The organism is Drancourtella sp. An57, assembly GCF_002161525.1.
Classification (GTDB): Bacteria; Bacillota; Clostridia; order Lachnospirales; family Lachnospiraceae; genus Sellimonas; species Sellimonas catena.
The window spans coordinates 113,760-171,430 of the sequence record NZ_NFHY01000002.1; the positions used below are offsets into that span (position 1 = coordinate 113,760).

The window sequence follows — 57,671 nt, forward strand, 5'->3', positions numbered from 1 at the left end:
CTTTCTTTCATCTCTTCTTTTTAATTTGATCATGCCCCCGACGAATCCTCGTGCCGATTCCCATTCCAATCAGAGAAATCATTGTACCTGCTGGTATCATAATAAATTCCGGCAGATTGATTTTGTGAAACGTAATCATATTAGCCGCGCTGAATGTTCCATATTCCGCAAGCATATACATCAGTCCAAATCCAATGGTAATAAGCCATTTTCTCTGTCCCCAATAATCGTTCTTTCCGATGATCAGCGAAAGAATGAAGGTAGTTGCAGGGAGCAGTATCCACAGACACATAATGCTGTACCCCATCGCATCTGACCCTCTGCCGAAAAACCAGAATGAAATCAGGGAAACCACCCAGACTCCGAGATATACAGCAGCTAAAATTATCATTGACAGTTTCTTTCTGCTTTTTACGATGTTCGTGCTCTCTTCCGGATAATTCAGATAGTTTGACATCGGTTTTTCCTCCCTTCTAAAGAAAGGCCCCACGTTTACAATACTTTTACTCTATAGAAATTGTATCATAAACGTGGGCGTGTTATCAATGATGGACTAACCTAAGTCTACACCGAAATGACCGTCCGTCCCGTATATCCGCAAGGTCAGAAATCTTCCTGATAATCCCCCTATTTCCACGCTCCCGGAATTGTGATAAAATGGAACCATAATAAAAAAGGGGCTGGATAGTGGAATAAACCATTTAAACCGGCGGACTTTAACGACACCATTGCGTAAGAACTAAAATAGGATTTAACTGAGGTTGCCAAATTCAAGGGCAGCCGTTTAGAACGTGGAGGAGGGACATCAATATGGCAAACATAAAACGCAAATGCGTTCTGATAGTCGTGATGCTTTTAGCGCTTGTTTTAGGTGCTTGTAATAGCAATACTGCGAAATCAGATCCTTATTCAGAGGTAGTGGAAATTGATGGACAATCTCTGACTATCACATTGGATGAAAATAACTTATCTGCCGGAACAATTACTTCGGAAAACGGAACGTATACATTTGAGTATGGAGTTCCCGGAAATAGCATTGTTTTTACAGTTAACTACCCCGATGGATATGTATTTTCCCAAACAGAAATTAACGGAGGATTTGCCACGCCGGCAGAGTATAATTCGATTGAAAGAAAAAACAAAGGCTATATTGACCTGTTCTCCCTCAATTATAGTATCGAGGGGGTAATAGACAATGCACGAGGAACCAGTAATAACGGTTCACCATCCATACTTCTTGCATTAGCACTAATTGGCGTTGGAGCGTGGAACTTTTTTGGAGCAAGAAGCGTATGGTATCTCTTTCGTGGTTGGTGGTATAAAAACGCAGAACCTTCGGATCTGGCACTCATGTTGTACCGCCTAGCAGGAGTATTTTTAATCTTCGCAGGTATAATATGTGCAATTGCGTCATTTTAATAAGCGATCGTATGGCAAAGCACGTTGACATGCCGGATTTTCCCTGTCAGAATGTTTTGACATCCATGCCTGTCAATGACTCTTCCTTTATAAGCCTGCATATATTACAGTTTCTTACTGTAAAGGAAGCATCTTAACGGAACTTTCCCTTTTGGCATTTCTAATACGATTTTCTTTTCTTCTGCCCGCTCAAATCCTCTATGTTCATAAAACTGATAGGTACAGACATCATCTGTGTATAGATAAAACGTTTTCCCTTTTTCTTTTGCTTCCAAAGCATGGAGAAGTGCTGTACCTATTCCCTTGATTTTACAGTCCGGATCGGCAGCAAGGAAAAGAATTTCCCCATCCGGCGTATAGGACTTCAAATAGTGTGCTAATTGTTCTTTTGTAGTCTTTTCATAAAGACCTGCCCCACCCTTAAAAAGTTTTCTCTGGATCATGCCAACCAGTCCAACATAAATTTTTCCCAGTACACTTTGCTGTTTCCTTTTCTCACCTTTAATTTCTGCCAGCAAAACACCTGCAAATTTGCCATTTACATAGGCCGCAAAACTCTGTGTCGCGCGGTTCAGTTCAAGATACCAAAAATACCGTCCATACGCATTGAGCAAAAATTTATTATTTAAATACCAGTCAAAATGCATCCCTGTAATTGCAAATTGTATCGCTTTTTTATAGTCCTTTTTTCGCAAGTCTCTGATTTCTATTCTCAAAACTTTCCCCCGCTTATGTCTCAATTTTTAAGCCGTTTTCCTTATTATATCATTCACTAGGTATCCTGTCATTTTCTTCTATAACATAACTTTTACCAGCCTAACTGAAATCGGTATGAAATCATTTTTCAATTTCTACGTTTTCATTTTCAGTTCCTGGATTTTTTTGAATAACCGTATAAAATAATGTTTTATGTTCGACTATATCTTCTCCATAGGATTTCTCATAGCTGAACCGTGGAACCTGATGAAATTGTGAAACTGCAATATAATCTGAAACTGTAAATATTCCAAATAACACAACAGCGCATCCGGCAATACATACTATTCGCAAACTTCTTTTCAGCAGCACGGGTTTCAGTCTAAAATAAATTCCTGCTGTTAGTATCATTCCGCCAATTATTGCATAAATGCTTCCCCAACTACTTTCACTTGGAAAGATTGCAAAAGAAGATATCATAATAAATGCCCCAAATGTCATGAGAAAAACACTTATTATTTTCATTTTTTCTGTATTAAGCTCATTTTTACTGTATTCTGCCATTTTTATTGCTGTATCTTTTGTTTCCTGCTCCACTTTCTCACTTTTCCTTTCTCCGTCAATAATTTCAGGTATACTAACTTGATAGAACTCTGCTAGTTCGACAAGCAAACTGATATCCGGCATATTGCTTCCTGTTTCCCATCTGGATACTGTTCTGCTGGATACATTTAAAGCTTCTGCCAGCACTTCTTGCGTGATATTTTTTTCTTTACGCAGCGTTTTCAAAAACTGACCTGTCTTTTTCTGATCCATTCACCATACCTCCTTGAGTAACAGAGTATGTCAAAAGTCCGATTATTTACACGACACAAAGTGAGAAAATGCCGTATTTTCAACCCGACACGCTTGTCTGGATGTCTCAAATCCGTTTTCTATAGAATATCTTTCCTATTGTATTTCATATAGCCTGCAGCAATCCCGCATGCTCCATAGAGCATTCCCAGCACTACCATTACTCCGTCCAGGCTTATATTTGTTACAATTTCTGTACCTTCTGCGTAACCGTACGGAGAAATATACTTCAGAAATTCAGCGGATTCAGATATATTTGCAATAATATTAAGAAAATAGAGTATAATCGCAAGTCCAAGACCGACTCCCAGACTTCCTTTCCGCAGAAAGGCTGAAATACCGAAACATATGGAAGCAATCTCTATCTGCAATAGAGCATAGGCCAGATGAAGCAGGAGAATCTCTTTCCAGGGAATATCTTCCCCCACCGCATAAATGGAGATTATTGAGATGAGCAGTACAAAGGCATTGAGGACCATAATCTGAAAAAATAACGCCGCAAGTTTTCCACTCATGATTCGTCTCCGGCTGACCGGGTGGGTCAGAAGGAATTCCGCCGTATGCCCCTTTTCCTCTTTGGACAGCATTGAGATCCCGCACATGGCGGCATACAAAGCTCCTCCAAGTCCAAGGATATTTCCACATTCAATAGCGTAGAAACCGGTCAAGGTACCAAAGCTTACCTGATCCATGCCAAAGGCAGCACTGAAATTCCCCATGGTCGAAAAAACGTCACTGACCTGATCCATTTCTCCCTTCATCTCTGGAAATAAAAAAACACATACCGCAAAAAGAAATGCGATGGATACAGTCCATATAATCAGAGCTGTCCGGCCCTGACGCAGTTCATGTCTGAAGATTGTCATACCTGTTCCTCTCCTTCCGTATAATAATGAAGAAAAATCTCTTCCAGATCCGGTTCAGATATGCTAAGATCCATAATTCGCTGCCGGCTAAGTCTGTCCAGAAGCAGATTGATATCACCATTGTACAGAAAACTGGTGGAGTCATCAGCCTTCTGCAGATCCCGTACATCCGGCAGACCGGAAGGGTCAAAATTTCCCCGGACAGAAATCCGTTTTGCGTTTGTACGTGCCAGTTCCTCCACACTTCCGGAAGCTATAATTCTGCCCTCCCGTATAATCGCAGCCCGGCCGCAAAAGCGCTGGACTTCGGAGAGGATATGTGAGGAAAGGAATACTGTCATGCCCTTCTTGTTTCTTTCCTTCAGTATTTCAAAGAATTCCCGCTGCATCAGAGGATCCAGCCCTCCGGTTGGTTCATCCAGAATGCAGAGTCTTGGATCATGCTGCAGGGCACAGATAACAGCCAGTTTCTTTCTGTTTCCAAACGAAAGCTCGCCGATCCGTCGAGAAGTATCCAGCTGTAGACGCTCGCACAGATCAGCGGATACTTTACGGCAGTCTTTCCGGTGCAGCTCCGCCGAAAGGCGGATCAGATCCCGACCTCGCATATCCGGATAGAAAACTGCTTCTGAGGGAAGATAACCGATCTCAGACAGAATCTGTTCTTTTTCTTTGGAAATATCCTTTTCCAGTACCCATGCGCTGCCATGAGTTTTCTGTATCAGTCCCATCAGAATACGGATCGTCGTACTTTTTCCGGCTCCATTTGGACCAATAAATCCAAAGAATTCACCCTCACATACCTCCAGATCAAGATCAACAATTCCCCGGGACCTTCCATAATATTTCGTAAGCCCCTCTGTTCGTATTGCGTTCATCATTTAACCCTTCTTTCTCAGATATATCTTTTTCCAGAATGCAATCATTTCCCGGAAGTCCGCTTCTATTTTTTCGATGTCCTCTTCTGTCTGCAGAGAACCCTTCTTCTGTAGTTCCCACAGATATCCCTCTGAGACAAGATACATTTCCCTGAGAATTCTCTCAGGCTCCACGCCCTCAACAAACTGATCCGGCTCTAGATTAGCCCACGACGGGGCAGCTTTCATAGAAATCAATCTGGCATAGCTCTTCTCGATTTCCGTTTGAATAGAAGGATCGGTTTCATAAAAGGCACGGATCACAAAGTTCCCCATAAAGGGATATTTTTTCATAATATGCATTTTTGCCCTCAATCCCCGTTCCATCATTTCAAACAGATCTCTGCGGTCATAACATCCATAAGCCGTCATTGTAGAAATAGAAATTCTGCCGCAGGTCGTCCAGAGAAACATATAAAATTTTTTCTTATTTTGAAAATAGTGAAAAAGAAGCGACTTACTGATTCCTGCTGCATCAGCGACCTCCTGCATCGGGCTCTTTTTATAACTGTTCTGTGAGAATACCCGATAGCCGGCATTGATAATTGCCTGTTGTTTTTCCTTTGGCAGACTATAAAACTTTTCGTTCATGAATCCTCCTTTTGACCAACTTGGTTAATTTTTATTATATATAGTTGACCATTTTTGAGAAGACCTTATTCTGTATTTTTTCAAAGAAATATAAAAGATACCATCCTCTGCGCATACAAAAAAGAGCAGAACATTACCTGTCCACTCTCTTCTAAACTGCGTCTTAAGATCCACTCCTTCAAATTACAGCCACCTCTATATTCAAGATTTCTTTTTGCCATCTGTTATCCGTGTTTCCTTTTTGCTCTTTCTTTCTCTAATATTGTAATCGCAAATATCGCTATGGAAAATCCAAGAATGCAGATTGCTGTTCCGCTAAATGAAATAGCAGAATTTATAAATCCCGTAATCCCATTTACCACAGATAAAATAATTAAACCTATACATATTGCTAATGCCGCCTTCGATATTGTTGTATAATTCTTCATTTCCATCACCTTTCAATTAGCAAACTAACTCTCGCACAAAAATCTTAGTTCTTAACAGACACTATTCTTTACTCTGTATCACCTATATTTATCCTTGGTAAAAGTAATAGTAAAACATTAATACAACCAGTGCCATTATAAAAGGAACAATAATTATCAGCCAATACGAAAAATGCTTCTTTTCAGCTTCATTGATTGTATATTTGTACTCATCTTCCGTGACTTCCGATTTTAATTTTTGTAACTCAATATTCGTCAACCAAAAGTTGCGTATAATAAATTTCAACCTTCGTTTAGACAACTTAGTATTTATCAAATCAGCTTAAACACCATTTTGTAATATTTTCAATCAATTTTGCAGGCAGCTCTCTGTCATAAAGAAAATATATTGCATTTTTCCTAGTAACAACTTCTTTTAATTCCAACCCAAATTTTTCAATAGCTTCAACCCCCACATAAAAACTGATGTGATTTTTACAAGCGGAAAAGGAAATGGATTTTCCTTCTTTCTCATAATACGGCATACTCCATAATATACGTTCATTTACGCCCGGAACACTATTTTGTAATATAGTCATCATTTCTGTTAAATGGGTGCGTGTCTCTATGGGTTGCGAATCTATATAATCTATTACTGTTTCAGGTGCTTTCCCACAATAATGACCTTGATTTGTTCTTTTAAATTCTCTTCCACATTTTGGGCATATCCACATACTTCGTTTCCTCCATAAACCAGAATTTATCTCAACATTGTATCAACCTTTTCTCTCAACTTCCTCTTTGGTTTAAAGAAGAAGCGTGTAGAATACTGTGCGTTATTCACCAATAGCTCATATGCCTCCATAACTCCTGCGGAATAAACAAACCCTAAAAATCCAACACCAAAACCAAGAAATATAAATGAATGATATTCCGACCATGAAAAATATCCTCTTGTAGTTAAGGCAAGAATTAGAAGCCCCAGTACAAATAAAATCGTACAAGGAATAGCAACCATAGTATAATTTTTCTTTTTCTATATTTCCTGAAGTGCACTTTGTCAACTTTAGGTTGCACCGGTGTTGAATCGCTGATAATCAGGAGTTCAAATCTTAAATACGAAGTTATTTCCATTCTACAAGGACAGAACCATGCATCGCCTTGCTATCCTCAAGCAAACTGCCAAGCAAGCTATTTGATATATCTTCAAAAGTTAAATTCTCATTGTCCGTAAGTACAACATAACAACTATCTGTTACAGCATTAGGCAATCTACCGGTTAGCTCCAATCTGTATTGATATGTTTTATCATCGCATTTACATGTTCCATCTTTCATTTTATAATATGTATAATAAATTCCATCATTTTCTGATTTCTTGTAGGTTTGGGCAATATCAGTTTTTTCACACCCCACGAGCAGTACTGCCAAAATTCCAATGATAATTAACATCTTTTTCATCTTGCAGATCCCCCTTTATCATTGATAAACTACCCTTTATGCAAAAAACGTAATCCTTAGCAACTCTAAGCTTCATTCCGGGTCGCCTATATAAAGGATTGCATAGACTTTATTGATCCGGGCCGGGTAAGTTTCTGCTATATTTCCATCATAATATACGGCTACTTCATCTCCAACACGAAAACTTGTCATGCTGTCTTTTCTTTCAACATCAAGAGATACCTCAAGACTGGCATAACTGTCATATACTTCATCCTCTTCACTTACATCGATAACGATATACTCTTCATCAGTTTCCCTTACTGTTCCTCTTACACTTGGCTCGTGATCTACGATATAGTTTATATCCTTTGCACATCCGGATAACTGTATTAAACAAGCACAGGTAATAGCAGCTATTACTGCCATATTAAATCGTTTCACCCCGATCACCTTTCTCATTCTCAAAACATCGCATTTTTACTGTTTTTATGATATTTAAGGCTTGTTCGCATTCGGTTTTATTTGTGCCGTATACATTGATAGATAATAGTTCCCCTGCAGAATAATATCCTATATAAATAACATAAACCCTTTTTCCTTCTTCCAGCAGTGTACCCTCGTACATTCTTACCGTAAATCCATCCGGATTAAGTAAATGTGCATCTCGCAATTTTGCTGACATTGGAATTGTTCTGATATACGCGTTTTCCATCACCTCTATTGGAGCAGGCACACCATCTCTTTCTGCATGAAACGGCGTTATACGAATTGTCAAATCGCTGTTATCAGGATAAAACACGCATTGACCATCATCTTTATCATATTCTCCCTGCCAGTTATCGGGTATAGAGATCTGCCAATCACAAGGCAGCTTATAAGTCTTCATATTCATATCTCCAAATCATGATTTGTCAGCTTAACAAACTGAATTTTTTACTTTTTCCATCTAATTCCATTCTTAATTATATCAACGATAAGATATATGAAAACCGGAACTAAAATTATAAGTGGAATGATTGTTCCTGCGGGTTCAGATAACATCAATTCCAGTATTACGACAATCACAATCAACCATAAAACAACTTCTTTTTTCATGTATATTATCTCCTCAAATTTATTTTTTCCATGCAGACGCATTTCTCCTCATAACCATGTCGGGTGGATCAACTTCCGAATTTCATCCGGAATCCTGTTCATATCCAGTGGAACATTATTTATGCCGATCTCTTTCAAGTCCTTCAACCCTAAACGATCTGGCAGGCTCTTTATCCACTTCAGATCCATCAGCTTCAGTATCTGCGGACCGGTCAATGTACTGATGAAAAAATATCCTCCAGTTTCATTATCCACCAAAGTTCCAGCTTCCGCAGCTGTTCAAACCCGCTCAGCAAACTCAGGTCGTTCATCCCGTTCCAGCGGATAGAAAGTTCAGATCTACAGGCTCTTTTTCTCCCATGCTGTAAATACGAAAGTACATATCTGCCCGCTCTTCCAAAATCCTGTCAATCATTTTATATGCATTTCTCGGAAGATTCTCCGTAATCTGGATATGCCTGATTCCAGGCGACGCAATAATATTTCTGACGAACTCCTCTGTCAGTTCTTCGTATCCGTATATCTGCATTGCCCCATTGTTCCATGACCGATTCCCTATTTCTATGCGGTTCGAAAAATCAACCCACGCTCCCATATACACCTCCTCTGTTAAATTCCAATTTTCCGTTCAACAATTTAGGATTTATCGTTTTTTACAATCCAGTATCATTTTGTGTTTCTCTTTCTGCATAGTAAACACATAGCATATCTTTAAGAGCACCGGCAGATTTGAAGGTTAAAACTCATATCTTATTCCATGCGAAAGTAACAGACCGTCCGTTAATTCTACACCCAAATGCGAAAATTCCTCACTTACTTGTGATATGTCTCTCCATAACATATCTGAATGAGATTTAATGAAAATTAACAATAATAGCTTATCTCTCCAAAATATGCAAACCATTTCTGAAGAATATCAGCACTACGTGCCTCAATCATTCTCATAATATTGCGCAACGTATGTGATGGTATTCTTGAATTATTATTGCAGAGGAGACATTTCCCTGCACTGGTAATCCATACCTTTGTTGCATTTTCGGAAGGCTTTCCTTTTGCGATATGTACATGAATCGGTTCAACAGGTTTATTTTCATTTGTCCAGAAATAAATCCAGTATTCTCCCATTCTAAAGATTTGAGGCATTCTCAAAGCCTCCTTCCTGAGAAAACTCCATAATAAGATGTGCCGTTGATCTTATTATTTCTTCAAACTGCTTAATCTCTTCTTCTGAAAAATGATAGATATCCTCCCACTTATAATGCGGAAGCCAGCATGTAGCATGTTTAAAACCATATTGTTCATCCGGTCTCTCAATATACACTTTTACTGTCCCATTTCCCTGCATGTCAGAATGTACAATTTCAGTTTCATCATTCAATGTCATAAAAGGATACATCATATTATCAATCCTCCCTACTTCTTACACGATACTTATTGTTTATATTATATCCCATTAACTATACTTTCAAATTAGGATTTATTTATTTCGTTTTTATTGTATAAAAAAGTAATACTGCACCATATAGTCCACAAAATAAGCTAGCGTTCTGATTTTAACAACGCATAATAACAGGCATCACAAATGCCTTGATTATTCCAATCAGCACTACGTAAAGTCCCCTCATATTTCATCCCACATTTTTTCATCACTTTCCCCGAATTTGGATTTCTCGGGTCATGCCTTGATTCAATCCGATTTACATCTACTACATCAAACAAAAAATGCATAACCGCCTTTAATGCTTCTGACGTAATTCCTTTATGCCACCATGCTCTTCCAATACAATAACCAATATGTACCATTGAAATTTCTTCTTTCATATTTACAACAGCAATATCGCCAATCGGCTCATCTCCATTTTCTTTCAAAACAATAGCCCAATGATAATAATTTTCATGAGAATATTGATTTACCCAATCTTCTATTACACTTTGGCTTACTTCTTGATTCGAATGAGCCGGCCACATCAGAAATTTTGTAACCTCTTTATCTGACGCCCAGTTTTTATACATCGCTGCAGCATCTTCATTCGCATACCTTCTTAAAATCAATCTATTTGTCTCTAACCTTTGCGTTCCACAATGTTTCATAAATTTGTCCTTCCTTTTCAAATTTCTTTCCAGCCCACTCAAATTATTCGTATCTATCCCCCAATTTCATTACCGCAAAAAGACAGATACCCATATTTCTCATTAAAATCTCGATATTGTTTAGAAAATTTTATACCGAGTAATTTTTCTTCTTCTTCTATTTCTTGTATTGATTTTCCACTGCGGTAGTGTAGAACCCACATTATTTTAATGTATGCTGTTAAATTCTACAAACTTGTCCCACAATTCATCATAATTCTTGAATTCGTAATAAGTGTCTCCAATCTTAAAATAATGTCCCGGACTAATCGTCAGTGTTTCTCCGTCCGTATAATAGAGGGTATAATAAGAAACTGCTCCGTTTGACAATGCGTCTCTTTCATTCACAACATTCCCAAGTTCCACTTTATTCAGCAGCTTAATAAATCCGTTGCTTTCGCTTTCTGAAAAAGAGTATGAATATCCACCATTCTGTCCGCCTGTAGTTCCTGTATGTTCAACGCTATCGATATCGGATATGTCAATACTCGCCAGGTCAATGTTCGGCCCTTGCTTTCCACAGCTTGATAATATGATTGCAATTAAGGATGATATACACAAAATTATTTTGATTTTTCTCATTTTGAAACACCTCAATATTTCTTCAACCTGGTCAATCAGGACTTCTTGCTCATAAATTCCAATCTGCCGCCTAATCTTTTCTTCATTATACCATTCGTTTATTTCCCTGTCATTTTCTTTCTTACATATGCAAAAAAGGAGCAGAACAACCTCTGTCCACTCCTTTTCCGAATACTTTACATGCCTTATTACTTCCCATCATATCACACCCAAGTGCGAAAACCGCACTTATTTGTGATATGGTTCTCCATTGATAATCCGATATCCTCTGTAAATCTGTTCCAGCAGTACTACCCGCATGAGCTGATGCGGAAATGTCATCTTCGAGAAACTTAATGCAAAGTCTGAACGCTTCAGAACGTCTTTTCCCAGTCCGATAGAGCCTCCGATCACAAAGGCGATGCTGCTGGTTCCCTGTATCCCGAGCTGTTCGATCTTTTTTGCAAATTCTTCCGATGTCAGCATTTTCCCTGCAATTTCCAACGTAATCACATACATATCGTCTCGAATGTACTTTAAAATCCGCTCCCCTTCTTTATCACGGATACTTTCTTCCACCGCTTCACTAGCCTGATCCGGTGTCTTCTCGTCAGCCACTTCAATGATCTCCAGCTTGCAGTATCGCGAAAGCCGCTTACTGTATTCTGCGATGGCATCTTTCAGATATTTCTCTTTGATTTTTCCTACAGTAATCAGTGTTATTTTCACGTTGTTCTCCTTTTTCTCTTTTACTCCAATGCTCCATTTACGGAACGATGTATTTCAATACCGGAATCTTTTTCAAAATCAATACCAGTACCACACAGATTCCATAGATCACAAACGGCATAACAAGCCGCCACCACCCGGACTCCATACTGAGGCCCGTCGCATCCTGGAGGATACGGAAAACGATCATATGCATCAGATAGACACCAAATCCGGTTCCGGCAAGAGTAGTGACAATCCGGAGGATCTTCGGAGTATTTTCCAGCTTGTCCCATGGTCCGTATTTCGCCGCTACAAAGACTCCGACAGCCAGAAAGACCGCCGGAAATTTCATGTATCCCCAGAAAGTCTGATCCAGTCCGGCGCTTTCTGATGATCCAAGAATCGTACTTCCAAACCGGATTCCTGCCCCTGCAAGGCCAAGGATATAGAAAAGAATTCTTGTCTTTCGTGTCATGTCAGTCGTTGCAAGCAGATACCCTAGAATGACATACAGAATATATCCGCCTGCCACAGGGATCTGTATTGATCCGTTCATCGGGATCTGAAACACAATACAGCAGACCGGGTAAACAGAATAAACCAAAAACGCCAGCCCCGCCATATAAAGCAGAATATGCTTGTAATCTTTCAAAAGCGACAGTACCGGCATGGAAAGGTAAACCATAAACAGCGGAATGAAAAACCAGTACACATTCTCGGCTGTTGTATTGGTAAACAGGCTGACGATACTGGACAAACCCGGCTCGAATTCCATCTGTTGAAACTGGATTTTGTATGCCAGACTGATCAGCGTCCATGCGGCAAATGGAATCCCTGTCTTCAAAAACCTCTTTTTGAAGAAGACTCTGGTCAGATATTTATCCCGGTAGTCCAAAAGCGTCGCTCCGGATATCATAAAATAGACCGGAACCGCCCAGTATGCAATCGTTTCGATCACCATGCTCTGTCTCCATGCGGCTGTATCGGAATACTGGTGCGCAATCCCGTTGCAATGCATAAAAATCACGCACAGACATGCAAGTATATTTAAAATATCAATATACAATAATCGTTTTTTCTGTTGTGTTTTCCCCATTCCTTTTTCCTCCGTCCGGAATCAGACTCTGTACACGTAAAGCTCATGCAGTGCTCTCGTAGCGCAGATGTACTCTGCCTGTCTGGTCAGGCCCGTCTGCTCCTTACAAGCCGCAGTAAATACCTGATCAAATTCCAGACCTTTGGCCATGTAAAACGTTGTAACCGTCAGACCGCGTCCGAATCTGGAGCTGTCCCGGTCAATATAATGAACCTGATCTGTCTTTTCCCGGATGTTCTCATAAATCTCTTTTGCTTCCTGTTCTGTCATGGTAAGCACCGCCGCTGTCTCATAGCCGTCCGGTCCGGTTTTTACCTGTTTCAGAATCTGAGAGGTACGTTCTTCCCCGGATGAGAACTCTGCTTCTTCCACCGCCTTTCCATGCCGTTCCAGAAGCTCTGTCTCTTTGATGCCGCCGAGTGTTTCTGCATATCTGGCAATCTCCACGGTATTGCGGTAGCTTTTGTTCATCTCGATCTTTCTGAGGTGTTTTCCCAGGATCTGCGGAAGAAATTGTGTCACATCATTTTGCTCTTCCTCCATCGTCTGCGCCCGGTCTCCAAGAATCGTCATCGGACAGGAAAATAGAAGGGAGAGAATCGTATACTGCAGGTAGGAATAGTCCTGCATTTCATCCACTACCAGATGCCGGATCTGGTCCTGTCTTCCGGCCCCTTCAAGTCGGTATTTTAAATACAGCATCGGATAGACATCCTCATAAGAAAGATATCTTCTGTCATACGGGACATCCGGAAGCAGAGGAAGTCCCTGTTCTTCCAGAAACCAGTTATAGATCTTATAGACATCCACTGTCGTATACATGGCATTAAACTTCGTCCGCAGCTTCTCCACCTCTTCTTCCGACAGTTCCGTACTGTATCTGGTTTCGTATTCATCTACAAAATATTCCATGATTGCTCCCATCCTCGCAAGGACAGGAACTTCCTGGAATTTGAAATAGAAGAGGCGGATCATCTCTTCCTCTGTCTTTTCCAGGCCACGGAAATGAACACCCTTCAGATTGACAAGCCATTCTTCGAGCTGTGCCAGAAATCCTTCCATCGCTCCAATACAGTCTCTGGACTGCTTCCACTGGCAGCGTTTCCAGTCTGCTTCGTCCATTCCTGCAAGCCGGTGCTCGATCTGATGATACCGGTCTTCACAGTCCGGAACAATCTTTTTCAGCTCCCGGTACGCAAACAGATCCAGACTCATTTCCCGGATATTCTCTTCTCCGAGTTCCGGAAGGATATGGGAAATGTAATCGGAAAATACACTGTTCGGTGAAAGCACCAGTATACTTGACGATTTCAGGTGCTTCCGGTCATGGTATAAAAGATAGGCGATCCGGTGGAGAGCCACCGACGTTTTCCCGCTGCCGGCTGCTCCCTGAATCACAAGGATCTTGTCGTTGGTATTCCGGATAATCGCATTCTGCTCTTTCTGAATCGTCCGGACAATATTTTTCAGCTGTACATCGCTGTTTGTTCCAAGCTCCTGCTTTAGAATCTCATCATCGATTTTGACATCGCTTTCAAATCCATAGACCAGTTTTCCTCTTCGGATCTTATACTGCCACTTGGATGTGATTTCTCCCTCCAGCTTTCCTGCCGGTGCTTCGTAAAAGGCCGGTCCTTTATCATAATCATAAAACAGGCCGCTTACCGGAGCTCTCCAGTCATAAATCAACGGAACTTTTCCTGCTTCTTCTGCAAAATTCCCGATTCCGATGTAAAATACTTCCGGCTCGTCGTCTCCGTCATAGCAGAAATCCACTCTGCCGAAAAAAGGAGAATCCAACATTTTTTCGTATCTCGCCTTCAGACGCAGAGAATCCTGATTCGCATTGACACGCTGAAGAAGAGCCTGCTGATTATCATAATCTTCGTAGCCATACTGGTCCATCTCTGTATAATTTTCCCAGTAATATTCATGCATACTCTCGATGTCTTTCTGCCCGGCTGTAATCTCCTCGTTCATCTGTGCAATTTTCTTTGTCAGTTTTTCTTTGATTTCATCTAAAAAGTTCATGCCTTCCAATGTTGTTTCCTTCTTTGCTGTCACGTTTCCTACCTCATTTTCTAATTTCAGTCTCTAGTCTGCCTTCCCTTTTATTTTTTCTTTTAAACCATCATAAAACTGTTCTGAAAGCGGAACCGGCACTCCAAGCTCTTTTGCCGTCTTAATCAGGTATCCTCCGAATGTCTCAAATTCGGATGGGCGTCCCGCTTCCACATCCCGCTTCAGGGAACTGGTAGATCCTTCATTCAACCCCAGAAATCTCGTATATTCTTCATCAATATAATGTTCCCTGATGTGAACTCCGGCTGCTTCTGCCACAGCCAGTGCCTCCTCAAGTAATGTATGAAATTCTCTTCTTCTGTCTTCGTGGTCACGGATATTCTCCACAGTTTCCAGATAATACGCCGTAATGACGTTGTAAGCACAATTAAAAATAAACTTCTCCCACACCGCCTGTCTGACATCCTCGTATACTTCGCAGTCGATTCCCGCCGTCCGGAGAACTCTGAAAGCCTCCTGCGCTGCTTCCTTCTCCTTCGGATCAGATGCTCCGAGGATAATTTTTGTATATTGTCCAAGCTGTGTGATGGAATAATCTTTATTTGCGGCGGCAGTCGTGTAGATTACGGAATCTACGACCAGTCCTTTTCCCAGATACTCCCGCACCCTCTGTGCGGTGTCCGCGCCGTTCATCACAGGCACAATGATCGTATGTTCATCCACACAGGAAGCAAGAGTGCTACATACTTCCTCCAGCGCATAGGTCTTGACACAGAGAAAAATCAGATCCTGTACCGCTCCTGCTTCTGACGCGCTCTCCAGGACGGCTGCGGCTCTGGTTACCATTTCCCCGTTATAATCACTGTGAAGCACTACTCCATGCTCTCTGAGAGCCTCTCCACGTTTTCCTCTTGCAATCAGTGTCAGGTTACTATATTTCTGTCCGGTCATCCCGGCGAGGTATCCGCCTACGCCTCCAATGCCGACGATCATCATCTTTTTTTCTTCCATCATTCAAGCCACCTCTTGTATTATATGTATCTTATTATTATACCCTATTTTCTTTCTCTTTCCAAGAAAAAAGGCCGAAACTTCCGGTCCTTTGCAGAGTAACAAGAAAGACACGGAAGTTTGCAGCTGTCCTCAAAGCTTCCGTGTCTCCTTTTACATCTCATTCTGTTTTTCCTGCTACAGTGCCTCCAGATAAATCCGGCGTACCTCTTCCTCGGTAAATACTTTCGGATGATTCTGAATGCCGGCTGCGGAAACTTTAAATGCATTTTTAGTCATCCATTCCACGTCTTCCGCAAGCACTCCTTCTCTGGAAAGGGTCGTGCGAAGATCGAGGCAATCCAGAAGATGTTCAATCACACTCACACAGTCATTCTCGTTTGTTCCTCCCAGGCATTTGGAAATCACTGCAAATTTCTCCGGCGCCGCATCGATTGTCCTGCGGTAAATGACAGGAGTCAGAGCAGCCAGGCCTCTTCCATGAGTGATATTGCGCATACCGCTTGCCGGATGTTCCAGACCATGCGGTGCTGTTACTCCTGCCTGATGAATCACCATGCCTCCATAGGTACTTGCAAGAGAAACCGCGCTCCATGCATCCATATTCATTTTGGACGGTTCTGTCATCCCCTGCTTTTTCTCCTCGTAAATTGTCAGCAGGTTATTCCCGATCAGTCGGATACCTTCCAGTGCCGTAATTTCCGTGATCGGGTCACAGATCTTGCTCAGATAAGCTTCCATACAATGGCAGAGTGCATCAAAGCCAACGGATGCCAGAACAGAAGCCGGCATTGTCGTCATCAGTTCCGGATCAATGATGGATGCCTTTGCAATAACCGCGTTATCCCGAAGAGACTTCTTGTCTTTTGTCTCATCCTCTGTCAGAACCGCAAAGCAGTTTCCTTCGCTTCCGGTTCCGCATGTCGTCGGAACAAGAATCAGCGGAAGGGCTTTCTCTCCTTTTTTTATCCCGTAAATATAGTCAAAAATATTTCCTTCATTGCAGGCGGCAAATGCCACTGCCTTACTGCAGTCCATAATGCTTCCGCCTCCCAGGCCGACAATCACATCACAACCTTCTTCTTTCGCAACAGCTGCACCCTTCATGGCTGTAGAGGCAAGGGGATTTGGCTCCGCCTTGTCAAAGATCACGACTTCCAGGCCCTCTTTTTCCAGAAGCGCCTTTGCCCGGTCCAGAAGCCCGGTTCGCTTTGTACTGTTCTGTCCTGTAACAATCATTGCCTTGCGCCCGTATTTTGCAGTCTCCTTTCCCAGCTCTTCTGTCTTTCCGGCACCAAAAATCAGATTGACCGGAAGATAATGGTTAAATTGTGTCAGCATCTCGTTTCCTCCTGTTTTCCACGCAGAAGATAAAATGGGACCGCAGATTCATATCTACAGCCCCATTGCTATCTTCGCTTCTCTATTTCTGTCGGTTTTATTTGTCTTTTAAGTATTCGTGGATACCTTTTGCTCCGGCTTTTCCTGCACCCATGGCAAGGATAACCGTTGCCGCACCTGTTACAGCATCTCCACCGGCATAAACACCTTCTTTAGATGTCTTACCGAACTCTTCGTCTGCAACGATGCACTGCCACTTGTTGACTTCCAGGCCTTCTGTTGTAGAAGAAATCAGCGGGTTCGGGGAAGTTCCAAGAGACATGATGACAGTATCAACATCCATCTCAAACTCAGATCCTTCAATGACAACCGGGCGTCTTCTTCCGGATGCGTCCGGCTCACCGAGTTCCATTCTTACACACTTCATACCTTTTACCCATCCGTCTTCTGTCACGATTTCAGTCGGGTTTGTCAGAAGGTCAAAGATGACTCCTTCTTCTTTTGCATGATGAACTTCTTCCACACGGGCTGGAAGCTCTTCTTCACTTCTTCTGTACACAATGTGTACTTCTGCTCCAAGACGAAGTGCTGTTCTCGCTGCATCCATTGCAACGTTTCCACCACCGATTACGGCTACTTTCTTTCCTGCAACAATCGGAGTATCGTAGCTGTCATCGAAAGCTTTCATCAGGTTGCTTCTTGTCAGGTACTCATTTGCGGAGAAGACACCGTTTGCTGTCTCACCCGGAATACCCATAAATTTCGGAAGTCCTGCACCGGACCCGATAAATACGGCCTCAAATCCTTCTTCTTCGATCAGCATATCAATCGTTGTGGATTTACCGATTACAACGTTTGTTTCAAATTTAACACCGAGTTCTTTTACTTTCTCGATCTCTTTTGCAACAACTTTCTGTTTTGGAAGACGGAATTCCGGAATACCGTATACAAGTACACCGCCCAGTTCATGGAGTGCTTCGAATACAGTCACATCGTATCCCATCTTAGCAAGGTCGCCTGCGCATGTCAGGCCGGCCGGGCCGGAACCGATTACGGCAACTTTGTGTCCGTTTTTCACTTCTGCTCCAACCGGTTTGATGTCATGTTCCAGAGCGTAGTCCGCAACAAATCTCTCCAGTTTACCGATGGAAACCGGCTCGCCTTTAATACCGCGGATACATTTTCCTTCGCACTGTGTCTCCTGAGGACATACACGTCCGCAGATAGCCGGAAGTGCCGATGAAAGACCGATTGTCTTATATGCGCCCTCAAAATCGCCTTCTTTTACTTCTTTGATGAATGCCGGGATATTGATTGCTACCGGGCATCCCTGAATACATTTCGCATTTTTGCAGTTGATGCAGCGGGAAGCTTCTTCCATGGCTTCTTCTGCATTATATCCTAAACATACTTCTTCAAAGTTTGTAGCTCTCACCTTTGGATCCTGTTCACGGACCGGTACTTTCTTTAATACGTCTCCCATTTTAATTGTCACCTCCACAATTTCCACATCCGCCGTGATGTGTATTGCCTTCCTGCAGTCTCAGCATTGCTCTTCCTTCTTCTGTTCTGTACATCTGCTGTCTCTTCATCGCTTCGTCAAAGTCTACAAGATGACCATCAAATTCCGGACCGTCTACGCATGCGAACTTCACTTCGTCGCCTACGTGCAGACGGCATGCACCGCACATTCCAGTACCGTCAACCATGATCGGGTTCATGCTGACGATCGTCGGAATTCCCAGATCCTTTGTCATGAGGCATGTGAATTTCATCATGATCATCGGTCCGATTGCAACACAGACATCATAATGCTTTCCTTCCTCTTTTACAAGCTTCTCCACCATGGAAGTAACCATGCCGGCATGTCCGTAGCTTCCATCGTCTGTGCAGACATAAACGTTACCTGCTACTGCCTTCATCTCTTCTTCCATGATTACAAGATCTTTTGTCTTTGCACCGATGATGACATCTGCGTCAACGCCGTGCTCATGCAGCCATTTTACCTGCGGGTATACAGGCGCAGTTCCAAGACCGCCTGCCACGAACAGGATTTTTTTATTCTTTAATGTTTCCGGATCTTCGGAAATGAACTCGGACGGACGTCCAAGCGGTCCTGTGAAATCACGGAAATATTCTCCTTCTTTATACTCTGCCATTTTCTTAGTGGATGCTCCAACCACCTGTACTACAATTGTGATCGTTCCCTTTTCTCTATCGTAGTCACAAATTGTAAGCGGGATTCTCTCACCTTTTTCATCCATTTTTACAATGACAAACTGCCCCGGCTCGCAATGGCGCGCAACACGAGGAGCTTCCACATCCATGAGAAAAATATTTTCTGCAAGGTCTTTTGCTTTTAAAATTTTGTACATCTCCCATGCCTCCTAATTGTTATACTTTAATTATCATAAGATATTGTTCATAAAATATCAAGTAAATTCTTACAGGGAAACTGTTTTTTTCGATAAGGAATTCACAATTTCGCCAAAAGGAAACCGCCGCTTCCGAAAAGCGGCGGTCATACGGTATTTAGAAGTCTACCTCTGTTCCGTAATATGTACATGTGAGAAGTTTTTCCATCTCTGCAGGTGTGATGCTTCTCGGGTTGGATCCTGTACATGCATCGCCGACTGCAAGTTCTGCGATACTGGAAAGTTTTTCTTTAAATTCTTCTTCGTTGATTCCGAATTCTTTTAATGTTTTCGGGATTCCGAGTTCTACATTGAATGCATCAATCTTTGCAACGAGGCTGTTGATTAATGCTTTTTCAGATGTTCCCGGAAGTCCCATCCTGCGTGCGATCTCTGCGTAACGTTTTGCTGCTACAGGATCTTTTGCATTGTATTTGATAACATATGGAAGATAAATTGCATTCGCGCATCCGTGCGGAATATGTCCTGTGGAGAATGCAGCTCCTGTCTTATGAGCCATAGAGTGTACAATACCAAGCAGTGCATTGGAGAATGCCATTCCGGCCAGGCACTGTGCGTAGTGCATCTGCTCTCTTGCGTCCATATCACAATGGTAGGATGCCGGCAGATAATCCAGTACCATCTCGATTGCCTGCAGTGCAAGCGGATCTGTAAATGGTCCATTCAGTGTGGAAACATAAGCCTCAATCGCATGAGTAAGAGCGTCCATTCCTGTGTAGGCAACCTGTTTTACCGGAAGTCCTGCAACAAGATCCGGGTCTACAATGGCGATATCCGGTGTGATGTTGAAGTCAGCAAGCGGATATTTTACTCCTGTCTGATAGTTTGTGATAACGGAGAATGCAGTCACCTCTGTAGCTGTACCGGATGTAGACGGAATTGCTGCAAATTTCGCTTTCTGTCTTAATTCCGGGAAGTTAAACGGTGTGCACAGATCTTCGAATGTTGTATCCGGATATTCATAGAATGCCCACATTGCTTTTGCAGCATCGATCGGTGATCCGCCGCCCATAGCAACGATCCAGTCAGGCTCGAATGCTCTCATAGCTTCTGCACCTTTCATAACTGTTTCAACAGACGGGTCCGGCTCAACTCCTTCAAAGAGCTGTACTTCCATGCCTGCCTCTTTCAGATAATTCACTGCTCTGTCGAGGAATCCCTGACGTTTCATGGAGCCTCCTCCGACTACCAGAATGGCTTTCTTTCCTTTCAGGTTTTTCAGCTCTTCCAAACAGCCCTTACCATGGTAAATATCTCTTGGTAAACAAAATCTGCTCATTGCTTGTCTCTCCTTTTCTTCCATTGATAATTTTTTAACTATCGTTAGTATACTCCTACTTTTAAAATTTTTCAAGTTCTTTCACTTATTTTTAACAATTTTTATGTCCGGATTTTTAATTGATTGAATATTTCTCTGATTTGGAACAATTATCTTATCCAAGGAGTGCCCTGAAAAAAGAAAAGAGAGGAAGAACCCCTCTGAATTCTTCCTCTCTTTCTCCTGTTTTCCCGGCAGATCATTTTCTGTTTTCAGGTCATATTCATAAAATCTACGGCCATCAGGAACTGAATCTGTATTTTCTCGTTGTAACTTCACTTTTCTTTCCGTTTCCATCAATCAGTACAACATTCAGTTCCGTATCTTCGTAAACCGCGAATGCACCGGTATACTGAATAGACTGATCCGACGGTTCGGTTCCGTCCAGTGTATAGTATGCAGTGTAACCGTCCGGCACCTGTATTTCAACGCTGACCGCCTCGGAATACTGTCCCGTTGTCGGTGATACTGCAGGCGCGTCCGCTACCGGAAACTGGATCGTATATGTTTTTTGTACCTCAACACTTGCAATTCCTTTTTTATTGACAAAAATGGCCCGGACTGTCGTCTCTCCTTCCTGATTCAGCTGGATCGGTTCTTTGTATTCTGTACTGTCTGTTGTCGCCTCGCTGCCGTCAAGAGTATAATAGATAGTCCCTTCATCTTCACTGCTCAGTGTCAACTCCTGCACATTATCGTAGACCTTGTCGTCGTCCAGGCTGAATTCCGGAATTTTGGCCACATAATCCTTGAGTTCTGTGAGGATCTGCTCATTGGTACAGGTGCTCATGATATAGGCGATTTTTTCCGTCTGCTCTGTGTCTTCATAAAACTCTACCGCAGCACGGTATACGCCTGTGCTGTCCGGATAGGTATTCACCGCTTCCTGCAGAAGAGTATCTGCCTTATCATCCTGATCCCGGCCGTGATAAAGCTTTGCAAGACTCACGTAGGCATCCTCTTTTTCGCCGTTTTTTTCAATTGCCCTCAGATAGAGGTCTTCCGCTTTTGTAGTATTGCCGCCTGCTTCGGCTCTTTTCCCCTGATTTACCACACCGGTATATGTATTCCGATAGATCAAAACTCCGATTCCGATGATCGCTGCAAGAAACAGGATCATTCCCAGAATCAGAATCCGTCTCAGCCTTCTCTTGCGGCGCATCCGCTCCGCTTTTGCTCTTCTCCTCCGCCTTCTGATCTCTTCCTCTGACAGTCTGTCTCCTGGATTTGTCATTCTTTGCATGGTACCCTTATTCTCTCCTCTTTTTCCGTGCCGCCTCCACACAGTTATTCATCAACATTGCAATTGTCATCGGTCCTACTCCCCCGGGTACCGGTGTGATTGCTTCTGCCTTTTCTTTCACATGTTCAAAATCCACATCTCCGCACAGCTTTCCGTTTTCATCCCGGTTCATCCCGACATCAATGACAACGGCTCCCTCTTTGACATCGTCCGCCTGAATCAGCTTCGGATTTCCGACTGCAACTACAAGAATATCAGCCCGCCTGGTAATCTCACTGAGGTTTTTTGTTCTTGAGTGTGCGATTGTTACCGTTCCATTCTGCTCAAGCAGGAGAAGCGCCATCGGTTTCCCGACGTGGTTGCTCCGTCCAACTACTACACACTCTTTTCCCTCGATTGTATAGCCGGACCGTTTAATTAACTCGAGCACTCCGGCAGGAGTACAGGACCGGAATCCTTCCGATCCAATACAAAGCGCGCCAATGCTTTCCGGAAGGAATCCGTCCACATCTTTTTTCGGAGAAATCATTCCGGTAATTTTTTCTTCGTCAATCTGCTCCGGAAGAGGCAGCTGAACAAGGATGCCGTCCACGGTTTCATCTTCATTAAGCTCTCTTACCAATTTTTCCAGCTCCTGTTCGGTAGTCTCCTTTGGGAGTTCATAAGAACGAGATTCAATTCCGATATATTCACATGCTCTCTTTTTGTTTCTTACGTAGATGGCAGATGCGCTGTCGTCTCCCACCAGTATGACAGCCAGGCACGGGGTGATCCCCTGTGCCTTCAATTCTGCCACTTCCTGTTTCAGTTCCTCTTTGATTTCCGAGGAAATTGCTTTTCCGTCTATCAATACTGCCATTTTTCGTCTCCTTTTTTAGAACAATCCCGTAATCTTTCCGTCGTCTGTCACATCAATATTATTTGCCGCAGGCACTTTCGGAAGTCCCGGCATCGTCATTACTGCTCCTGTAAGCACGACTACAAATCCCGCTCCCGCGCTTACGTAAACTTCTCTTACATGAATGCGGAATCCTTCCGGACGGCCAAGAAGTGTCTGATCATCGGAAAGGGAATACTGGGTCTTTGCCATGCAGACCGGAACATTGGCGAATCCGAGCTCTTCGATCTTGGCCAGCTGTTTCAATGCGGCCTTATCGTAATCAACGCCGTCTGCCCCGTAAATTTCCTTTGCTACTGTCTCAATCTTATCTTTCAGCGGCATCTCATCCGGATAAAGCGGGTGAAAATGACTTTCTTTTGTCTCCAGTGTCTTCAAAACTTTATTTGCAAGCTCAACACCGCCTTCTCCGCCTTTTGCCCATACATCCGCTATTGCAAATTCACAGTCTCTCTCTTCGCAGAATGTTTTGACAAATTCTTTTTCCGCGTCTGTATCTGCTGAAAAAGCATTCAGTGTAACGACAACCGGCACACCGAACTTCTGCAGATTTTCAATGTGTTTTTCCAGGTTGACAATTCCCTTTTTCAGGGCATCCAGATTTTCCTCATTTAATTCATTTTTCGGTACGCCGCCGTTATATTTCAGTGCACGGATCGTTGCAACCAGAACAACTGCATCCGGTTTCAGTCCGCTCATCCGGCATTTGATGTCCATAAATTTTTCAGCACCCAGATCCGCACCGAATCCGGCCTCGGTGATGGTGATATCGCTCATCTTCAACGCCATTTTTGTTGCCTGTACACTGTTGCATCCATGCGCAATATTTGCAAATGGTCCGCCGTGTACAAGAGCCGGTGTATGCTCCAGAGTCTGGATCATATTCGGCTTGATCGCATCCTTCAAAAGCGCTGCCATGGCACCTGTCGCCTGCAGATCATCTGCTGTCACCGGTTTTCCGTCAAAGGTATAGGCAACGATAATCTTTCCAAGACGTCTTTTGAGGTCTGCAAGGTTGTCAGCAAGACAGAGAATCGCCATAATCTCGGATGCCACAGTGATAACGAAATGATCTTCCCTTACCATACCGTCCATCTTGTTTCCAAGGCCCACAACGATATTTCTGAGAACACGGTCATTCATATCCTCGCAGCGTTTCCATACGACCTGTCTTGGATCAATTCCCAGCTGGTTTCCCTGCTGAATATGATTGTCAAGCAGAGCCGCCAGCAGGTTGTTTGCAGATGTGATTGCGTGAAAATCACCGGTAAAATGAAGATTCAGATCTTCCATTGGAACAACCTGGGCATATCCGCCGCCAGCTGCTCCTCCTTTGATTCCGAAACATGGACCCAGGGATGGTTCACGAAGGGCAATCAATGCTTTCTTTCCGATTTTTGCCATGGCTTCTCCGAGTCCTACCGTCACGGTGGTCTTACCTTCTCCGGCCGGTGTCGGATTGATCGCCGTTACAAGGACAAGTTTTCCATTTGGACGGTCTTTCACCTTATCCCACAGTTCTGCGGATAATTTTGCTTTGTATTTACCGTAGAACTCCAGATCCTCTTCTTCAATCCCGATTGAAGCGGCCACATTTTTGATTGGCTCCATTGTTGCTTCCTGTGCAATCTGAATGTCTGTTTTCATTTTCCTTCCTCCATTTCTTCCCCTAAACATGTTCCTCTATGTACTGGTCAAACTGTTCCTTTGACATCAGAACCTTTCTCGGTTTGGTGCCTTCTTCTTCCCCGACGACACCTGCTTCATAAAGCTGGTCCATGATCCTTGCCGCCCGGTTGAATCCGATTTTGAATACCCTCTGCAGCATGCCGATCGACGCTTTATCCTTTTCAATAATAAAGTATCCGGCGTCTTTAAAATAGACATCTCTTTCCTCGCCGGATCCTCCCGGTCCGGAAGCAGAAGTGCCACTTGCCGCATTGGTCATGTGCGTCTGGACCGCTTCATCATAAGAAGCATTTCCATTATTTTTTACGAGATAATCTACAACCGCCTGAACTTCCTTGTCGGATACAAATGCTCCCTGCACCCGGACCGGCTTCTGATAGCCTGCCGGGTAGAACAGCATATCTCCCTTTCCAAGGAGCTTTTCCGCGCCGTTCATATCGATGATCGTCCTGGAGTCGACACCGGATGACACGGAAAAGGCAATTCTGGACGGCATGTTTGCCTTAATCAGCCCTGTAATGACGTTTACAGACGGCCTCTGAGTTGCAAGCACCAGATGAATTCCTGCCGCTCTCGCAAGCTGCGCAAGACGGCAGATCGACTCTTCCACATCACCGGGTGCAACCATCATCAGATCCGCAAGCTCGTCTACGATAATAACGATCTGTGGCATCTTTTCCGGTTTTTCCTCATTTGTTTCAATATGCCGGACACTCTCTACCTTTGCGTTGAATCCTTCCATATCCCGCACTTTATACTGTTCAAAGAGCTGATAACGCTTCATCATCTCCGCCACGGCCCAGTTCAGTGCTCCGGCCGCCTTTTTCGGATCTGTCACAACCGGAATCAGAAGATGCGGAATCCCATTATAAACACTGAGCTCCACAACCTTCGGGTCGATCATGATTAACTTGACTTCCTGCGGAGAAGCCTTGAACAAAATACTCATAATCAGTGTGTTGATGCAGACGGACTTTCCGGATCCGGTCGCGCCCGCCACGAGAAGATGCGGCATTTTTGCGATATCCGACACCACCGTCCGTCCGCTGATATCTTTTCCGACCGCAAAACTGATTTTAGACTTTGCGGTCCGGAATTCCTCGGTTTCAAGAAGATCCCTGAGCTGTACTGTTGAATTTCCTTTATTTGGCACTTCGATACCGACCGCTGCTTTCCCCGGTATCGGCGCTTCAATCCGGATGTCCGCCGCCGCCAGATTCAGTTTCAGGTCGTCTGCAAGTCCTACAATCTTGCTGACCTTGACGCCCATTTCCGGCTGTACCTCATAACGGGTCACTGACGGTCCGCAGCTGACGTTCGTCACCGTCACATTGACGCCAAATGTCTTTAATGTCTGCTGAAGCTTTGCCGCGGTCTCACGAAGATGGGCATCCGAATCTCCGGCTCCCTTTGTGCCGTGCTTTAACAGACTCATCGGCGGAGCATGGTAGACCGGAGCCGGTTTTGCAATCGACTTCTCAATCTCCGCTGTTACGTTCTTACGGGCCTCTGCCTCCAGTGCTTTCTCGGCAGCTCTGTTCTTCTGTTCCTCCGCCTGAAATACAGATGCATCCGGTGCCGCAGCCTGTGCAGAAGCAGTCCTGGATGATGCAGCCGGTTCTTTCATAAAGGTAATTCCCTCCTCCGGAAGTTCGGAAAGATCAGGAACTGCCTCATAAGCCTCCGCCGAAACGCCGTCTTCTGTCCCATACGTTTCTTCTCTTGTAATGGTAAGCTCCTCTTCCGGTGCCCTGACAGATTCTGCTTCTGCTTTTTTATTTTTCTCAGCTTTCGCTGCTCTTTTCTTTTCTTTTTTATCCTCTTTGATCACAAGTTCCTGGATCTCCGGATTGCGTCCTTCCAGTGTTGTGTCAAAAGAAACACCTTCCACTTTGTGTTCCTGGCGTTTTACCGCCTTTTCCTTTTTCTTCTCCTCACGCTGTGCCTTTCGGTGCTCCCTTCCGGATTTTGCCTTTGTCTGAATGTTCTGTCCGGCTCTCTGCATACTCTTCAGAAGAGAACGCTGTGTAATCAGAATCAGACAGATCAGCATCAGAATTACAATTACTACATAGGAACCTACAATTCCAAGCGCCGGTACCATCAGCCCCGCAATCACCTCGCCGATGCTTCCTCCTGCCCGGTTGACAAGTTCCAGAAATGAGCAGATCAATATGACAAGCACCACTGCTGCTCCCAGTTTCGTATATGCCTTTGTGTTCCCTCTGTTGGAAATAACAAATGCGATGCCCGCGAAGAAAAGGAACGGGAAAATATAGGAGAGCTGTCCAAAAATTCCTTCCATAAAATCCGCAATAACTCTGCCTACAGCCCCTCCAAGTCCAAAGTTACTGATCAGCAGAAGAATCGAAAGTGCCAGTGCCACCAGTATAACGATCTCTTCTCTGACAATCGCCTCTCTTTCCAGTTCGGCCTTTGTAGGACGGCCGGAACGGCTGGATTTTGCCCTTGTCCGGGTGGATTTTGCCCCTGTTCTCTTTGTTGTTGTTTTTTTCTTCTTTTTCTGTGGCGTCTTCTGGGCCATGAAAGATCCCCCTTGCTGCTTTCCCGCTTTTTGCGGGTTTTTCGCTTATGTTTCATTATAGCATTTTTAAAATATGATGTCATTATCTATTTTCAACGGCATTCCCGCTGTGTTTTTCTGTTTTCTTTTCATCCGAACGCTTCTCGATCAGTTCATAGATTTTTGCAAATGCTTCCCGTATTCCCCCGACTTCATCAATAATGCCCTCTCTGACGGCATCTTCTCCCTCGAGGAGTGTTCCTACATCTTTGACAAGCTGTGAAGAATCCAGCATCAGTTCCTCAAGCCTTTCCTGTGTGATTCTGGAATGTCCGGAAATAAATCTGGTGATCCTGTCCTGGGTTCGTTCCATATTGCGGTAACTCTGAATCACTCCGATAAACATACCGTTGGACCGGACAGGATGCACGATCATCGTTCCGCTCGGCACAATAAAGGAATAGTCTGCCGATACGGCAAGCGGTCCTCCGATCGAGTGACTTCCTCCAAGAACAAGGGATACGGTCGGTTTGCTCAAAGATGAAATCATCTCCGCAATGGCAAGTCCGGCCTCCACGTCCCCTCCCAGAGTATTGAGCAGGATCAGTACTCCTTCAATCTCGTCATTTGACTCAATCTCCGCAAGTTTCGGAAGAAGATGCTCATATTTGGTTGCTTTCGTATTTCCGGATACCGCTTCATGCCCTTCAATCTCACCGATAATAGTAAGCAGATAGACCTTGTAGTTTCCGTGTCTGCCTTCCAGTTCCAGGCTTCCGGTTTCTTTGATCTGTTCGGTTTCTTTTTCCTGTTTTTCCTGATTTTCCATAAAAAACACCTCCACATTTTCTGCTTAGTATGCGGAGGTGTTTTTTGAAATATGCATTAAACGAGCGCAAGTGCCTGTTCCAGATCCGCAATAATATCGTCAGCATTTTCAATGCCAACGCTGAAACGGATCAGATCCGGCTGTACTCCTGCTTCCAGTAGTTCCTGATCATTCATCTGCCGGTGTGTATGACTTGCCGGGTGAAGTACGCATGTTCTGGCATCTGCCACATGGGTAACGATGGCCGCAAGCTTCAGATTGTCCATCATTTTTACAGACGCATCTCTTCCGCCTTTTAAACCGAACGTAATCACACCGCAGGTACCGTTTGGCATGTATTTCGCTGCCAGATCATGGTATTTATCCCCTTCCAGCATCGCGCAGTTTACCCAGGCAACTTTATCATGTCCTTTCAGATAAGAAGCGACTTTCTTTGCATTCTCGCAGTGGCGCGGCATTCTCAGGTGCAGAGTCTCCAGACCGATATTTAAAAGGAATGCATTCTGAGGAGACTGAATCGATCCCAGGTCACGCATCAGCTGTGCTGTCGCCTTGGTGATGTATGCTCCTTTTCCGAATTTTTCCGTATAGACAATTCCATGGTATGTTTCGTCCGGCTGTGTCAGTCCCGGGAATTTATCCGCATGGGCACTCCAGTCGAAGTTTCCGCTGTCTACGATTGCCCCGCCGACTGTCATGGCATGTCCATCCATGTATTTTGTTGTAGAATGGGTGACAATGTCTGCTCCCCACTCAAACGGGCGGCAGTTGATCGGAGTCGCAAATGTATTATCCACAATCAGCGGAACACCGTGTGCATGTGCCGCCTTTGCAAATTTCTCAATGTCCAGTACTGTCAGTGCAGGATTGGCGATCGTCTCACCGACTACAGCTTTCGTATTTTCACGGAATGCTGCGTTTAACTCTTCTTCCGAACAGTCCGGATCCACAAAAGTAGCTTCCACACCCATTTTACGGATGGTGTGTGCATACAGATTATAGGTGCCTCCATAGAGAGCAGACGAACATACGATATGGTCTCCTTCCTCTGCAATGTTCATAACAGCATAAAAATTTGCTGCCTGTCCGGACGATGTCAGCATGGCGGCATAACCGCCTTCCAGTTCGCAGATCTTTTCCGCTACTGCATCATTTGTCGGATTCTGCAGTCTTGTGTAGAAATATCCGCTGTCTTCCAGGTCAAACAGACGTCCCATCTGTTCGCTTGTATCGTACTTAAATGTCGTACTCTGATAAATCGGAAGGATTCTCGGTTCTCCCTTTTTTGGTTTCCAGCCTGACTGGATACATTTTGTTTCGATATTAAACTGTTCACTCATACCCTTGCTCCTCCTGTATTTTCTTTACCGGATCAGGAAAACAAATATTCCCGTTCCAGTTCGTGTACCATCTTTGTATATACTTCTCTGCATTCTTCCATCTTACCGGTTTCGATCAGTCCGATGCACCGCTCCAGATATTCTTTCCAGATCTTTCGGTAAATCTCATCCGCATTTTTCTGCCGTTCGATTCTTTTTACAATCGTCGGTGCAATATTGTAATACTCGCGGATTGTCTCCCTGCCTCCCGGAGAAGATGCCAGATATCTATCCCGGTAGTCCCGAAGAGTTTTCAGCTCATAACACCCGTCCGGTTTATCCAGTGAACGGCAGACGGCTGTTGTCACATAACAAAGCCGGTTTCGGAATCCGCCGTTGATCTCTTCAAAAGTAGACTTTCCGATCTTCATGGTCACATTCTCAAGCTGATTCCAGTTCTTAATTGTCTGGTCTGCCACAGCTTCCAGTTCCGGTTCCCTGCTGTGTAACAGAAGCGGAATGAAAAAGGTTACAAGTGCAAGATTATAATCCATAACCTGATTCTCCCTTTTCCGTTTTCCTGCGATCTCTTCAAGCTTTTCATCCACATAATCCGGAACGCTTTTTCCGGCCCGGGCAATCAGCTCTTCCTGACTTTTTTCTTCCGTCCCCCGGATCTCGCTGAGGAGTTCTTCAAGATCTGTACTGCGTCTCCTGAAAAACTCACGGAAGGCCGGTTCATATGTATTCTTTCGAAAGCGCCCCGACAGTTCCATGGCCTCGTTGAACATGGAAATCATCCGTTTTTCTGGTCCTGCCTGCATAGGACCCCTCCCTTACAGTATATTCCAAAACGCTTTACTCTTCCCAGTTATGGTATACTTCCTGCACATCATCATCGTCATCGAGAAGATCCAGTGTTTTCTGAATGTTTTTGATATCCGTCTCGTCTGTCAGCTCTACATAGGTCTGAGGAATCATGGTCACAGAGGCTTCCATCATAGGGATGCCTGCTGCTTCCAGCTTCTCACGTACCTCGGAAAAGCTGTCCGGATCTGTGATAATCTCAAAGCTGTCCTCCTCTTCCGCGAAGTCCTCGGCTCCCGCGTCAAGCGCCAGCATCATCAGCTCATCCGCGTCCATCTCAAACTCTTCCCTGTCGATCAGAATCTGTCCCTTCTTGTCAAACATAAAGGATACGCATCCTGGTGTCCCGATATTTCCGTTTCCTTTTGTAAATGCACTTCTGACATTGGAAGCTGTACGGTTTTTATTGTCGGTCAGCGCCTCTACAATAATAGCTGTTCCGTTCGGCCCATATCCTTCATATACGACTCTTTCGTAATTGTTGGCATCCGCGTCTCCGGCTGCCTTTTTAATGCTTCGCTCAATATTGTCGTTTGGCATGTTGTTTGCTTTTGCCTTCGCAATCACATCGCGGAGTCTGCTGTTGTTCGCAGGATCCGCTCCGCCTCCTTCTTTGACTGCTACAGCGATCTCACGCCCGATCTTTGTGAAAATCTTTCCCTTTGCAGCATCATTTTTTTCCTTTTTATGCTTAATATTTGCGAATTTGGAATGTCCTGACATGTTCTCTACCTCTCTTCGTATGTAATCTCTCTTCCTTCTTCAGGAAAACTCATGTTCTTAATTTTATCATTCTTTCGATTCCGTGACAAGTTCCGTTTTTGTAATCTTCACCTTTTGGATAATATTGTTGTCCACTTCCTTGATCTCAAACAGATAGCCCTCGTAGGAAACACTGCACAGCTCGTCTTCTGCAGGAATCCTCTCAAGCTTTACAATCAGAAATCCATTTAATGTCTCATACTCATTGTCCTCGTCTTCATCCTGAAAAACAATACCAAGTACGTCCGAGAGTTCGGTAAGCCCGCACAGACCGTTCACCTCGTAGGAACCGTCCTCGTTTTTTCGGATCATCTCTTCTTCCTCATCGTATTCGTCCCGGATATTTCCCATAATTTCTTCAATAATATCTTCCATGGCGACGAGTCCTGCTGTCTGACCGTACTCGTCAATCACAACGCACAAATGGATCTGTTTTGCCTTCATCTGCATGAAAAGGCGGCTGATCTTCCTCGTTTCCGGAATAAAACATACCGGCATGAACGCGTCCCGGATTTCTCCAAGTTTCTTGCCCCTCATTTCGGGATTCAGATAGAGCTTCATAATATCCCGGATATGAATGATGCCAAGTATATTGTCGATTTCCTCTTCATAGACAGGAAATCTGGAATATTTTGCCCTGGATGCAAAAGCTGCCACCTCTTCCAAAATATCATTGCAGTTTAATGCGACAATATTTTTCCTGTGAGTCATGACTTCCTTTGCATCTTTATCCCGGAACGAAAAGACATTACGGATCATCCGGTACTCCATCTCCTGAATACTGCCGTCCTTTTCCCCTTCTTTGAGATTTTCCAGAACCTCTTTTCTAATTGTATCCCGTTGGTCCATATTTTCTCCTTCTATGTAGAAAGTGCAATACTGATCTTCAGTGCCTCATCCACTTTTTTCATGATTTCCTGATCCAGGTGGCACACACTTTCCTTTAATCTTTGTTTATCGATTGTACGGATCTGCTCCAGTAGAACAACCGAATTTTTTACTACACCATATCTTCTTGCGTCGATCTCCACGTGGGTCGGGAGCTTTGACTTATGCATCCGTGACGTGATCGCCGCGCAGATTACCGTCGGGCTGTGTTTGTTTCCCATCTCATTCTGTATAACAAGAACCGGGCGGATGCCTCCCTGTTCGGAACCAACCACCGGACTTAAATCCGCATAAAAAATATCTCCACGATGAACCTGCTGCACTTTCTTCACACTCCATTTTCTAAGATATAGTGAGTATTTCCACCTTTACTTTGAAGTATTCCAAAAGCCGGCCGTCTTTTTTATGCAAAATAGTCAATCTGCTCAATGACTTTTCCGTCTTTGATATATTCTCTTGGTATCCTCTTGTCGAGATCGCAGAGAAACTCATAGTTAAACCTTCCGGACAGTGCACTTAAATCTTCCACTGCAATCTGTTCCCCGCCGCTTTTCCCTACCAGTACGACTTCATCCAGGAAATCTGCATCTTCGATCTCTGTCACATCTGCCATCATCTGATCCATGCAGACTCTGCCAAGAATCGGAGCCCTCTTTCCCCGGATCAGGACATAGCCCTTGTCCGAGAGACTCCTCGGGTATCCGTCCGCATATCCGACAGGGATCGTTGCCACGCGGGTCCGTTTCCCGGCCCGGAAGCACCCGCCGTAACTTACAACAGCTCCGGGCTCGATCCATTTGATATGTACAATACTGCTTACCAGCGACAGTGCCGGCTTCAGATCCAGACGGTCTTTCTTCACCTCGTCAGATGGATAGAGCCCGTAAAGAGCAATACCCGCCCGTACAAGATCCAGATTGGCCTCCGGATGATCGATAATTCCGGCACTGTTGGAGCAGTGGCGGTATTTCGGCTCGATGCCTCTATCCTTTAACCGGTCTGTCATCCAGATATATTGTTCCATCTGCTTGTTTGTAAAGGACTTATCTGCCTCGTCTGCTTTTGCAAAATGAGTAAAAATGCCTTCCATCTCAAGATCCGGGAGATGAAAAATCCGTTCGATGGCATCCAGAGAATCTTCACCTGTCTGAAATCCGAGTCTTGACATCCCCGTGTCCAGCTTGACGTGAATCCATGCTTTTTTCTGCTTTGCGGATGCCAGGGCGGAGATCGCTTTCGCAGACTCTTCAGTGTAGACTGTCATGCGTATCTCGTTTTCCACCGCCTCCTCATACTGCTCCGGAAAGGTACATCCGAGAACAAGAACCGGTTTCTCAATTCCTGCCTTTCTCAGAAGCACCGCCTCGTCAAGCGTTGCGGTCGCGTATCCCCAGACGCAGTCCAGATTCTGAGTCTCTTTTGCGATCCGTGATGCCCCGTGGCCGTAACCGTCCGCTTTTACTACCAGAATCATCTTCGTATCCGGTGAGATATGTTTCCTCATCTGTTCTATATTATATGTAATATGATTCAAATTGATTTTTGCGCATACTCTGCTGTACTTTTTCATTTTGACTGAACCTTTCTTCGCTCGATTTCCTGTAAAACAGCTGATGCCATCTCGATCAGGTCCCCGGCAAGCACGCTGTGCGCCCCGAGTTTTTCCCTTGCCTCGTCTCCGCACAGCCCATGTATAAATACACCAAGCGCCGCAGCGTCAAAGCGGTCCATTCCAAGGGCCAGGCAGCCTGTAATCATACCTGCAAGTACATCCCCGGAACCTGCTTTTGCCATCGCACCGTTCCCGGATGTATTCAGATATGGAATCCTGCCTTCTCCTGCCACAACTGTTCTGGCATCTTTTGCTGTTAGTATTATATTATAGGTTTTGGCATACTCTTGCGCAAGTCCAATCCTGTTTTTTTTCGTTTCTTCCGTCGTTTTCCCAAGAAGACGCGCGAATTCCCTGATGTGAGGCGTAAAGATCAGGCTGCTTCCCGCTGCTTTTAGATATGTGTTTCTTCTTTCTTCTTCCATTCCGGAAATTAGATTCAGGCCATCCGCATCCATCACGCAGTATTTTCTGTGCGTGCCCAGATACACGAGCAGATGTTCTATTATCATACCGGCCTGTATATCCGTCCCCAGTCCACATCCGGCGCAGATCACATCCGCCCAGTTCAGAAGTTCCTCCAGCTGGTTTTTCAGATCCTCTCCGTAAGGCGTTATGACTGCTTCCGGCAGGGTTGCCTGAAGTACTTCCCGGTTGGATTCCGGCGTCAGTATACGTACCAGTCCGCTTCCCATCCGGTATGCCGCCTTCGCGGAAAGAATCGCGGCGCCTGCCATGCCCTGGCTTCCGGTAATCATCAGCACTTTTCCGTAAGTTCCTTTATGTGCATCGTCTTTTCGCTGCGGACAGAGCCTTCCTACGTCCTTTCTTTCATAAGTCAGATACCGTGTTCCTTCCACGCCGCCGCGCAGATAAATTCCGATATCTTCCACACAGACCTTTCCGGCGCAGAAAGCTCCCGGATACAGAACCATCCCTGCCTTCTGGTATGCAAATGTCACCGTCAGATCCGCGCGAAATGCCGTCCCCAGAATCTCTCCGTTCCCCGCATCAATTCCGGACGGAATATCCACCGCTATTTTCGCTGCGTCCAGTCTGTTCATCTGCTCCAGAATCCCCGCGTAGCGCCCTTCGACCGGCCTGCTCAGTCCGATACCAAATACAGCATCAAATACAGCCGTGTACCTTCCCTCCGGGATTTCCCGTTTTACGGTTCCTCCGACTGCCTCAAAAATCTGAATCTGTGTCTTTGTCTCTTCGGTACAATGGTCCGGATTCCCAACCAGTACGGCAGTCACTCCGTATCCTTTTTCCAGAAGCAGTCTTCCCACTGCAAACCCGTCGCCTCCGTTGTTTCCGCTTCCGCACACAATCAGGCTTTTCGACAGGTTAAGCCTCTCCCTTTCGGCTGCCTCTACCACTTTCAGAGCCGCCCGTTCCATCAGGACAAGAGACGGAATCCCGATCGTCCCGATCGTGTATGCATCCGCTGCTTTCATTGTCCTGCCATCAATGATATATTTCATCTTTACCGCTCCTTTCCCCGCTTTCATTCCGGGATACAGAAAAAAGACGCGGAGTCCCGCATCTGTTGTACGAATCTCTCACGTCCTTCTTTTCTCTTATTTTTTCTTCTGATGTTTTTCCTCATAGCGGAGTACATTGTAGGAGAGCCGCATCAGACTCTCGGAAAGATGTACGTTTTCCACAACAACATTATCCGGAAGATTCAGATCCGTATGCGCAAAATTCCAGATTGCACGGATACCGTTTTCCACGAGCATATTGGCTACTGCCACCGCCTTCGTCTTCGGTATCGTCAGAATCGCAATTTCAATGTCATTATTCCTGATGAAACTTTTCAGCTCGTCCATCATACGGATCTCGATTCCGCGGACCGTAACACCTGCCAAAGTCGGGTTGACATCAAACAGACCCTTCAGCATAAATCCGCTGCGCTCAAAAGCGGTATAGTTTGCCAGCGCCTGTCCAAGGTTTCCGGCTCCGATAATAATCATATTATGTTCTCTGTCCAGCCCCAGGATCTTTCCAATCTCCGAGTGCAAATATTTCACATTATATCCATACCCCTGCTGACCAAAACCGCCGAAATTATTCAAATCCTGGCGGATCTGGGAAGCAGTGACTTTCATGCGTTTGCTCAAGTCGTTGGAGGAAATGCGCTCTACACCGTCTTCCAGTAATTCTCCCAAGTATCTGTAGTATCGAGGCAGTCTTCTGATAACTGCCTGAGAAATTCCTCTTCCTTCCACTTTTAGCACCTTCCTGTTCTTTTCAATACTTTTATTATATGTAATACTTGAAATAAAGTCAAACTTATTATGGGATTTTATGTTGTATTTTGTACAAATTCCGTTATAATGAATACGGTACTTTTGTTTTATCAGAGGAGGATACTATGATACTTGCATGTCACAATCTGGAAAAATCGTTTGGGGACCAGGTCATTGTAAGACATGGCTCTTTTCATATAGAGGATCACGAGAAAGCGGCTCTGACAGGTTTAAACGGTGCCGGAAAATCTACCATTTTGAAAATGATTACCGGAGAGATTCCGGCAGATTCCGGGGATATTATTCTCGCAAAAGGGAAACAGCTCGGGTATCTTTCCCAGCATCCCATGACGGACAGCACACGTACAGTCTATGAGGAAATGCAGACTTCCAAACAGTATCTGATCGATATGGAAAGCCAGATCCGCAAAATTGAGGCTGAGCTTCAGACTTTATCCGGATCCCATCTGGAGGACAGGCTTGCCGCTTATCACAATCTGACTTCCCGGTTTGAACGGGAAAACGGCTATGCCTATCAAAGTGAAATCACCGGAGTCCTGAAGGGACTGGGATTTACAGAAGAAGATTTTGAAAAGCCGGTCGCTTCCCTTTCCGGAGGGCAGCGAACCCGTGTTTCTCTGGGAAAACTTCTGCTTACCAAACCGGATATTCTGCTTCTGGATGAGCCGACCAATCATCTTGATCTGCATTCGATTGCATGGCTTGAGACCTATCTTCTGAACTACCCCGGAGCGGTCCTGATTGTCTCCCACGACCGGTATTTTTTGAACAGGGTCGTTACAAAGATCATTGAAATCGAAGCCGGCACGCTCACTATGTATCTTGGTAACTATCAGGAGTTTGCGAAGAAAAAACAGATGCTCCGGGATGCAAGGCTGAAAGAATACCTTAACCAGCAGCAGGAAATCAAGCATCAGGAAGCGGTCATTGAAAAACTTCGTTCCTTCAACCGGGAAAAGTCCATCAAACGGGCCGAGAGCCGGGAAAAGATGCTTGCAAAGATTGAGCGGATTGAAAAGCCGGTGGAACTTGCTTCAGATATGCATTTAAAGCTGGAGCCTTCTGTTGTCAGCGGAAATGATGTGCTCCGTGTTGATCACCTCAGCAAAGCTTTCCCGAATCAGACGCTCTTTGAAGACATCAGCTTTGAAATCAAACGTGGAGAACACGTTGCGATTATCGGGGACAATGGTACCGGAAAGACGACACTTCTGAAAATCCTGAATGAAGTCATTCCTGCGGATTCCGGAACTTTCACCCTTGGCTCCAATGTCACTATCGGTTACTACGACCAGGAACACCATGTCCTTCACATGGACAAAACGGTTTTTGATGAGATATCGGACGATTATCCGTCCCTTACGAATACCCAGATCCGGAATATGCTTGCAGCCTTTCTCTTCACCGGGGATGATGTCTACAAGCTGATTGGAGACTTGAGCGGCGGGGAACGTGGACGTGTCTCTCTTGCAAAATTGATGCTTTCCGAGGCCAATTTCCTCATTCTCGACGAGCCGACCAACCATCTTGATGTTGCATCCAAAGAAATCCTGGAGCACGCATTGAATGATTACACCGGCACGGTACTTTATGTTTCCCATGACCGGTATTTCATCAACGAAACTGCCACGAGAATTCTGGAACTGGTCAATCAGAAATTTGTCAACTACATCGGAAATTATGATTATTATCTTGAAAAGAAAGAGGAACTTACCGCTGTTTACGCTGCTCCTGCCGCAGCAGATACGCCGTCTTCCACAGACACTCAGGCTTCGGCCGGAAAGCTGGACTGGAAGGCTCAGAAGGAAGCGCAGGCGAAGGAGAGGAAACGCCAGAACGATCTGAAGCGGACCGAAGAGCGGATTGAGACTCTGGAAACCCGGTGCGGTGAGATCGATGAACTGATGACCCACGAAGATGTATATTCCAATTCCGTCCGGTGCCAGGAGCTGGCAAAAGAAAAGGACAACATCACAGCAGAGCTTGAGACTCTCTATGAACAGTGGGAATCTCTCGCGGAATAAGAGCAGCAGAAAAGAGGCCGAAGCCCGTTTATAACACGGGTCTGCCTCTTTTTCTATGCTCTCTTTGATTTTGACTTCTTTTTATGCAAGCCGTTTTGCGATGGCTTTGATAAAGTCTTCGCTGTTTAATACAACCGGATCTTTCAAAGTCGTTATCAGCGCCAGGTCTTTTGTCATTTCGCCCGCTTCGATGGTATCGATAGTCGCTTTTTCAAGCCGGTCCGCAAACTCCTGAAGCTCCTTGTTTCCATCCAGTTCTCCGCGCTTTCTGAGAGCCCCGCTCCATGCAAAGATCGTTGCCACGGAGTTGGTGGATGTCTCCTCCCCTTTCAGGTGTTTATAATAATGTCTCTGAACTGTTCCATGAGCTGCCTCGTACTCATAGTATCCATCCGGTGAGACAAGAACGGACGTCATCATGGCAAGGGAGCCGAATGCGGAGGAAATCATATCACTCATAACATCTCCGTCATAGTTTTTGCATGCCCAGATATATCCGCCTTCTGATTTCATTACACGTGCCACCGCGTCGTCAATCAGTGTGTAGAAATACGTAATTCCCGCCTGTTCAAACTGCTCTTTAAATTCCGCGTCAAAGATCTCCTGAAAGATATCCTTGAATGTATGGTCGTATTTCTTTGAAATCGTATCTTTCGTTGCAAACCAGAGATCCTGTTTCGTGTCCAGTGCATAGTGGAAACAGCTCCTTGCAAAACTTTCGATGGACTTGTTGATATTGTGCATTCCCTGAATGATGCCGGGTCCGTCAAACTCATGGATCAGTTCTCTTGTCTCGCTTCCGTCCTCAGCGGTGTAGACAAGCTCTGCCTTTCCTTTTCCAGGGATTTTCATTTCCGTTCCTTTATACACATCCCCGTAAGCATGTCTTGCAATGGTGATCGGTTTTTTCCAGTTTCTGACGCACGGCTCAATTCCTTTTACGACAATCGGTGCACGGAATACGGTTCCATCCAGAATCGCACGAATCGTCCCGTTCGGGCTCTTCCACATCTCTTTCAAATCATATTCTTCCATCCGCGCTGCATTTGGGGTGATGGTCGCACATTTTACGGCCACTTTATACTTTTTCGTTGCAAGCGCACTGTCAATCGTCACCTGGTCATCAGTCTCATTACGGTGTTCCAGCCCAAGATCGTAATACTCCGTATTCAGATCAATAAAAGGCAGGAGCAGATGATCCTTGATCATCTTCCAGAGAATTCTTGTCATCTCGTCTCCATCCATCTCAACGATTGGTGTCTGCATCTGTATCTTTGCCATCATACCATCCCTTTCTTTTTTTTTAGATTTCTTCCAGATGTAAATTCTGAACAACATGGCGGATATGCTCTTCCATCAGTTTCTCCGCCCTGTCTTCATCCTTGTCCCGGATTGCCGAGAGGATCTCCGAATGTTCCCTGATGGATTTTTCCGCACGGTTTTCCACTTTAACGGACATCCTCCTCGCCATCTGGACATAGCGGTGGAAATCCGTCAGTACATTTTTCAACATCCTGCTTCCGCAGGCTTCATAAAGGATAAAGTGGAACTTTCCGTCCAGAGTGGAAAGCTGTTCGGTCATCCCCTTTTTCAGATAAAATTCGGAGAGAAGAATCATCTCTTCCATCTCGTCAATCTGCTCCTTCGTAATCCGTCTTGTCGCAAGCCGGGCCGCAAGCCCTTCCAGCCTGGACCGGATCATATAGATATCCTGAACGTCCTCCCTGGAAATGCCGTTGACATACGTGCCTTTGTTTGGAATACTGGTCACCAGTCCTTCCAGTTCCAGCTTCCTGAAGGCTTCTCTGACCGGAGTCCTGCTGACTCCCAGCTCTTTTCCCACGGTCACTTCCCGGAGTTCGTCTCCTTTTTGATATTTCCCGGAAAGGATCTGTTCACTCAGTGTCCGAAACACCTTTCCGCTCAAAGAATAATCTTGATATTCTTCCATGACTGTTACTTCCTTCTATTAAAGAATGATTGACTTCTCACGGCAGATTTCCGTGATCTTCTGAACCATTTCTTCGTCCGTCATCACAGTTACACGTCCGTCGTCATACTGCTTATCCACCCATTCCTTCACTGCCACAACCAGCTCGGAGTCTTTTCCGACTTTTCTGTCCTCCGGAAGCTTGTAGTAGGTATTGATCCAGTGGGCAATTCCTGCGATGCCGGATGTGTTGGACACTGATACTACGGCCGGCCGGTTCAGAAACTTTCCGGTGTCAAAAATATTGTAGATCTCTTCGTTTTTCAGAAGTCCGTCCGCATGGATTCCGGCCCTTGTCACATTAAAGTTCTTTCCCACAAACGGCGTGTGCTCCGGAATATGGTAGCCGATCTCCTTTTCATAGTACTCGGCAAGCTCTGTGATGACAGTCGTCTCCATGCCGTCCAGTGTTCCCCGAAGCTGCGCATATTCAAATACCATTGCTTCCAGTGGTGTATTTCCTGTACGTTCTCCGATTCCAAAGAGAGAACAGTTTACGCCGCTTGCTCCATAAAGCCATGCGGTCGTTGCATTGCTGACTGCCTTGTAAAAGTCATTGTGCCCGTGGAACTCGATGAGTTCACTCGGTACTCCGGCATGGATCATCAATCCGTAGATTATACCCGGAATAGACCGCGGAATCACCGCTCCCGGATAGTTGACTCCGTATCCCATCGTGTCACAGACACGGATTTTAATCGGAATCTGATATTCTTCCATCAGATTCATCAGTTCCAGACAAAACGGAATCACGAAACCGTAAATGTCTGATCTTGTAATATCCTCCAGATGGCATCTCGGGCTGATCCCGATTTCCAGACACTGACGGATAATCGAAAGATAATGGTTAAGCGCCTCCCGCCTTGTCATCTTGAGTTTATAGAAAATGTGATAATCGGAACAGCTTACAAGAATCCCTGTCTCTTTCAGTCCGATCTCTTTTACCAGCTCAAAGTCCTTCTTATTTGCCCGGATCCAGCTTGTAACTTCCGGAAACTCATATCCTTTCTCCAGACACTGGTAAACAGCATCCCTGTCTTTTTTACTGTAAAGGAAAAACTCACTCTGACGGATCTTTCCCTTTGGACCGCCCAGACGGTGCAGGTAGTCATAAATCGTCACAATCTGCTCTGTCGTATACGGCGCTCTGGACTGCTGCCCGTCACGGAATGTTGTATCCGTAATCCAGATCTCGTCCGGCATTGAATGCGGTACGATTCGATCGTTGAACGCGATTTTCGGAACTTCGTCATATGGAAACAGATTCCTGAATATATTCGGCTTATCTACGTCCACCAGCGGATACATATGTTCTTCGAGCTGCAGTAAATTATTGTGATGGTTCATGTAAACTTTTCTATTATCCATTTTATACACTCCTTTTCGCTTTGTATAATTGTATACAATTATACAAAGTATGTCAACCCGAAGTTTGATATTTTTATAACCAGCGAAGTTTTCTGATAAACAAAAAGGATCCTGCGCCATGCAGGATCTCTTTCCAGTTTAAAAGTAGTTACCTTCTCTTACGTTCATATTTGATTTTTGTCCGAAGATAGTTCTCAAAATCCAGAAACTGCATTTCTTCGCTTTCTCCGCTCAGGGCGTAGTCCATGCTCTGGGCGGCAGCCTCCAGCAGGTCTTCTGTTACTTCCGGACGGTTTTTCTGAAGAATCGAGAGCTTTTCTTCATTGGAATCTGCCTCCAGAAATCGGAGAAGCAGATCCGATGTATGCCCGTTTTCTGCTTTTTGGAATTCTTTTGTAAAATCAGGAACCGGAACAGCATAGAGGGTCTTCTCTTCCTCCTCTTGAAAAATCAAAAGCTCTTCCATCGTCTGCCAGTGTCTGGACGTGCCGATGAAACGGTAGATCGTGCCCTGCTGATCGGTGTATAAGAAACCTGTTTCAGGCAGTTTTCCCGGCAATCTGCTCCCTCCTTTTCTTTAATACAGTTTTGTTGTAACCAGCTTCGGACGGAATCCGTTGTTTTCCAGAGCCTGCAGAATCTCATGTTTGTGCTCTGTTCCAAATGCTTCCATGGTTACTCTCAGCTCTACAGCCGCATTTCTGTTTGTGCTTACAAACTGGTTGTGTTCCAGCTTGATGACATTGCCCTGTGCGTCCGCGATAGTCTTTGCCACGCGTACCAGTTCGCCCGGCTTATCCGGAAGCAGAACAGAAACAGAAAAGATCCGGTCTCTCTGGATCAGTCCGTGCTGTACGATGGAAGCCATGGTGATCACATCCATGTTTCCTCCGCTCAGGATGCAGACTGCCTTTTTCCCTTCCAGATTCATCTGTCTGAGCGCTGCTACAGAAAGCAGACCGGAATTTTCCACAACCATCTTGTGATTCTCTACCATATCCAGGAAAACGCCGATCAGGTCATCATCATCGACTGTCAGTATCTGATCCACATTTTTCTGTACATACTCAAAGGTCTGGCTTCCCACGCGTTTTACCGCAGTACCGTCCGCAATCGTATTGGCGCTTGGAAGGGTTACCGGTTCTCCTGCTTTCAGAGCTGCTTTCATACTGGCTGCTTCTGAAGGCTCCACGCCGATGACTTTGATCTTCGGATTAAGCATCTTTGCAAGGGTTGCTACACCTGCAATCAGTCCGCCTCCTCCTACCGGGACAAAGATATAATCAACAGTCGGAAGCTCCTGAACGATCTCCATGGCGATACTTCCCTGGCCCGTCGCTACATCCAGGTCGTCGAACGGATGGACGAATGTGTATCCATGCTCTTCGGCAAGCTCGTAGGCCTTGTCACATGCATCATCATAAACATCTCCGTAAAGAACGACATCCGCTCCCAGATTCTTTGTTCGGTTTACCTTGATCAGCGGCGTAACGGTCGGCATAACGATTGTTGCCTTGCATCCGAACATCTTTGCCGCGTAGGCAACGCCCTGGGCATGATTTCCTGCGGAAGCCGTGATCAGTCCTTTCTGCTTTTCCTCCTCGGACAGCGTACTGATCTTATAATAGGCGCCGCGGATTTTGTACGCGCCCGTATGCTGCATGTTTTCCGGCTTCAGATAAATCTTTCCACCTGTTTCCTCGCTCAGGTATTCACTGTAGACCAGTTTTGTCGGATTTGTGACTTTTTTTACAAGCTCACTTGCTTCTTCAAATTTTTCCAATGTCATCATGGCTGTAACCTTCTTTCCTCTGTGTCATGTTTATTCTGTTTCTTCCTCCGGATGCTCCTCTGTCGTAAAAAGGGCATTGACAAAATCATCGGAATCAAATTTCTGCAGATCATCGATACTTTCTCCGACTCCGATATATTTGACCGGAATGCCAAGTTCCGACTGAATTGCTACCACAATTCCCCCTTTTGCGGTTCCATCCATTTTTGTCAGAACGATTCCCGTAATGTCTGCCGCCTCCGCAAACTGTTTTGCCTGCGAAAGTGCGTTCTGCCCTGTTGTTCCATCCAGAACCACCAGGGTTTCTCTGTACGCGTCAGCATACTCTCTCTCAATGACACGATTGATCTTTTTCAGCTCTTCCATCAGATTCTTTTTATTATGAAGACGCCCCGCCGTATCACACAGCAGAACATCCGCCTTCCTTGCCTTTGCGGCCGCAACCGCATCGTACACGACAGCTGCCGGATCAGAGCCTTCCTGTCCCCCGATAAACTCTGCATTTGCCCGGTCTGCCCATTCTTTCAGCTGTTCTCCCGCCGCGGCACGGAATGTGTCCGCCGCTGCGATCACAACTTTTTTCCCTTCACCGCGAAGCTTCCCTGCAAGCTTACCGATGGTCGTCGTTTTTCCTACCCCGTTAACTCCAATCACCAGTACTACGGATTTCTGATTTTCAAACTCATATGCTGTCTCCCCGATCTGCATCTGCTCCTTGATACTGTCAATCAGAAGCTGTTTGCAGTCAGCCGGATCCTTGATATGCTGTTCTTTCACCTTTTCTCTAAGGTCATCAAGGATCGAATAGGTCGCCTTGACGCCGAGATCTCCCATAATCAGGATCTCTTCCAGCTCTTCATAAAAGTCTTCATCAATTTTGGAAAACCCGCTGAACAGGCTGTCAAGGCCGGAAACGATATTCTGCCTTGTTTTTGTCAGGCCTGACACAAGCCGCCGGAAAAATCCCTTTTTTTCCTCTGCCATAGTCTCTTCTACTCCTTTATTTTTTATTTGCTGAGCTGGTTTTCAAGCAGATCTACTGAAACCAGCGTAGAAACTCCCTTCTCCTGCATCGTAATTCCATACAGTCTGTCCGCTGCTGTCATTGTTCCTCTCCGGTGGGTAATAACAATAAACTGCGTATTTTTCGTCAGTCTGTGAAGATACTGCGCAAACCTTGTAACATTGGAATCGTCCAGGGCTGCTTCGATCTCGTCCAGCAGACAGAACGGCGACGGTTTCAGATTCTGAATCGCAAAGAGAAGCGCGATCGCCGTCAGCGCTTTTTCTCCACCGGAGAGCTGCATCATATTCTGAAGCTTCTTTCCCGGCGGCTGTGCAATGATCCGGATTCCCGCTTCCAGAATATCCTCGTCCTCCAGAAGCTCGAGTGTCCCTTTTCCGCCTCCAAAGAGCTGGCGGAAAACATTATGGAACTCTTCTTTTATCCTTGCGAACTGTTCCTCAAACTGCCTTCTCATGGCGGTATCCAGTTCTTCAATAATCTGTTTTAAGGTTGCCTCCGCTTCGATCAGGTCTTCATGCTGGTTTTTCAAAAAGAGATACCGTTCTTCCAGATTTTTAAAATCTTCAATGGCATTGACATTGACATTGCCAAGGCTGCGGATCTCTGAGCGAAGCCGCTGAATCTCTTTCTTCATGAAACCCAGATCTCCAATACTTTCATCCCGGTACTGCTGCGCATGATTATAGGTGATCTCGTATTCTTCCCACATATAATTCATTTGCTTTTCCATCGTCTCCTCCAGCCCGTCCTTCTTTCCGCCAAGCCGGAAGGTTTCTTTATCAAGATCGGAAATCTGTTCCGAGATGGCATCGCGCTTTCCAAGGAATTCCTTATGTCTGCGGGAAAGTGTTTCCTTTTCCCCGGCATACTGCCCGATCTCCTGTTCGATCTCTTCGATCAGTTCTCCGGCTTCCCGGATCTTTTGTCCGGCCCGTTCCATCTCCTGCTCTTTTTCAGCAATCGCTTTCTTATTGTCTCCCTGGTTTTCCTCCAGCAGTTTCTTTTCCTGTGTATACTTCGTATACTCCTGCCAGATACGTTCCTGATTTTCATTCAGGAAGATTTCTTTTTGTCCAAGTTCCGCAAAAACAAGATGTGCGTCCTCGGCACGTTTCTGTAAAATCTGTTCCTCTTCCTTCTTTTTCTCCAGCTCCTTCTGCTCTTCTTCCGTCTCCTTTTTCAGCCTTTCTTCCAGTTCTTCGGAAGTTCCCAGTTCGATTTCAATGGATTCCTGATTCTCCTGAAGTTCCCGGAGCTGGTTTTCATAGCTTTCGTTTTCTTTTAAAAGCTCTGACTTTCGGTCAAGGATCGACTTCTGCCTGCTTTGTACCTGAGAAAGATTCATCTTTGCGGTATTCTGCCGGACGTATATCTTCTGCATCTCATCTTTGAGGCTGTCCATTTTCGCATAATATCCGGCACGCTCTTCTTTATGACGCTCCAAAGACTCCCTCGTCTGCTCCAGGTCCTTTTTGAGCATCTGTACGGTCTTTTCAAATTCCTCAATCTCACGCCGTCTGCTTAACAAACTGCTGGAATTTTTAAAAGCCCCTCCTGTCATGGATCCACCCGGATTGAGAAGCTCTCCCTCCGGTGTCACCATCCGGACAGTTTGGCGGTATTTCCTTGCAAGACGGATACCCACATCAATATTTTCCACTACCACGGTACGACCAAGAAGGTTCTTCATAAGACTTTTGAATTCTTCATCTGTCTCCACAAGCGTATGGGCAAGTCCGATGACGCCGTCTTCTCTGAGCACTTCCGGCTTTGGGAACTCGGAACCCTTCACGCTGGTCAGAGGAAGGAACGTTGCCCGCCCGAATTTATGCTGTTTCAGATAAGTAATCATTCTTTTCGCGGTCTCTTCATCCCTCGTTACGATATTCTGGATGCTTCCGCCGAGTGCAGTCTCCACCGCAGTCTCGTACTTTTTCTCTACACGGATCAGATCCGCCACAACTCCAAGGATGCCCTGCTCCCGGTTTTTCTGCTCCATGACTCTCCGGATACTGTTACCGTATCCTTCGTAGCGCTCGGTCATATTTTTCAAAGATTCCAGTCTGGACTGCTCTCTGTGATACGCACTCTGTCCAGTCTGAATCAGTCCATTTTCTTTTGTAATTTCTTCCTGAAGTCTTACAATTTCACTTTCATACTGCGCAATCGTTTCCGAACAGGTACGGATCTGGGCGGAAAGCTCTTTCCATTCACTTTCATACTTTTCATATTCTGTCCGGTATACTTCCGTTTCCTGGGTAATCGTTAAGAGCTGCTGCGCAAGTCCTGTCTTCTGAACCCTGATCTGCTCTTTCATCGTATGAAAACGCTGCAGTTCAGCCTTTGTCGAAGCCCGCACGGAAAGAATCTTCATAATCTCGTTTTTCTTTTCCTCGCTGGAAAGACTGATCCTGGCCATCTCCTCCTGAAGGCTCGTCAGATTCTCTTTTTCTTTCTCGCTCTGCGCTTCCTTCTCCCTCATCTGGGCTTCCAGATCTGCGCGCCGGCTTTTCAGTTCTTCAAGCTCGGTCTCCCGTTTCCGGATCTCTTCCTCAACAGTCTTTTTCCGCTCCAGATAATGGGCGTCGTTCATCCGCACGCTGTTGATCTGCTCTTTGAGAAGGTCAATGCTGTTCTCATACTGCTGCCGGATCAGTCTTGTATCATTCAGCTGCTTTCTCGCGGTCTCCGTCTGAAGGTCAATCTCCCCGATCCGGTTTTCTACTTCGGCATACTCCTCTTTCATGGCGTCATACCGCTTTCTCGATTCATCAAGCTCTTCCTGCGCACGTGCCAGAGCCTCTTCTATTTCCTTTTCTTCCGCTTTTAACTTTTCTGTCTGAACGAGGAACAGATTGACGTCCAGCTTTTTCATTTCTTCCCGTTTCTTCAGATACTCTCTCGCCGTCTCAGACTGCTTTTTAAGCGGTCCGTACTGCTTTTCCAGCTCCGAAAGGATGTCTGTTACACGTACCAGATTCTGCTGCTCTTCTTCCAGCTTCTTCAAGGATGTATTTTTTCTCCGCTTGAATTTGACAATTCCCGCAGCCTCATCGAACAACTCCCTCCGGTCTTCGGGTTTTCCGCTTAAGATCTTATCGATCTGACCCTGTCCGATGATTGAATATCCCTCTTTCCCGATTCCGGTATCATAAAACAGCTCGTTGATATCTTTCAATCTGCAGCTGCTTCCATTAATCAGGTACTCTGACTCACCGGAGCGATAAAGCTTTCTTGTCACAGTGACTTCCTCAAAATCAATCGGCAGCTTGTGGTCGGAGTTGTCCAGCGTGATCCCGACCGAGGCGTAGCTTAGAGGCTTTCGGTTCTCAGTTCCTGAAAAAATGACATCCTGCATGTTGCCTCCGCGAAGCTGCTTCGCCCTCTGCTCTCCTAATACCCACCGGACCGCGTCCGCGACGTTGCTCTTTCCACTTCCATTCGGCCCTACAATGCCGGTGATTCCATTATGAAACTGAAAGACGATTTTATTTGCAAAAGATTTAAATCCCTGTACTTCAATGCTTTTTAAATACATAGCTCTCCTATCGTTTCTCCTGTAATTTCAAAATCGCCTGATATGCAGCCTGCTGTTCAGATGCTTTTTTGGTCCTTCCTTCGCCTTCCCCGTAGATCTGTTCTCCGATCCTGACTGCCGTACAGAAACTTTTATTGTGGTCCGGTCCTTCCTCCCGGATCAGTTCATAGGAAACCTGATCATCAGAATTTCCCTGTACAATTTCCTGCAGGATAGTCTTGCTATCAAAAAAGAGCTTCTTGTTTTCCAGGTCATTGAGGATAAACCGGTGAATGAACTCTTTTGCGCTAGCAAACCCACCGTCCAGATAAATCGCTCCAATCAGCGCTTCCATCGCGTCAGATGTAACCGAATCCCGTTTTCTTCCGCCCGTTGCCTCTTCACCTTTTCCGAGCATCAGATATTCCCCCAGTTTGATATCTCTGGCACAAAAAGCAAGCGCCGGTTCACATACCATACTTGCCCTCTTTTTGGTCAGTTCACCTTCCGGCATTGTCTCATACTCAAAAAAAAGAAATTCGCTGGATACAACTTCAAGTACTGCATCGCCCAGAAACTCCAGCCGCTCATTACATTCATATTTCTTCATGTGCTTTTCGTTCACATAGGAGCTGTGTCTCAAAGCATGACGCAGAAGTTCCGGATTCCGGAACTGATAATCAATTGTTCTTTCTAGTTCTTTGATCTTTCTCATAAAACCCCCAATTAGCACGAAAAAGCCCTGACGGGCTTTTCCGCATTTATGTTTTAATTATTTGTTGCCGTTCTGATCTGCTCTACTGCGTCTCCCACTGTCACGATTTTTTCCGCATCATCATTATCAATCTCGATATCGAATTCTTCCTCGATTCCCATGATAATCTGGAAAATGTCCAAAGAATCTGCTCCCAAATCGTCTACAAATGTAGTCTCCATTGTGATGTCTGAGGCATCCACATTTAATACATCTGCGATAATCCCCTGTAATTTTTCAAATTCCATAGTTACATTCCTTCCTTAAAAGTTTATTCTTTCTCTTTCTGAATGCATTCTCTGATTTTCTCATTAATCTTCTGCTCTTTGAAGGTCACGCACTGAATAATGGAGTTGCAGACCTCACGTGCCTTTGAGTTGCCGTGTGTCTTTACAACCAGGCCATTGAGACCAAGCAGCGGTGCTCCGCCGTACTCGCTTGCGTCAAATCCCTTCATCGTCTCCTTCAGCGCCGGTTTTACAAGCAGTGCTCCGATTTTTGTCCTGAGGCTCTTCATCATGCCTTCCTTGATCTTATCAACCAGCACCCCTCCGACGCCCTCATAAAGTTTCAGGATAATATTGCCCGCGAAAGCCTCGCAGACAATGACATCCGCGTCACCATACGGAATATTGCGCGCCTCGATGCTCCCGGTAAAATTAATATCCGGGCATGCCTTCAGCATCGGGAACGTCTCTTTCACAAGGGCGTTGCCCTTCTCCTCCTCAGCACCGATATTGACAATCGCCACTTTCGGATTCTTCACGCCCATGACATGCTCCATATAGATCGAGCCCATTTTTGCAAACTGCACCAGATGGGACGGTCTGGCATCTACGTTTGCTCCGCAGTCGATCAAAAGCGAAAATCCCTTTTTGGTCGGTAAAAGCGGCGCAAGGGGCGGCCTCTCCACTCCTTTGATTCTCCCTACAATGACCTGTCCTCCAACGAGAATGGCTCCGGAGCTTCCTGCCGATACAAACGCGTCGGCCTCTCCTTTTTTAACCATATTCATCGCTACGACAATCGAAGAATCCTTTTTTCTGCGGATTGCCATTACCGGCGGCTCCGCGGTCTCAATCACTTCACTGGCGTCCTTGATCTCAATCTGCTCTTTGTCGTAAGTATATTTGGCAAGCTCTTCTTTTATGATGTCTTCTTTCCCGACAATCAATACCTGAATATCCCTGCGCTTATTTACTGCGTCAACAGCGCCTTTAATGATTTCCACCGGGGCATTATCCCCTCCCATGGCGTCGAGCGCCACTTTCGTGTATTCTGCCATGCTTCTACCTCCTGCATTCTATCAGTAATTCTACTAGACATTGTTATAAAAATCAATGCTTTTCTATCTTTTTAAGAACTCTTGCCGACGCGGTATTCCCGTTTCAGCGCGCTCATAATGACTCTGGATGCTACATCCACGATATTGAATCCAAAGGCAATCGCAAGACATGTGGTGGCTAGAAGGATTCCTTCACTGGAAATGAGCGCGGAATCATTGCTTACAAAACCGTACATCATATAGTACAGATTTGGTCCCGGAATCAAAGGAAATACAGATGCTGTCAGGAAAATCGTCGATGGTGCCTTATTGACTCTGGACATGATAAATGCATAAAATCCGACAAATACCGCTGCAATCAATGTAGCAAGAAAGTTGCTCGGTTCAATGGCAAATACGAGAGCATAAATTCCCCATGTAATAAACGCACCAACTCCCGAGTAGAATACCTGACGTCCCCGGACTTTAAACCATATGGCAAAACCGATACAGGCAATCGTACAGGAAACAAGCTGCATCGGAACACTTGGTGTCAGCATAAATCCTTCCATGGATCTTGCATGAAAGACCATCATGGCAAGCGCGATCCCAAGAGCAATTCCTGTTGCCCCGAGAATGGAATTTAAAATATTAATGGACCCGGATATAAAGTCCCGCTGCAGTAACTCGCGGAATCCATTGGTTGTACCAAGTCCACTGATCAGCAGCATGACAATCCCGATCATGATTCTGTCGGGATGTGTTCCGATTCCATTTCTGGTCGCCAGGATAATAATGATCTCAGATAAAAAGGCAAGGATCAGATTATAAATCATCAGATTTCCTTCCCTTGTGCTCAGCCATTTTCCAACAAATACAATCATCAGTGAAACAACCGCAGCAACAATCGCATCCATAAATCCGCACCCGAAGAATACGGCAAATCCGGCACCTCCCATGACTCCCGCCACATACCGGAGAATTTCCGGCTGTTCCGGCCGGTTCATCACTTCCTCAAACTTGATCTTCAGCTGATCCGCATCCGGCTTATGGGCACAGACATATCTGGAAAGATTGTTCAGATAGTCCAGCCGGTCAAAATCATTCTCCGATGTCTCGATATGCCTTACCTGAGTGATAAACTCTCCTTCCGGCGTCTTCGCTGTCACCTGAATGTTGCTTGGAATAACAAATACATCATATCTGACAAATCCATAACTTTTCAGCATTCTGTAAAGGGCATCCTCCAACCGGAAATTTTCCGCTCCGCTTTTCAGCATCTCTTCTCCGATATCCAGGATGCCTTCAATAATTCTGTTGTAGTCCATCCTTCTACCTCACTCCACTTTCTTTTTTCTTTCTTAAGCACTTTCCTATTCTAGCAAATAATAATCGATTTTTCATCCCTTTTCTAAAAGAATTCCTCTTCTTTTACAAATTTCTTACAATTGTGGTTGAGCCTGCCCGCACTCCACACAAAAAACAGCAACCGTTTCGATTGCTGTTTTTTACAGACAGATAATTTCTGCAAATAGCTATGCTTTTTTCCTTTTAGCAAGGAAATCTGTAATATTTTTCTTAATCATAAACAGAATTAACACTGCTCCGACATAACCATTCAGAACATAAATAACATTAACGAGTGTTCTGAATGGAAGGAACAGCCCGACGATCAGCCCTACAACCGCAAGAACAACTGTCAAAATTTTAAAACGGGAAGTTCCTTCTTTTGCGAAACGGGATGCCGGATTATAGAGCAGCGGAACAGCTGTCGTATAAATACCTGCAAATACAACAATTGCAAAAATAGCAGAAAACGGTTTCCAGATCTTCATGGCAAGAATCAGGTTCGGAATATCTGCATTCCATACATAAGCGCTTCCGTCCTCAAGCGGAGTATTGATATTGGCAATCTGGCCGAAAGAGATCAAAGCAATTGCAACACACACAGCAACCGTGCCGCCTACGATACCATAGTTAAGATCTTTTTTCTTGTTCTTGGATCCCAGCGCTGCCGTAAAACTTGCAAACCACAGAAGAACAAATCCTGCATAGGAAGCTGCTGAAATAAACCAGTTCGCACCTGCATTTTTGATCGTTTCTCCCTCTGCTGCTCCTGCATAGGCACCTGTCCGGATAACTTCCAGTCCTGCCGGAATATTGCCTGCATCCTGAATCACCGTAACAAGACCGATAAAAATACAAAGTACAACGATAATCGGCCCTACGACACCAATGGCATCAACGAGAGAATTCAGTCCGCCGACTACTGTAATTGTCGTAAGGATTGTAAGGATGACTGCACCTGCCCAGTTCGGAAGTCCGTACTCCTGATTCAATGTAGATGCCGCACCGCCGATCATAACCCAAAATGACATATAGCAGAAAATCGTAGAATAATAGTCACAAAATGTTCCTACATATTTTCCGCAAAAATATTTGTAAACATCATTTCCGTGTTCAAACTTCTGTTCAGCGCCTGCTTTCGCAAAGTTAAAATTGTAATACAGAAACATGACCGCAAAGCCAAGAATAACCAGAATTGACTGCCAGCCATATGCTGTATAGTATTGAATGATCTCCTGGCCTGTCGCAAATCCGGATCCGATGGTAAACGCGATTACCGCTCCTGCCAGAATCAGAACTCTCTTCCAGTTCACTGCGCCGTTCTCTTTGCCCATAGAGTCCCCTCCTATCCATCAAAAATTAAAAAACGGGTACAGTACAGATCTGTACTGTACCCGGATTCTGTTATTATTTTTTAGTTATCTTTCTTTAGAAATTGTCTTTTTCAAATACGGTCTGCTCGGTTACTTCAGTCTGAAGTGCTTTGAGCGCCCGGCGTACCATTCTCTTACGGATCTTCTTGGAATCCACTTCGCCCTGGGTTGGATCACCAAGCGGATACGGAATACCAACACCTGGGATAATTCTGTTGGCGCCGATTGTAAGGGAAATCGGAACTACCGTTGCCATATGTACTACCGGAACCCCATATTTTTCGATTCCTTTAACCATCGTTGCACCGCAACGAGTACAGGTACCTCATGTGCTGACGAGGATAACCCCGTCAACATGCTCCTGTTCTGTGAGGATCTTACCGATCTCATCACCAAATTTTGCTGCAGATCCTGTCGCAGTTCCTGTACCTGTTGTTGTACAGAAGAAGTTTACGAGTTCACCGAACTCTCCGTCTCTTTCCATTTCACGAAGTACATCAAGCGGAACTACCAGGTTCGGATTTGCCATAACGAACTGACGGTCATATCCACCATGGATTGTTGTAAACTCTTCCGGGCTCATAGAATCTTTTCCTTCGATGGAGTAGATTCCGAACTTCGTTGCATTGGAAGATTCGATATGATCCGGGTTTCCAACCGGAACAACACCACCGGAAGTAACAACCGCGATCTTCGCATGTTTGATATCCTTGATTGCCGGTGCAGGCGGTACCCTGTCAAATTTCGGCATCGGAAGGTCTGTCTCAAACGGCTCGCCTTTCATCTTCTTTACAAGCATCTTGATGGCACGTTCGGATCCTCTTTCTTCCGCGAAGTAGTTGACACGGATTCCTCTTTCGTGATAATTTTCTTCATTCGGTCCAAGAATCTCTTCGCCTGTTGCCATCTTCTTGATCAGATTTACGATGGACGGAAGTACTTTTCTCATTGTAGCCGCGGAGTTTCCTGTCTTTACTGTGATCACGTCCTTGCGGAACATATCAACACCAGGGTTCTCCTCATAGGCTGCTGTCAGCACCGGAATACCGAGTCTTTCTTCCACTGCTTTACAGATCGTTCCACATGCAACGCCGTAACGTCCTGCGTTGAATGCCGGTCCTGCAAAGAAGACGTCCGGTTCATATTTCTTTACCATGTCGATAATCGTATCGGTTGCTTCATCCAGATTTTCTCCGAAATAGTTGTCACCGCAGATTACTGTAGCTACGATTTCATAATCTTCACCAAGAGCCTGTGCAAGAGCTGCTCCTGGTCCAAGAGCCTCTTCTCTTACTTCCGGTTTGTAATCTGCCTTTTCCTCACCGCCGATACCGGCAAAGAACTGGTTAATATAATGAACAATTTTATATTTTGCCATTTTGGATCCTCCTTCCAAATCTTAATATCCCCTTGCTGCAAGGTGGTTAAAGCCGTTTGCGATCGTAGATGCAATGATGATCTGAAGCTCTGCCTCAAAGGAACCGTCTTCATTGACACATCCTGCCCATCCGCCGATCTGGCTTTCGATGTAATCCATAGTACCGATCACTTTGTCCATAGCCGGGAACTGTAATGTCGCATTTCCCTGTCCACAGGAGGAAAGCGCATCCGCCTCATCGCATGTATCTGCCAGAGACTGGGATTTTCCGTCTTTTCCCGGGAATTCGTCTGTGATCAGAACTACTTTCACGCCTTTGCGTTCTACTTTACGGCAGTTCATCATCAGGTCGGTATCCGGATTTCCGTATCCTTCCTCTGTGATCAGTACGCCATCAAGTCCCATCCATTCTGCCAGTTTTGCAACCATGTCAGAATGTCTCTCTTTATCAGCAAGGAATACGTTTTCATTCGTAAGGATGACACCCATAAAGTTGATGTCTTTTCCGTGATGCTTATAGCAGTCCTCGATAACCGGGTTGTGGAAGTGGTGATAGGTCGTAACCTTGTCACACGGAGCTACACAGTTTCCGGATACGATCGCGCCGTCCATGATTTCTGTCGGATACATGAATGTCGGTACGAACTGTTTTGCGTCAACTCCATAGTAATATGTATCGTGGAGGAGTCCCTGTGACTGAAGCATGTGGATATATCCTACTTTCGGAAGATCAGGATACATTGCGGCCTGCTCAAAAATCGGCTTCGTCTCATATGTTTCCAGTGTATCCGGTTCAATGTTTCTTCCTGCTTCTCCAAGGTAAGCTGCAACTTTCAGTCCTGCCATTCTTCCCGCTTTTTCATATACGTGGGTCTCAAGCCCTTCCTGAGGTTCGATTACAACACAGAGATTTACAGTCTTGGAAAACGGACAGTAATCTGCTGCCGGTCCGCTCATGTCGATAACACCTTCCTGGAAACCAACAATCCGTCCAACGGTAACTACGCAGCATCCGTCCAGCGCATGTGTTCTTCCCTCGCCTACTGTCGGTGTTACTTTCCCTACAACTCCAGGGAAAATCTCTCCGCCTGATACTTTTACTCTAGGTTCGATTACATCCTTCACCGGTGTAATACGTGTGCTGTCACCCGGACGGGCGATGTCAAGGCTGCAGCCGATCAATTTGTCATCTTCCAGAACAAGCGCTTCCACTTCTTCCTTATTGACATAGAGCACATGGTCTTTCACATATGTCTTTTCTGCAAATTGGATATCGTCGATCTTAATCTTCCCTAATTCCAATTTCATAGGTAAATCCCTCCTTCTTTGTAATCGCGATAACTTTAAGTCAAAAAAAAACTTTGTTATCTTTTTTCTTGTTCTTTATCCCTATTATATGATTTTGTCTTACAATTATCAAGTTTTTTATTCAATCTTTCTATACATTTTTTCGATAAGTTCTATAAGTTCAGCATTTCCACCAAAAAAAGACGCCTTCAGACAGTTTTCCCGTCTGAAGACGCCTCTTATTGAATTTGATATTCCTTATATCCTTTCAAGTCTTTCGCAAACATTCGAACCAGCTTTTCAATATCACGAATAAAGAGTCTTACCCTTCCGTTTACATCCTTTTCCTCAATTCCATCGTCACAGACCGTCTTGAAATATCCTTTGAACAGAAGGCAGACCATCCGGTTCAACGATACCGCATTATCGTATCCAATCGCATTGGAACGGATACACTTTCTGCACATTTCAAAATCACGCCCCATGAAGTCCCCTGTCTGAAGCATCTCGTGGAAGACCCTGTTGGAGAGCATCAGGTTTTCCGGAAACATCTTATAATACTCTCTGATGGAAACACGCAGCTTGTTATTGTTATTTTCGAAAAAGAGAAGATTATATGCCTCAGGCTTCCGGAATGCCTCCATGGAATAGCAGTACCATACCCCAACATAGATATCCCACACATTTTTCCAGTGCTTCTCCGCCGAGTTCAGACGCTGGATATAATAGTTCAGCTCCCCAAGCTCCGCATAGTAGAGCAGTTCGTCCCTGCTGTCAAAATAGCGGTACAAACTTGCGGTGGAACATTCCATCTCTTTTGCGATACGGCGGATCGTCACCGCACTGATTCCTTCCCGATGAATAATTTCATTTGCCTTTGCAATATAATCCCTTCTTGTCAGCCCTTTAAAGTACTTTTCATTCCTCTTCATATACCATTATCCTTACATCAGCCTCGGAACGATATTTTCGATTACCGAAAGGTCGATGGTTTTAAAATCTTCTTCTACATTTTTCTGGTAATGGTCCGGCGTCGGGGCAATCTCCTGCCACTGTTCAAAGGTCTCAATACATTTTTCAATCAGCATGATGTCTTTCGTATTGTCCTCCTCCCCTTTCGGGTATACCATAACCGAACGAAACGGTGTCTGGTTCGGCTTCAGGCTCGATGCCTGCGGGTGGGTCAGAAGGATATGCCGGTCATACACAAGGTCTCTCACCTTGATCAGTACGTCCCTGTAAGATCCCAGAAGAACGACTTCCATGTCATCTTTATATTTTCGGTACACTCTATCGTTGTTCGTCACCAGAGTTACTTTCTCCAAATTCCACATCGTATCTCAGCCTCTTTTCTGATTGGTTTCTTTTCATCTTAACACAGTTCTTAATTTTTCTCCATAAATTGCTGCAAATTTGTGGTAAATTGGTTACTGTTCACACCGTCTCGGGAACGCGTCAGCGCGACGGGTACGTATGCAGGCGGCGGTTCGGTGCGAACAGTAACGTAAGCCGGCATGAAAAAAGGGATCTGCATATTTGCAAATCCCCGTTTTTCGGTATTTCCATTAGTCTTCTACGGAAATGATTTCTTTCTTGTTATAGCTTCCGCAAGCTTTGCAAACTCTGTGAGGCATCATAAGTGCGCCGCATTTGCTGCATTTTACAAGATTCGGAGCGCTCATTTTCCAGTTTGCTCTTCTCTTGTCGCGTCTTGCTTTAGAAGTTTTATTCTTTGGACAAATTGACATCGGTTACACCTCCTTAAAATTCTTAAACAGATCGCGGATAACTGACATTCTTGGATCAAGACCCGGATCTTCACAATCGCAGGTACCCTCGTTTAGGTTCTGACCACATACACTGCAAAGTCCTTTGCAGTCTTCCCTGCACAGGGTTTTTGTCGGCCATCCTATCAAAATCTCATAATAGAGTAATTTGTCGACGTCAAGATGATATCCGTCAATATAATCTGATTCTTCGTCTGTCTCTGCAGTCTCTCCACCGACAACGGCATGTCTCTCAAAAGAAATCTCCATCGGAACTTTCACCGGACTGAGACAACGGTCGCACGGAATCACTGCAGTCAGACTGCAGGAACCGGAGACAGAAATCTCTTTTCCTTTTACATGCTCAATATGAATCTGCACGCTGCTCTTCTCCACAAGAGGGAAAGGACCGCCTGGCAGTTTCATCGCCTCCATCTCAAGCGGAAGGACGGCATCAATCGGTTTGTGCTGTTCGGACAGTACATCGGATAGGTTTAACAGCATATTCATTGCTCCTATTCATACCTTGACTATTATATCATGTCATTTCATTTTGTCAACAGTTTTTTTACTGTCTGAGGAGATTAAACCAGTGCTTTTGTCTCACGTGCAATCGCAAGCTCTTCGTTTGTCGGGATGACATATACTTTGACTTTGGAGTCTTCCGTAGAAATCTCGGATGCCACTCCGCGCGCCTGAGCGTTCTTTTCTTTATCAATCTTCACACCAAGGTATCCAAGGTATTCACAGATTTCTTCTCTCATCTGAGTATCGTTTTCGCCTACACCTGCAGTAAATGTGATTGCATCTACACCGTTCATTGCAGCTGTGTAGGAACCGATATATTTTGCCACACGGTATCTGTAAGCGTCAAGTGCCATGATCGCACGTTCATTTCCTTCGTCTGCTGCTGCTCTTACATCACGGAAATCGGAAGATACACCGCTCATTCCGAGAACACCGG

At 45.0% G+C, this 57,671-nt stretch carries 62 protein-coding genes (1 of these 62 only partly in view); 2 read left to right on the forward strand and 60 right to left on the reverse strand.

Translation table 11 applies throughout. The annotated features are described in order from the left end of the window. Positions 1-7 precede the first annotated feature (7 nt). Positions 8-457 (reverse strand): hypothetical protein, encoded by a 450-nt coding sequence (locus B5G11_RS02110; RefSeq protein ID WP_087252014.1) that lies wholly within the window; start codon positions 455-457, stop codon positions 8-10. A 353-nt stretch (positions 458-810) separates the two neighbouring features. Between B5G11_RS02110 and B5G11_RS02115 the strand changes: the two genes are divergently transcribed. Next, positions 811-1,419 (forward strand): hypothetical protein, encoded by a 609-nt coding sequence (locus B5G11_RS02115; protein ID WP_087252015.1) that lies wholly within the window; start codon positions 811-813, stop codon positions 1,417-1,419. A gap of 104 nt (positions 1,420-1,523) precedes the next feature. Here B5G11_RS02115 and B5G11_RS02120 read toward each other — a convergent pair whose 3' ends face one another. From B5G11_RS02120 to B5G11_RS02305, 40 genes are all read right to left on the reverse strand, one after another. Beyond that, on the reverse strand, positions 1,524-2,135 hold the full coding sequence (locus B5G11_RS02120; RefSeq protein ID WP_087252016.1) for a GNAT family N-acetyltransferase: 612 nt from the start codon (positions 2,133-2,135) through the stop codon (positions 1,524-1,526). Positions 2,136-2,256: 121 nt separating this feature from the next. Next, entirely contained in the window at positions 2,257-2,931 is a 675-nt protein-coding gene (locus B5G11_RS02125; protein ID WP_087167981.1) for a helix-turn-helix transcriptional regulator, read from the reverse strand. A 119-nt stretch (positions 2,932-3,050) separates the two neighbouring features. Next, positions 3,051-3,836: an ABC transporter permease subunit gene (locus B5G11_RS02130; protein WP_087252017.1), complete on the reverse strand. Its 786-nt coding sequence runs from the start codon at positions 3,834-3,836 to the stop codon at positions 3,051-3,053. Next, positions 3,833-4,714, reverse strand: coding sequence for an ABC transporter ATP-binding protein (locus tag B5G11_RS02135; protein ID WP_087252094.1), 882 nt, complete (start codon positions 4,712-4,714; stop codon positions 3,833-3,835). Before B5G11_RS02135 ends, B5G11_RS02130 begins: the two co-directional genes overlap by 4 nt. Positions 4,715-4,717: 3 nt before the next feature. Beyond that, on the reverse strand, positions 4,718-5,344 hold the full coding sequence (locus B5G11_RS02140) for a TetR/AcrR family transcriptional regulator (protein WP_087252018.1): 627 nt from the start codon (positions 5,342-5,344) through the stop codon (positions 4,718-4,720). Between the two features lie 224 nt (positions 5,345-5,568). Continuing rightward, entirely contained in the window at positions 5,569-5,772 is a 204-nt protein-coding gene (locus B5G11_RS16160; protein ID WP_140398848.1) for a hypothetical protein, read from the reverse strand. 317 nt (positions 5,773-6,089) lie between these two features. Next, on the reverse strand, positions 6,090-6,485 hold the full coding sequence (locus B5G11_RS02150; RefSeq protein WP_087252019.1) for a DUF1801 domain-containing protein: 396 nt from the start codon (positions 6,483-6,485) through the stop codon (positions 6,090-6,092). A 26-nt stretch (positions 6,486-6,511) separates the two neighbouring features. Then, complete coding sequence (locus B5G11_RS16255; protein WP_087252020.1) at positions 6,512-6,769, reverse strand: hypothetical protein; 258 nt, start codon at positions 6,767-6,769, stop codon at positions 6,512-6,514. A gap of 106 nt (positions 6,770-6,875) precedes the next feature. Beyond that, the gene (locus tag B5G11_RS02160) at positions 6,876-7,211 is read right to left on the reverse strand and encodes a hypothetical protein (protein ID WP_087252021.1); all 336 of its coding nucleotides are present in this window, start codon (positions 7,209-7,211) and stop codon (positions 6,876-6,878) included. 72 nt (positions 7,212-7,283) lie between these two features. Then, positions 7,284-7,619 (reverse strand): DUF3221 domain-containing protein, encoded by a 336-nt coding sequence (locus B5G11_RS02165; RefSeq protein WP_087252022.1) that lies wholly within the window; start codon positions 7,617-7,619, stop codon positions 7,284-7,286. Position 7,620: 1 nt separating this feature from the next. Next, the gene (locus tag B5G11_RS02170) at positions 7,621-8,079 is read right to left on the reverse strand and encodes a hypothetical protein (protein ID WP_087252023.1); all 459 of its coding nucleotides are present in this window, start codon (positions 8,077-8,079) and stop codon (positions 7,621-7,623) included. A 47-nt stretch (positions 8,080-8,126) separates the two neighbouring features. After that, positions 8,127-8,288: a hypothetical protein gene (locus B5G11_RS16260; RefSeq protein ID WP_158099186.1), complete on the reverse strand. Its 162-nt coding sequence runs from the start codon at positions 8,286-8,288 to the stop codon at positions 8,127-8,129. A gap of 48 nt (positions 8,289-8,336) precedes the next feature. Further along, the gene (locus tag B5G11_RS02175; RefSeq protein WP_087252024.1) at positions 8,337-8,546 is read right to left on the reverse strand and encodes a hypothetical protein; all 210 of its coding nucleotides are present in this window, start codon (positions 8,544-8,546) and stop codon (positions 8,337-8,339) included. Positions 8,547-8,595: 49 nt separating this feature from the next. Next, positions 8,596-8,817 carry a hypothetical protein gene (locus B5G11_RS02180; RefSeq protein WP_158099187.1) on the reverse strand — a complete coding sequence of 74 codons (222 nt, stop codon included), beginning with the start codon at positions 8,815-8,817 and terminating at the stop codon, positions 8,596-8,598. Positions 8,818-9,152: 335 nt separating this feature from the next. Then, positions 9,153-9,431, reverse strand: a complete 279-nt coding sequence (locus tag B5G11_RS02185) for a DUF4160 domain-containing protein (RefSeq protein ID WP_087252026.1) — start codon at positions 9,429-9,431, stop codon at positions 9,153-9,155. Next, positions 9,415-9,672 carry a hypothetical protein gene (locus tag B5G11_RS02190; RefSeq protein WP_343215458.1) on the reverse strand — a complete coding sequence of 86 codons (258 nt, stop codon included), beginning with the start codon at positions 9,670-9,672 and terminating at the stop codon, positions 9,415-9,417. The genes B5G11_RS02185 and B5G11_RS02190 overlap by 17 nt, the downstream gene beginning before the upstream one ends. A gap of 155 nt (positions 9,673-9,827) precedes the next feature. Next, entirely contained in the window at positions 9,828-10,379 is a 552-nt protein-coding gene (locus B5G11_RS02195) for a GNAT family N-acetyltransferase (RefSeq protein WP_087252028.1), read from the reverse strand. Between the two features lie 207 nt (positions 10,380-10,586). Next, positions 10,587-11,000, reverse strand: a complete 414-nt coding sequence (locus tag B5G11_RS02200) for a hypothetical protein (protein ID WP_087252029.1) — start codon at positions 10,998-11,000, stop codon at positions 10,587-10,589. 228 nt (positions 11,001-11,228) lie between these two features. Next, on the reverse strand, positions 11,229-11,708 hold the full coding sequence (gene rlmH, locus B5G11_RS02205) for a 23S rRNA (pseudouridine(1915)-N(3))-methyltransferase RlmH (protein WP_087252030.1): 480 nt from the start codon (positions 11,706-11,708) through the stop codon (positions 11,229-11,231). 37 nt (positions 11,709-11,745) lie between these two features. Further along, positions 11,746-12,786 (reverse strand): acyltransferase, encoded by a 1,041-nt coding sequence (locus B5G11_RS02210; RefSeq protein WP_087252031.1) that lies wholly within the window; start codon positions 12,784-12,786, stop codon positions 11,746-11,748. A gap of 21 nt (positions 12,787-12,807) precedes the next feature. After that, entirely contained in the window at positions 12,808-14,850 is a 2,043-nt protein-coding gene (locus B5G11_RS02215; protein ID WP_330680301.1) for a UvrD-helicase domain-containing protein, read from the reverse strand. Between the two features lie 30 nt (positions 14,851-14,880). Further along, positions 14,881-15,822 (reverse strand): 2-dehydropantoate 2-reductase, encoded by a 942-nt coding sequence (locus B5G11_RS02220; protein WP_087252032.1) that lies wholly within the window; start codon positions 15,820-15,822, stop codon positions 14,881-14,883. A gap of 174 nt (positions 15,823-15,996) precedes the next feature. Beyond that, positions 15,997-17,160 carry an iron-containing alcohol dehydrogenase gene (locus B5G11_RS02225; RefSeq protein ID WP_087252033.1) on the reverse strand — a complete coding sequence of 388 codons (1,164 nt, stop codon included), beginning with the start codon at positions 17,158-17,160 and terminating at the stop codon, positions 15,997-15,999. A 97-nt stretch (positions 17,161-17,257) separates the two neighbouring features. Next, the gene (gene gltA / locus B5G11_RS02230) at positions 17,258-18,643 is read right to left on the reverse strand and encodes an NADPH-dependent glutamate synthase (RefSeq protein WP_087252034.1); all 1,386 of its coding nucleotides are present in this window, start codon (positions 18,641-18,643) and stop codon (positions 17,258-17,260) included. A 1-nt stretch (position 18,644) separates the two neighbouring features. Further along, complete coding sequence (locus B5G11_RS02235) at positions 18,645-19,535, reverse strand: sulfide/dihydroorotate dehydrogenase-like FAD/NAD-binding protein (RefSeq protein WP_087168003.1); 891 nt, start codon at positions 19,533-19,535, stop codon at positions 18,645-18,647. A gap of 157 nt (positions 19,536-19,692) precedes the next feature. Continuing rightward, positions 19,693-20,874: an iron-containing alcohol dehydrogenase gene (locus B5G11_RS02240; protein ID WP_087168004.1), complete on the reverse strand. Its 1,182-nt coding sequence runs from the start codon at positions 20,872-20,874 to the stop codon at positions 19,693-19,695. An 81-nt stretch (positions 20,875-20,955) separates the two neighbouring features. Continuing rightward, complete coding sequence (locus tag B5G11_RS16170; protein ID WP_144289661.1) at positions 20,956-21,192, reverse strand: hypothetical protein; 237 nt, start codon at positions 21,190-21,192, stop codon at positions 20,956-20,958. Beyond that, positions 21,155-22,147: a chitobiase/beta-hexosaminidase C-terminal domain-containing protein gene (locus tag B5G11_RS02245; RefSeq protein WP_158099188.1), complete on the reverse strand. Its 993-nt coding sequence runs from the start codon at positions 22,145-22,147 to the stop codon at positions 21,155-21,157. Before B5G11_RS02245 ends, B5G11_RS16170 begins: the two co-directional genes overlap by 38 nt. A 16-nt stretch (positions 22,148-22,163) precedes the next feature. Beyond that, a complete protein-coding gene (folD, locus tag B5G11_RS02250) occupies positions 22,164-23,015 on the reverse strand; it encodes a bifunctional methylenetetrahydrofolate dehydrogenase/methenyltetrahydrofolate cyclohydrolase FolD (RefSeq protein WP_087252035.1) in 852 nt (283 codons plus the stop codon). 15 nt (positions 23,016-23,030) lie between these two features. Further along, positions 23,031-24,701, reverse strand: coding sequence for a formate--tetrahydrofolate ligase (locus B5G11_RS02255; protein WP_087168007.1), 1,671 nt, complete (start codon positions 24,699-24,701; stop codon positions 23,031-23,033). A 22-nt stretch (positions 24,702-24,723) separates the two neighbouring features. Continuing rightward, positions 24,724-27,288, reverse strand: coding sequence for a DNA translocase FtsK (locus B5G11_RS02260; RefSeq protein WP_087252036.1), 2,565 nt, complete (start codon positions 27,286-27,288; stop codon positions 24,724-24,726). A gap of 82 nt (positions 27,289-27,370) precedes the next feature. Continuing rightward, positions 27,371-28,096, reverse strand: coding sequence for an ATP-dependent Clp protease proteolytic subunit (locus tag B5G11_RS02265; RefSeq protein ID WP_087168009.1), 726 nt, complete (start codon positions 28,094-28,096; stop codon positions 27,371-27,373). A 56-nt stretch (positions 28,097-28,152) separates the two neighbouring features. Continuing rightward, a complete protein-coding gene (locus tag B5G11_RS02270) occupies positions 28,153-29,436 on the reverse strand; it encodes an O-acetylhomoserine aminocarboxypropyltransferase/cysteine synthase family protein (RefSeq protein ID WP_087252037.1) in 1,284 nt (427 codons plus the stop codon). A 32-nt stretch (positions 29,437-29,468) separates the two neighbouring features. Then, a complete protein-coding gene (locus B5G11_RS02275; protein ID WP_087168011.1) occupies positions 29,469-30,239 on the reverse strand; it encodes a CFI-box-CTERM domain-containing protein in 771 nt (256 codons plus the stop codon). 34 nt (positions 30,240-30,273) lie between these two features. Beyond that, on the reverse strand, positions 30,274-31,005 hold the full coding sequence (locus B5G11_RS02280) for a YebC/PmpR family DNA-binding transcriptional regulator (RefSeq protein ID WP_087168012.1): 732 nt from the start codon (positions 31,003-31,005) through the stop codon (positions 30,274-30,276). A gap of 66 nt (positions 31,006-31,071) precedes the next feature. Further along, positions 31,072-31,893 (reverse strand): hemolysin family protein, encoded by an 822-nt coding sequence (locus tag B5G11_RS02285; RefSeq protein WP_087252038.1) that lies wholly within the window; start codon positions 31,891-31,893, stop codon positions 31,072-31,074. Between the two features lie 11 nt (positions 31,894-31,904). Then, positions 31,905-32,255 carry a type II toxin-antitoxin system PemK/MazF family toxin gene (locus B5G11_RS02290; RefSeq protein ID WP_087168067.1) on the reverse strand — a complete coding sequence of 117 codons (351 nt, stop codon included), beginning with the start codon at positions 32,253-32,255 and terminating at the stop codon, positions 31,905-31,907. An 80-nt stretch (positions 32,256-32,335) separates the two neighbouring features. Next, a complete protein-coding gene (alr, locus tag B5G11_RS02295) occupies positions 32,336-33,502 on the reverse strand; it encodes an alanine racemase (RefSeq protein WP_087168014.1) in 1,167 nt (388 codons plus the stop codon). Further along, the gene (locus B5G11_RS02300; RefSeq protein WP_087252039.1) at positions 33,499-35,031 is read right to left on the reverse strand and encodes an NAD(P)H-hydrate dehydratase; all 1,533 of its coding nucleotides are present in this window, start codon (positions 35,029-35,031) and stop codon (positions 33,499-33,501) included. The genes alr and B5G11_RS02300 overlap by 4 nt, the downstream gene beginning before the upstream one ends. Before the next feature lie 96 nt (positions 35,032-35,127). Further along, positions 35,128-35,778 (reverse strand): redox-sensing transcriptional repressor Rex, encoded by a 651-nt coding sequence (locus tag B5G11_RS02305; RefSeq protein WP_087168016.1) that lies wholly within the window; start codon positions 35,776-35,778, stop codon positions 35,128-35,130. A gap of 146 nt (positions 35,779-35,924) precedes the next feature. On the opposite strand from B5G11_RS02305, the gene abc-f reads away from it, so the two are divergent. Then, on the forward strand, positions 35,925-37,844 hold the full coding sequence (gene abc-f / locus B5G11_RS02310) for a ribosomal protection-like ABC-F family protein (protein ID WP_087252040.1): 1,920 nt from the start codon (positions 35,925-35,927) through the stop codon (positions 37,842-37,844). A gap of 81 nt (positions 37,845-37,925) precedes the next feature. Here abc-f and B5G11_RS02315 read toward each other — a convergent pair whose 3' ends face one another. From B5G11_RS02315 to B5G11_RS02405, 19 genes are all read right to left on the reverse strand, one after another. Beyond that, a complete protein-coding gene (locus B5G11_RS02315; protein ID WP_087252096.1) occupies positions 37,926-39,125 on the reverse strand; it encodes an NADP-dependent isocitrate dehydrogenase in 1,200 nt (399 codons plus the stop codon). 22 nt (positions 39,126-39,147) lie between these two features. Next, complete coding sequence (locus B5G11_RS02320) at positions 39,148-39,795, reverse strand: GntR family transcriptional regulator (protein ID WP_087252041.1); 648 nt, start codon at positions 39,793-39,795, stop codon at positions 39,148-39,150. Between the two features lie 18 nt (positions 39,796-39,813). Next, entirely contained in the window at positions 39,814-41,202 is a 1,389-nt protein-coding gene (locus tag B5G11_RS02325) for a 2-isopropylmalate synthase (RefSeq protein ID WP_087168019.1), read from the reverse strand. A 148-nt stretch (positions 41,203-41,350) separates the two neighbouring features. Next, the gene (locus B5G11_RS02330) at positions 41,351-41,761 is read right to left on the reverse strand and encodes a hypothetical protein (protein ID WP_087252042.1); all 411 of its coding nucleotides are present in this window, start codon (positions 41,759-41,761) and stop codon (positions 41,351-41,353) included. Between the two features lie 18 nt (positions 41,762-41,779). After that, on the reverse strand, positions 41,780-42,994 hold the full coding sequence (gene ilvA / locus B5G11_RS02335) for a threonine ammonia-lyase (RefSeq protein WP_087168021.1): 1,215 nt from the start codon (positions 42,992-42,994) through the stop codon (positions 41,780-41,782). Between the two features lie 30 nt (positions 42,995-43,024). Continuing rightward, on the reverse strand, positions 43,025-43,978 hold the full coding sequence (gene ftsY / locus B5G11_RS02340) for a signal recognition particle-docking protein FtsY (RefSeq protein ID WP_087168022.1): 954 nt from the start codon (positions 43,976-43,978) through the stop codon (positions 43,025-43,027). A gap of 23 nt (positions 43,979-44,001) precedes the next feature. Then, on the reverse strand, positions 44,002-47,559 hold the full coding sequence (smc, locus tag B5G11_RS02345) for a chromosome segregation protein SMC (protein WP_087252043.1): 3,558 nt from the start codon (positions 47,557-47,559) through the stop codon (positions 44,002-44,004). Between the two features lie 7 nt (positions 47,560-47,566). Further along, on the reverse strand, positions 47,567-48,253 hold the full coding sequence (rnc, locus tag B5G11_RS02350; protein ID WP_087168024.1) for a ribonuclease III: 687 nt from the start codon (positions 48,251-48,253) through the stop codon (positions 47,567-47,569). A 53-nt stretch (positions 48,254-48,306) separates the two neighbouring features. Then, positions 48,307-48,540 carry an acyl carrier protein gene (gene acpP / locus B5G11_RS02355; RefSeq protein WP_087168025.1) on the reverse strand — a complete coding sequence of 78 codons (234 nt, stop codon included), beginning with the start codon at positions 48,538-48,540 and terminating at the stop codon, positions 48,307-48,309. A 23-nt stretch (positions 48,541-48,563) separates the two neighbouring features. Then, positions 48,564-49,577: a phosphate acyltransferase PlsX gene (gene plsX, locus B5G11_RS02360; protein ID WP_087252044.1), complete on the reverse strand. Its 1,014-nt coding sequence runs from the start codon at positions 49,575-49,577 to the stop codon at positions 48,564-48,566. Between the two features lie 71 nt (positions 49,578-49,648). Then, positions 49,649-50,884 carry a threonine/serine exporter family protein gene (locus tag B5G11_RS02365; protein ID WP_087252045.1) on the reverse strand — a complete coding sequence of 412 codons (1,236 nt, stop codon included), beginning with the start codon at positions 50,882-50,884 and terminating at the stop codon, positions 49,649-49,651. 207 nt (positions 50,885-51,091) lie between these two features. Further along, positions 51,092-52,237, reverse strand: coding sequence for a hypothetical protein (locus tag B5G11_RS02370; RefSeq protein ID WP_087168028.1), 1,146 nt, complete (start codon positions 52,235-52,237; stop codon positions 51,092-51,094). 94 nt (positions 52,238-52,331) lie between these two features. Then, positions 52,332-53,654: a sarcosine reductase complex component B subunit beta gene (gene grdF / locus B5G11_RS02375; protein ID WP_087168029.1), complete on the reverse strand. Its 1,323-nt coding sequence runs from the start codon at positions 53,652-53,654 to the stop codon at positions 52,332-52,334. 21 nt (positions 53,655-53,675) lie between these two features. Then, positions 53,676-54,962, reverse strand: coding sequence for a sarcosine reductase complex component B subunit alpha (gene grdG / locus B5G11_RS02380; protein ID WP_087168030.1), 1,287 nt, complete (start codon positions 54,960-54,962; stop codon positions 53,676-53,678). Between the two features lie 218 nt (positions 54,963-55,180). Next, complete coding sequence (locus B5G11_RS02385) at positions 55,181-55,873, reverse strand: TetR/AcrR family transcriptional regulator (RefSeq protein ID WP_087252046.1); 693 nt, start codon at positions 55,871-55,873, stop codon at positions 55,181-55,183. Between the two features lie 12 nt (positions 55,874-55,885). Then, positions 55,886-56,275 (reverse strand): GrdX family protein, encoded by a 390-nt coding sequence (locus B5G11_RS02390; RefSeq protein WP_087168032.1) that lies wholly within the window; start codon positions 56,273-56,275, stop codon positions 55,886-55,888. A 231-nt stretch (positions 56,276-56,506) separates the two neighbouring features. Next, positions 56,507-56,689: a 50S ribosomal protein L32 gene (rpmF, locus tag B5G11_RS02395; RefSeq protein WP_087168033.1), complete on the reverse strand. Its 183-nt coding sequence runs from the start codon at positions 56,687-56,689 to the stop codon at positions 56,507-56,509. A gap of 3 nt (positions 56,690-56,692) precedes the next feature. Continuing rightward, positions 56,693-57,217, reverse strand: a complete 525-nt coding sequence (locus tag B5G11_RS02400; RefSeq protein ID WP_343215459.1) for a DUF177 domain-containing protein — start codon at positions 57,215-57,217, stop codon at positions 56,693-56,695. Between the two features lie 74 nt (positions 57,218-57,291). Then, positions 57,292-57,671, reverse strand: partial view of an acetate kinase gene (locus B5G11_RS02405; protein ID WP_087168035.1) — the 3' end only. The gene runs 808 nt beyond the window's last position; only the last 380 of its 1,188 coding nucleotides appear in the window; its start codon lies beyond the right edge, outside the window — the gene reads right to left on this strand; its stop codon occupies positions 57,292-57,294.

Coding starts and splice junctions, on each gene's coding strand:
- B5G11_RS02110 (WP_087252014.1), bottom strand. CDS start 457: ATGTCAAACTATCTGAATTATCCGGAAGAGAGCACGAACATCGTAAAA.
- B5G11_RS02115 (WP_087252015.1), top strand. CDS start 811: ATGGCAAACATAAAACGCAAATGCGTTCTGATAGTCGTGATGCTTTTA.
- B5G11_RS02125 (WP_087167981.1), bottom strand. CDS start 2,931: ATGGATCAGAAAAAGACAGGTCAGTTTTTGAAAACGCTGCGTAAAGAA.
- B5G11_RS02130 (WP_087252017.1), bottom strand. CDS start 3,836: ATGACAATCTTCAGACATGAACTGCGTCAGGGCCGGACAGCTCTGATT.
- B5G11_RS02135 (WP_087252094.1), bottom strand. CDS start 4,714: ATGAACGCAATACGAACAGAGGGGCTTACGAAATATTATGGAAGGTCC.
- B5G11_RS02140 (WP_087252018.1), bottom strand. CDS start 5,344: ATGAACGAAAAGTTTTATAGTCTGCCAAAGGAAAAACAACAGGCAATT.
- B5G11_RS16160 (WP_140398848.1), bottom strand. CDS start 5,772: ATGAAGAATTATACAACAATATCGAAGGCGGCATTAGCAATATGTATA.
- B5G11_RS02150 (WP_087252019.1), bottom strand. CDS start 6,485: ATGTGGATATGCCCAAAATGTGGAAGAGAATTTAAAAGAACAAATCAA.
- B5G11_RS16255 (WP_087252020.1), bottom strand. CDS start 6,769: ATGGTTGCTATTCCTTGTACGATTTTATTTGTACTGGGGCTTCTAATT.
- B5G11_RS02160 (WP_087252021.1), bottom strand. CDS start 7,211: ATGAAAAAGATGTTAATTATCATTGGAATTTTGGCAGTACTGCTCGTG.
- B5G11_RS02165 (WP_087252022.1), bottom strand. CDS start 7,619: ATGGCAGTAATAGCTGCTATTACCTGTGCTTGTTTAATACAGTTATCC.
- B5G11_RS02170 (WP_087252023.1), bottom strand. CDS start 8,079: ATGAAGACTTATAAGCTGCCTTGTGATTGGCAGATCTCTATACCCGAT.
- B5G11_RS16260 (WP_158099186.1), bottom strand. CDS start 8,288: ATGAAAAAAGAAGTTGTTTTATGGTTGATTGTGATTGTCGTAATACTG.
- B5G11_RS02180 (WP_158099187.1), bottom strand. CDS start 8,817: ATGCAGATATACGGATACGAAGAACTGACAGAGGAGTTCGTCAGAAAT.
- B5G11_RS02185 (WP_087252026.1), bottom strand. CDS start 9,431: ATGCCTCAAATCTTTAGAATGGGAGAATACTGGATTTATTTCTGGACA.
- B5G11_RS02190 (WP_343215458.1), bottom strand. CDS start 9,672: ATGACATTGAATGATGAAACTGAAATTGTACATTCTGACATGCAGGGA.
- B5G11_RS02195 (WP_087252028.1), bottom strand. CDS start 10,379: ATGAAACATTGTGGAACGCAAAGGTTAGAGACAAATAGATTGATTTTA.
- B5G11_RS02200 (WP_087252029.1), bottom strand. CDS start 11,000: ATGAGAAAAATCAAAATAATTTTGTGTATATCATCCTTAATTGCAATC.
- B5G11_RS02210 (WP_087252031.1), bottom strand. CDS start 12,786: ATGGGGAAAACACAACAGAAAAAACGATTATTGTATATTGATATTTTA.
- B5G11_RS02220 (WP_087252032.1), bottom strand. CDS start 15,822: ATGATGGAAGAAAAAAAGATGATGATCGTCGGCATTGGAGGCGTAGGC.
- B5G11_RS02225 (WP_087252033.1), bottom strand. CDS start 17,160: ATGCTGACACAATTTAACCATTATCTTCCGGTCAATCTGATTTTTGGT.
- gltA (WP_087252034.1), bottom strand. CDS start 18,643: ATGGGAGACGTATTAAAGAAAGTACCGGTCCGTGAACAGGATCCAAAG.
- B5G11_RS02235 (WP_087168003.1), bottom strand. CDS start 19,535: ATGTACAAAATTTTAAAAGCAAAAGACCTTGCAGAAAATATTTTTCTC.
- B5G11_RS02240 (WP_087168004.1), bottom strand. CDS start 20,874: ATGAGCAGATTTTGTTTACCAAGAGATATTTACCATGGTAAGGGCTGT.
- B5G11_RS02245 (WP_158099188.1), bottom strand. CDS start 22,147: ATGACAAATCCAGGAGACAGACTGTCAGAGGAAGAGATCAGAAGGCGG.
- folD (WP_087252035.1), bottom strand. CDS start 23,015: ATGGCAGTATTGATAGACGGAAAAGCAATTTCCTCGGAAATCAAAGAG.
- B5G11_RS02255 (WP_087168007.1), bottom strand. CDS start 24,701: ATGAAAACAGACATTCAGATTGCACAGGAAGCAACAATGGAGCCAATC.
- B5G11_RS02260 (WP_087252036.1), bottom strand. CDS start 27,288: ATGGCCCAGAAGACGCCACAGAAAAAGAAGAAAAAAACAACAACAAAG.
- B5G11_RS02265 (WP_087168009.1), bottom strand. CDS start 28,096: ATGGAAAATCAGGAAAAACAGGAAAAAGAAACCGAACAGATCAAAGAA.
- B5G11_RS02270 (WP_087252037.1), bottom strand. CDS start 29,436: ATGAGTGAACAGTTTAATATCGAAACAAAATGTATCCAGTCAGGCTGG.
- B5G11_RS02275 (WP_087168011.1), bottom strand. CDS start 30,239: ATGCAGGCAGGACCAGAAAAACGGATGATTTCCATGTTCAACGAGGCC.
- B5G11_RS02280 (WP_087168012.1), bottom strand. CDS start 31,005: ATGTCAGGACATTCCAAATTCGCAAATATTAAGCATAAAAAGGAAAAA.
- B5G11_RS02285 (WP_087252038.1), bottom strand. CDS start 31,893: ATGGACCAACGGGATACAATTAGAAAAGAGGTTCTGGAAAATCTCAAA.
- alr (WP_087168014.1), bottom strand. CDS start 33,502: ATGAAAAAGTACAGCAGAGTATGCGCAAAAATCAATTTGAATCATATT.
- B5G11_RS02300 (WP_087252039.1), bottom strand. CDS start 35,031: ATGAAATATATCATTGATGGCAGGACAATGAAAGCAGCGGATGCATAC.
- abc-f (WP_087252040.1), top strand. CDS start 35,925: ATGATACTTGCATGTCACAATCTGGAAAAATCGTTTGGGGACCAGGTC.
- B5G11_RS02315 (WP_087252096.1), bottom strand. CDS start 39,125: ATGGCAAAGATACAGATGCAGACACCAATCGTTGAGATGGATGGAGAC.
- B5G11_RS02320 (WP_087252041.1), bottom strand. CDS start 39,795: ATGGAAGAATATCAAGATTATTCTTTGAGCGGAAAGGTGTTTCGGACA.
- B5G11_RS02325 (WP_087168019.1), bottom strand. CDS start 41,202: ATGGATAATAGAAAAGTTTACATGAACCATCACAATAATTTACTGCAG.
- ilvA (WP_087168021.1), bottom strand. CDS start 42,994: ATGATGACATTGGAAAAATTTGAAGAAGCAAGTGAGCTTGTAAAAAAA.
- ftsY (WP_087168022.1), bottom strand. CDS start 43,978: ATGGCAGAGGAAAAAAAGGGATTTTTCCGGCGGCTTGTGTCAGGCCTG.
- smc (WP_087252043.1), bottom strand. CDS start 47,559: ATGTATTTAAAAAGCATTGAAGTACAGGGATTTAAATCTTTTGCAAAT.
- rnc (WP_087168024.1), bottom strand. CDS start 48,253: ATGAGAAAGATCAAAGAACTAGAAAGAACAATTGATTATCAGTTCCGG.
- acpP (WP_087168025.1), bottom strand. CDS start 48,540: ATGGAATTTGAAAAATTACAGGGGATTATCGCAGATGTATTAAATGTG.
- plsX (WP_087252044.1), bottom strand. CDS start 49,577: ATGGCAGAATACACGAAAGTGGCGCTCGACGCCATGGGAGGGGATAAT.
- B5G11_RS02365 (WP_087252045.1), bottom strand. CDS start 50,884: ATGGACTACAACAGAATTATTGAAGGCATCCTGGATATCGGAGAAGAG.
- B5G11_RS02370 (WP_087168028.1), bottom strand. CDS start 52,237: ATGGGCAAAGAGAACGGCGCAGTGAACTGGAAGAGAGTTCTGATTCTG.
- grdG (WP_087168030.1), bottom strand. CDS start 54,962: ATGAAATTGGAATTAGGGAAGATTAAGATCGACGATATCCAATTTGCA.
- B5G11_RS02385 (WP_087252046.1), bottom strand. CDS start 55,873: ATGAAGAGGAATGAAAAGTACTTTAAAGGGCTGACAAGAAGGGATTAT.
- B5G11_RS02390 (WP_087168032.1), bottom strand. CDS start 56,275: ATGTGGAATTTGGAGAAAGTAACTCTGGTGACGAACAACGATAGAGTG.
- rpmF (WP_087168033.1), bottom strand. CDS start 56,689: ATGTCAATTTGTCCAAAGAATAAAACTTCTAAAGCAAGACGCGACAAG.
- B5G11_RS02400 (WP_343215459.1), bottom strand. CDS start 57,217: ATGAATATGCTGTTAAACCTATCCGATGTACTGTCCGAACAGCACAAA.